Source organism: Actinoplanes sp. GCM10030250 (assembly GCF_042666575.1).
Classification (GTDB): domain Bacteria; phylum Actinomycetota; class Actinomycetes; order Mycobacteriales; family Micromonosporaceae; genus Actinoplanes.
Window position 1 is genome coordinate 279,710 of sequence record NZ_JBHTDO010000004.1, and the last position, 42,238, is coordinate 321,947.

At 69.5% G+C, this 42,238-nt stretch carries 39 protein-coding genes (1 of these 39 only partly in view); 15 read left to right on the plus strand and 24 right to left on the minus strand.

Going from position 1 to position 42,238, the window contains the following annotated elements; all coding sequences use genetic code 11:
- Both sufB and ACFQV6_RS09195 read right to left on the minus strand, forming a co-directional pair.
- A protein-coding gene (sufB, locus tag ACFQV6_RS09190) for a Fe-S cluster assembly protein SufB (protein WP_378026927.1) crosses the window boundary here: on the minus strand, positions 1-490 show its start. Its footprint begins 932 nt before the window's first position; the window shows 490 of its 1,422 coding nt (coding positions 1-490); its start codon is at positions 488-490; the stop codon falls past the left edge of the window.
- Positions 483-1,193, minus strand: coding sequence for a helix-turn-helix transcriptional regulator (locus tag ACFQV6_RS09195; protein ID WP_378026980.1), 711 nt, complete (start codon positions 1,191-1,193; stop codon positions 483-485). Before ACFQV6_RS09195 ends, sufB begins: the two co-directional genes overlap by 8 nt.
- A 156-nt stretch (positions 1,194-1,349) precedes the next feature.
- On the opposite strand from ACFQV6_RS09195, the gene ACFQV6_RS09200 reads away from it, so the two are divergent.
- A complete protein-coding gene (locus ACFQV6_RS09200; protein ID WP_378026981.1) occupies positions 1,350-2,312 on the plus strand; it encodes a heme A synthase in 963 nt (320 codons plus the stop codon).
- 451 nt (positions 2,313-2,763) lie between these two features.
- On the opposite strand, the gene ACFQV6_RS09205 is transcribed toward ACFQV6_RS09200, so the two are convergent.
- From ACFQV6_RS09205 to ACFQV6_RS09215, 3 genes are all read right to left on the minus strand, one after another.
- Positions 2,764-3,750 (minus strand): RimK family alpha-L-glutamate ligase, encoded by a 987-nt coding sequence (locus ACFQV6_RS09205; protein WP_378026928.1) that lies wholly within the window; start codon positions 3,748-3,750, stop codon positions 2,764-2,766.
- On the minus strand, positions 3,751-4,044 hold the full coding sequence (locus tag ACFQV6_RS09210; protein WP_378026929.1) for a hypothetical protein: 294 nt from the start codon (positions 4,042-4,044) through the stop codon (positions 3,751-3,753).
- 204 nt (positions 4,045-4,248) lie between these two features.
- Positions 4,249-5,214: a heme o synthase gene (locus tag ACFQV6_RS09215; RefSeq protein ID WP_378026930.1), complete on the minus strand. Its 966-nt coding sequence runs from the start codon at positions 5,212-5,214 to the stop codon at positions 4,249-4,251.
- 258 nt (positions 5,215-5,472) lie between these two features.
- Here ACFQV6_RS09215 and tkt point away from each other — a divergent pair, with 258 nt between their 5' ends.
- The 6 genes from tkt (at position 5,473) to ACFQV6_RS09245 (ending at position 12,598) form a co-directional block, all read left to right on the plus strand.
- Complete coding sequence (gene tkt / locus ACFQV6_RS09220; protein ID WP_378026931.1) at positions 5,473-7,587, plus strand: transketolase; 2,115 nt, start codon at positions 5,473-5,475, stop codon at positions 7,585-7,587.
- 38 nt (positions 7,588-7,625) lie between these two features.
- Entirely contained in the window at positions 7,626-8,762 is a 1,137-nt protein-coding gene (gene tal, locus ACFQV6_RS09225) for a transaldolase (RefSeq protein ID WP_378026932.1), read from the plus strand.
- Between the two features lie 77 nt (positions 8,763-8,839).
- Positions 8,840-10,357 (plus strand): glucose-6-phosphate dehydrogenase, encoded by a 1,518-nt coding sequence (gene zwf / locus ACFQV6_RS09230; RefSeq protein ID WP_378026933.1) that lies wholly within the window; start codon positions 8,840-8,842, stop codon positions 10,355-10,357.
- Positions 10,354-11,337 (plus strand): glucose-6-phosphate dehydrogenase assembly protein OpcA, encoded by a 984-nt coding sequence (locus ACFQV6_RS09235; protein ID WP_378026934.1) that lies wholly within the window; start codon positions 10,354-10,356, stop codon positions 11,335-11,337. Before zwf ends, ACFQV6_RS09235 begins: the two co-directional genes overlap by 4 nt.
- Before the next feature lie 71 nt (positions 11,338-11,408).
- Positions 11,409-12,143 (plus strand): 6-phosphogluconolactonase, encoded by a 735-nt coding sequence (gene pgl / locus ACFQV6_RS09240; RefSeq protein ID WP_378026935.1) that lies wholly within the window; start codon positions 11,409-11,411, stop codon positions 12,141-12,143.
- Between the two features lie 161 nt (positions 12,144-12,304).
- Positions 12,305-12,598, plus strand: a complete 294-nt coding sequence (locus ACFQV6_RS09245) for a hypothetical protein (RefSeq protein ID WP_378026936.1) — start codon at positions 12,305-12,307, stop codon at positions 12,596-12,598.
- 115 nt (positions 12,599-12,713) lie between these two features.
- Here the strand turns inward: ACFQV6_RS09245 and ACFQV6_RS09250 are convergent, their stop codons facing one another.
- Positions 12,714-13,292: an RNA polymerase sigma factor gene (locus ACFQV6_RS09250; RefSeq protein ID WP_378026937.1), complete on the minus strand. Its 579-nt coding sequence runs from the start codon at positions 13,290-13,292 to the stop codon at positions 12,714-12,716.
- 35 nt (positions 13,293-13,327) lie between these two features.
- Here ACFQV6_RS09250 and ACFQV6_RS09255 point away from each other — a divergent pair, with 35 nt between their 5' ends.
- Positions 13,328-13,840 (plus strand): hypothetical protein, encoded by a 513-nt coding sequence (locus ACFQV6_RS09255; RefSeq protein WP_378026938.1) that lies wholly within the window; start codon positions 13,328-13,330, stop codon positions 13,838-13,840.
- 65 nt (positions 13,841-13,905) lie between these two features.
- The gene (locus tag ACFQV6_RS09260) at positions 13,906-14,508 is read left to right on the plus strand and encodes a GNAT family N-acetyltransferase (protein ID WP_378026939.1); all 603 of its coding nucleotides are present in this window, start codon (positions 13,906-13,908) and stop codon (positions 14,506-14,508) included.
- A 163-nt stretch (positions 14,509-14,671) separates the two neighbouring features.
- Here the strand turns inward: ACFQV6_RS09260 and ACFQV6_RS09265 are convergent, their stop codons facing one another.
- The 13 genes from ACFQV6_RS09265 to rsgA all read right to left on the minus strand — a co-directional run bounded on the left by ACFQV6_RS09265 (position 14,672) and on the right by rsgA (position 31,499).
- Positions 14,672-15,019 carry an RNA polymerase-binding protein RbpA gene (locus ACFQV6_RS09265; RefSeq protein ID WP_378026940.1) on the minus strand — a complete coding sequence of 116 codons (348 nt, stop codon included), beginning with the start codon at positions 15,017-15,019 and terminating at the stop codon, positions 14,672-14,674.
- A gap of 148 nt (positions 15,020-15,167) precedes the next feature.
- Positions 15,168-15,419, minus strand: a complete 252-nt coding sequence (gene secG, locus ACFQV6_RS09270) for a preprotein translocase subunit SecG (RefSeq protein ID WP_378026941.1) — start codon at positions 15,417-15,419, stop codon at positions 15,168-15,170.
- A gap of 89 nt (positions 15,420-15,508) precedes the next feature.
- A complete protein-coding gene (tpiA, locus tag ACFQV6_RS09275; RefSeq protein WP_378026942.1) occupies positions 15,509-16,300 on the minus strand; it encodes a triose-phosphate isomerase in 792 nt (263 codons plus the stop codon).
- Positions 16,300-17,508, minus strand: coding sequence for a phosphoglycerate kinase (locus ACFQV6_RS09280; RefSeq protein ID WP_378026943.1), 1,209 nt, complete (start codon positions 17,506-17,508; stop codon positions 16,300-16,302). Before ACFQV6_RS09280 ends, tpiA begins: the two co-directional genes overlap by 1 nt.
- A gap of 6 nt (positions 17,509-17,514) precedes the next feature.
- Positions 17,515-18,513 carry a type I glyceraldehyde-3-phosphate dehydrogenase gene (gene gap, locus ACFQV6_RS09285; protein ID WP_378026944.1) on the minus strand — a complete coding sequence of 333 codons (999 nt, stop codon included), beginning with the start codon at positions 18,511-18,513 and terminating at the stop codon, positions 17,515-17,517.
- A 397-nt stretch (positions 18,514-18,910) separates the two neighbouring features.
- Positions 18,911-19,891: a DNA-binding protein WhiA gene (gene whiA / locus ACFQV6_RS09290; protein WP_378026945.1), complete on the minus strand. Its 981-nt coding sequence runs from the start codon at positions 19,889-19,891 to the stop codon at positions 18,911-18,913.
- 55 nt (positions 19,892-19,946) lie between these two features.
- The gene (locus ACFQV6_RS09295; RefSeq protein ID WP_378026946.1) at positions 19,947-21,146 is read right to left on the minus strand and encodes a 2-phospho-L-lactate transferase CofD family protein; all 1,200 of its coding nucleotides are present in this window, start codon (positions 21,144-21,146) and stop codon (positions 19,947-19,949) included.
- Positions 21,143-22,045, minus strand: a complete 903-nt coding sequence (gene rapZ, locus ACFQV6_RS09300; protein WP_378026982.1) for an RNase adapter RapZ — start codon at positions 22,043-22,045, stop codon at positions 21,143-21,145. The genes ACFQV6_RS09295 and rapZ overlap by 4 nt, the downstream gene beginning before the upstream one ends.
- 131 nt (positions 22,046-22,176) lie before the next feature.
- Positions 22,177-24,327 carry an excinuclease ABC subunit UvrC gene (gene uvrC, locus ACFQV6_RS09305; RefSeq protein ID WP_378026947.1) on the minus strand — a complete coding sequence of 717 codons (2,151 nt, stop codon included), beginning with the start codon at positions 24,325-24,327 and terminating at the stop codon, positions 22,177-22,179.
- 102 nt (positions 24,328-24,429) lie between these two features.
- Complete coding sequence (locus ACFQV6_RS09310) at positions 24,430-24,945, minus strand: Rieske (2Fe-2S) protein (protein WP_378026948.1); 516 nt, start codon at positions 24,943-24,945, stop codon at positions 24,430-24,432.
- 254 nt (positions 24,946-25,199) lie between these two features.
- Complete coding sequence (gene uvrA / locus ACFQV6_RS09315) at positions 25,200-28,151, minus strand: excinuclease ABC subunit UvrA (RefSeq protein ID WP_378026949.1); 2,952 nt, start codon at positions 28,149-28,151, stop codon at positions 25,200-25,202.
- Between the two features lie 172 nt (positions 28,152-28,323).
- Positions 28,324-30,120 (minus strand): hypothetical protein, encoded by a 1,797-nt coding sequence (locus ACFQV6_RS09320; RefSeq protein WP_378026950.1) that lies wholly within the window; start codon positions 30,118-30,120, stop codon positions 28,324-28,326.
- Between the two features lie 314 nt (positions 30,121-30,434).
- Positions 30,435-31,499, minus strand: a complete 1,065-nt coding sequence (gene rsgA / locus ACFQV6_RS09325) for a ribosome small subunit-dependent GTPase A (RefSeq protein ID WP_378026951.1) — start codon at positions 31,497-31,499, stop codon at positions 30,435-30,437.
- Between the two features lie 273 nt (positions 31,500-31,772).
- On the opposite strand from rsgA, the gene ACFQV6_RS09330 reads away from it, so the two are divergent.
- Positions 31,773-32,474, plus strand: a complete 702-nt coding sequence (locus ACFQV6_RS09330) for a maleylpyruvate isomerase family mycothiol-dependent enzyme (protein ID WP_378026983.1) — start codon at positions 31,773-31,775, stop codon at positions 32,472-32,474.
- Positions 32,471-33,127: an MBL fold metallo-hydrolase gene (locus tag ACFQV6_RS09335; RefSeq protein WP_378026952.1), complete on the plus strand. Its 657-nt coding sequence runs from the start codon at positions 32,471-32,473 to the stop codon at positions 33,125-33,127. Before ACFQV6_RS09330 ends, ACFQV6_RS09335 begins: the two co-directional genes overlap by 4 nt.
- Before the next feature lie 53 nt (positions 33,128-33,180).
- Here the strand turns inward: ACFQV6_RS09335 and ACFQV6_RS09340 are convergent, their stop codons facing one another.
- Complete coding sequence (locus ACFQV6_RS09340; RefSeq protein WP_378026953.1) at positions 33,181-33,855, minus strand: hypothetical protein; 675 nt, start codon at positions 33,853-33,855, stop codon at positions 33,181-33,183.
- Between the two features lie 25 nt (positions 33,856-33,880).
- A complete protein-coding gene (locus ACFQV6_RS09345; protein ID WP_378026954.1) occupies positions 33,881-34,390 on the minus strand; it encodes a SigE family RNA polymerase sigma factor in 510 nt (169 codons plus the stop codon).
- Positions 34,391-34,696: 306 nt separating this feature from the next.
- Between ACFQV6_RS09345 and ACFQV6_RS09350 the strand changes: the two genes are divergently transcribed.
- Together ACFQV6_RS09350 and ACFQV6_RS09355 are read left to right on the plus strand one after the other, a co-directional pair.
- Positions 34,697-35,560, plus strand: a complete 864-nt coding sequence (locus tag ACFQV6_RS09350) for an alpha/beta hydrolase (protein ID WP_378026955.1) — start codon at positions 34,697-34,699, stop codon at positions 35,558-35,560.
- Between the two features lie 136 nt (positions 35,561-35,696).
- The gene (locus ACFQV6_RS09355) at positions 35,697-36,314 is read left to right on the plus strand and encodes an ATP-dependent Clp protease proteolytic subunit (protein ID WP_378026956.1); all 618 of its coding nucleotides are present in this window, start codon (positions 35,697-35,699) and stop codon (positions 36,312-36,314) included.
- Between the two features lie 139 nt (positions 36,315-36,453).
- Here ACFQV6_RS09355 and ACFQV6_RS09360 read toward each other — a convergent pair whose 3' ends face one another.
- Both ACFQV6_RS09360 and ACFQV6_RS09365 read right to left on the minus strand, forming a co-directional pair.
- Entirely contained in the window at positions 36,454-36,879 is a 426-nt protein-coding gene (locus ACFQV6_RS09360; protein WP_378026957.1) for an uL11 family ribosomal protein, read from the minus strand.
- A 258-nt stretch (positions 36,880-37,137) separates the two neighbouring features.
- Positions 37,138-37,929: a transglycosylase SLT domain-containing protein gene (locus ACFQV6_RS09365; RefSeq protein ID WP_378026958.1), complete on the minus strand. Its 792-nt coding sequence runs from the start codon at positions 37,927-37,929 to the stop codon at positions 37,138-37,140.
- 161 nt (positions 37,930-38,090) lie between these two features.
- On the opposite strand from ACFQV6_RS09365, the gene typA reads away from it, so the two are divergent.
- On the plus strand, positions 38,091-39,956 hold the full coding sequence (gene typA, locus ACFQV6_RS09370) for a translational GTPase TypA (RefSeq protein WP_378026959.1): 1,866 nt from the start codon (positions 38,091-38,093) through the stop codon (positions 39,954-39,956).
- A 305-nt stretch (positions 39,957-40,261) separates the two neighbouring features.
- On the opposite strand, the gene ACFQV6_RS09375 is transcribed toward typA, so the two are convergent.
- Positions 40,262-41,263 (minus strand): TerC family protein, encoded by a 1,002-nt coding sequence (locus ACFQV6_RS09375; RefSeq protein WP_378026960.1) that lies wholly within the window; start codon positions 41,261-41,263, stop codon positions 40,262-40,264.
- 439 nt (positions 41,264-41,702) lie between these two features.
- Between ACFQV6_RS09375 and ACFQV6_RS09380 the strand changes: the two genes are divergently transcribed.
- Positions 41,703-42,023: an antibiotic biosynthesis monooxygenase family protein gene (locus ACFQV6_RS09380; RefSeq protein WP_378026961.1), complete on the plus strand. Its 321-nt coding sequence runs from the start codon at positions 41,703-41,705 to the stop codon at positions 42,021-42,023.
- Positions 42,024-42,238: the final 215 nt, after the last annotated feature.

Genomic DNA, 42,238 nt, shown 5'->3' on the forward strand with positions numbered 1-42,238 from the left:
GCTCCTCGTGCTCCCTCAGCGCGGTGTCGGTGTCGAGGAAGAGCACACCCTGCTGCTCGAGGTCCTCACGGATCGCGTGGTAGACGACCTCGGACTCGTACTGCGCGGCGACACCGGCGACCAGGCGCTGCTTCTCCGCCTCCGGGATGCCGAGCCGGTCGTACGTCGCCTTGATGTCCTCGGGCAGGTCCTCCCAGGAGGCGGCCTGCTTCTCGGTGGAGCGGACGAAGTACTTGATGTTCTGGAAGTCGATGCCGGTGAGGTCGGCGCCCCAGTTCGGCATGGGCTTGCGGTCGAACAGGCGCAGGCCCTTGAGGCGCAGGTCGAGCATCCACTGCGGCTCGCTCTTCAGGCCGGAGATGTTGCGCACCACAGCCTCGGACAGACCCCGCTGGGCGGTCGCGCCCGCGGTGTCGTTGTCGGCCCAGCCGTACTCGTACCTGCCGAGCGCGGCAAGGTGCTCTTCCTGAGTGACGATCTGGTCAGTCATTATCTGTCCTTACCGTGATTGCGGCGGTGGTAACGGTTGTGGCGGGGGCGCACTGCGGGGCGGGGATGTGCGTGGTGCACACCCCGTCGCCGTGCGCGATGGTGGCGAGGCGCTGCACGTGGGTGCCGATGAGCCGGGAGATGACTTCGGTCTCGGCGTCGCACAGCTGAGGAAACTCGGCGGCCACGTGAGCCACCGGGCAGTGATGCTGGCACAGCTGCCCGCCGGACGCGATCGTGGTCGCGTTGGCAGCGTAGCCCTCGGCGGTCAGCGCCTCAGCGAGCGCCTCGGCCCGTGCGATCGGATCGGTGCCCGCCGGCAGCAGCGCGGCCCGCAGACGCTCCTCGAGCGCCTGAACCTGGGTGGCGGCGAACGAGCTGACCGCACCCGGGCCGCCGTGCTCGGCGATCCAGCGCAGTGCGGCGGTGGCGATGCCGTCGTAGTGGTGGGGGAAACTCTCCCGGGCGGCGGCGGTCAGCACGAAACGCTTGGCGGGACGGCCCCGCCCGCGCGGACCGGCGGCCCGGACCTCACGGGCCTCGACGAACTGCTCGGCGAGCATGGCGTCGAGGTGCTTGCGGATCGCGGCCGGGCTCAGCCCCAGCTCGGCGCCGATCTCGGCGGCCGTCGCCGCGCCGCGCTCCAGGAGCAGCTGCGCGACCCGGTCACGGGTGCGGCCGTCCGCAGCGGTGGCGGACGCCATCGCACCGGTCCGGATCAGCACCTCGGTTTTCACTACTCCAACGTTACGTATTTCCTCCGAGGCCTGCAAACCGAACTCCGGTGATCCACCCCACCGCTTCCCGGAGCTGGGAAAAATCATGATCTGGTACGAGCGTACGATGCCCGCGTGTCCGCTTTGACGTCGTGGCTCGGCGCCACCCGCCTCGCCGTACGCCTGGGTGCGATCCTGCGCCCGCTGGCCCTGGCCTCCCTCGTCGCCAACGTGGCACTGATCGTCACCGGCGCCGCGGTCCGCCTGACCAACTCGGGCCTCGGCTGCCCGACCTGGCCCCGCTGCACCGACGACTCCTACACGACCACGGCCGAGATGGGCGTCCACGGCGTCATCGAGTTCGGCAACCGGCTGCTCACGTTCGTCCTGGTCGGCCTCGCGGTCGCCTGCTTCCTGGGCGCGCTGGCCCACCGCCGGCGCTCGCTGACCGTCCTGTCGGTCGCGGTCGCACTCGGCATCCCCGGGCAGGGCGTGATCGGCGGCATCACCGTGCTGACCAACCTCAACCCGTGGGTGGTCGGGCTGCACTTCATCCTCTCGATCGCGCTGATCGCCGGCGCCTACGCCTTCTGGCGCCGCATCGACGAGGGCGACGGCGAACCGGTCTCATTGGTGCCGGCCCCGCTGCGCACGCTCGGCCGCATCACCACGCTGGCCAGCTTCGCCGTGATCGCCGCCGGCGTGGTCGTCACCGGCAGCGGCCCGCACTCCGGCGACCAGGGCGCCAAGCGCAACGGCCTCGACCCGGCCACGATCTCCCAGGTCCACGCCGACCTGGTCTTCCTGCTCATCGGCCTGTCAGTCGCCTTCTGGTACGCCCTGCGCGCCGTGAACGCCCCGGCCACCGCGATCAAGGCCGCGGCGGTGCTGATCGCCGTCGAGCTGGCTCAGGGGCTGATCGGCTTCGTCCAGTACTTCACTCACCTCCCGGTCATCCTGGTAGCCGCCCACATGCTCGGCTCCGGCCTCGTCTGGACCTCCACGCTGTCGCTGCTCTGGTCACTGCGCACCCGCCCCGCTCTCACCCCCGACGCCGCCGTGGCCAGCGATCTCCCGACCACCAAACACCCGGTCCCCACCGCCTGACCTCTTGCGGCCCAGATCTGAGAGCATCGGTCGCCCTTCAAGCTTTTCTTGTACGCCCGACGCAAAGCTCTCCACTGTCCACGCGATCACCTGCCCATCGAGCCTGTGCCGCGACCGCCGGGCTGAGCTGCCGGGTCGAGCTGCCGGGTCGAGCTGCCGGGTCGAGCTGCCGGGTCGAGCTGCCGGGTCGAGCTGCCGGGTCGAGCTCACGGCAGCTCATCGACGCCCGTTGAGGACACATCGGCGGCTTGACCGGATGTTGTGGACCTGGGGCACGCCGTTTCGGTAGAACTCCACACGATCGGGAGCCGTCGGCCTGGACCCGGCAGTTCAGCCCGGCAGGCGCGCTGCGGCCTGGAGTCGGCAGTGGATCGCGTGTGCCGGCGGGACACGTAGCTGGGTTTTCGGGAGCCGACTCTCGTACCAAAAAGGAATTGACCGTGACCGGAAGTCACAGGCGCGAGATGATCGCTTCCGCCAGACGGGGGGCCGCATCCGGTGCGGTGAGCAGGAAGAGTGACGGCTCGGTGAGCTCGAGTTCGATGAGCATCGGAGTGCCGTCGGGGCCGGGGATGAGGTCGACCCGGGCGTAGAGGAGGCGTTTCGCGCCGCCCGGGATCGCTGCCAGGACGCGCTCGGCGACCTGGAGTTCCGCGGGGCTGGGCGTGCGGGCGGTGATCGTCTCGTCGCCGGGTTCGTGGGCGCCCTCGCCGGGACCACGCAGCATCGCGCCCTTGCGGATGGCGTGGCTGTAGGTCAGCTCGCCGGTCGCGTCGGGGGTGCAGAGGACGGCGGTCTCACCCGCGGTGTCGACGGCGGCGAGGTAGGGCTGGATCATCGCGGTGCGGCCGGAATCGGTCAGCCGGGCGACGTGGGCCTCGGCCAACGCGGCCTGGGCGGGGAGGGTGTAGCGGCCGGTGTCCTTGCTGCCCGCGGAGACGGTGGGCTTGACCACCCAGTCGCCGGCGGTCGGCGCGGTCCCGGTGTCCCCTGCGGTCTCGGTGTCCCCTGCCGTCCCGTTGCCGCCTGCCGTCCCGTTGCCGCCTGCCGTGCCGTTGCCGCCTGCCGTCCCGATGTCGCCTGCGGTCCAGGTGTCGCCGGGCGCGACGAACGTGGTGGGGATGATCGGGATGCCGGCCGCGGCGAGGTCGTTCAGGTAGGTCTTGTCGGTGTTCCAGGCGACGATGTCGGCCGGGTTGGCGAGGCGGGGCACGGAGCGCGCCCAGGCGACGAACTCGTCGTGGCGGGCAACGTAGTCCCAGGGTGAGCGGAGAACGGTGAGGTCGAAGCGGGTCCAGTCGGCGTCCGGGTCGTCCCAGCGGACGGCCTCGACGATCACCCCGCGCTCGCGCAGGGCGTCGCGCAAGGGGTGATCGTCGTCCCAGAGGTCGGGGAAGGTCGCGCAGGTGACCAGCGCTACCCGGGCTTCGTGACTCATCTAGCGGGCCATGCTCCGTCGCGCCATGGAACGCCACAGGTCGTTGCTGGGTCGCATCTGCTCCAAGAGCTCGCGCTCCCACTCGTTCTCCACAGAGACGCCGGCGTGCTCGCATGCCTCACGGGCGATGCCGGTGTCCTTGGCGAACTGGTCGGACCACTCGCCGTCCTCTCCGACGAGGACGATGCGGGCGCCGCGCTTACCGACGTATTCCACCACCGCCTTCGCACCACCGTGCTCGGCGGCGAAGGACTTGATGTCGGTAGTCAGTGTCGTAACGGAACCTTCTGCCATGTTGCGCAGCCTAGAAGGTCATCCTGTGCATCCGGGGCACTCCGCAGGTGTTTTGTGACCCCAATTACCAGCAGGTTTCAAACAAACAGGCGCCTTAATGAACCGGTAACGCCCGAATTGCACCACGCCCGACAATCAAGCCTTCGAGTGACGGACAGTAACGAACTCTAGCCACAATCCGGGCATCGTGTGCGACGGTTGCGCTCAGCCAGCGATCAGGGCATCGACCGCGACCGCCATGAAGACCACGGTGAGGTACGTGATCGACATGTGGAACAGCCGCATCGGCTTCACTGTCTCGTCGGTGCGGCTCCGGTACGCCAGGCGGACCGCTTCACCGAGGAAGACGGCGCCCATGACGATCGCGGTGACGCCGTAGACGAGGCCGAGACCGAGCGGCCAGGCCACGAGGGACGCCGCGAGGGTGAGGACTGTGTAGAGGACGATCTCGAAGTTGACCCGCTTCATCGAGCGGACCACCGGCAGCATCGGGACGCCTGCCCGTGCGTAATCGTCCTTGTACTTGATGGCGAGCGCATAGAAGTGCGGCATCTGCCAAAAGAAGACAACCGCAAAAAGCGCCCATGCCATCGGGGAGAGCCCGCCGGTGACGGCGGCCCAGCCGATCAGCACCGGAGCGGCGCCGCACACTCCACCCCAGAACGTGTTGGCCGGCGTGCGCCGCTTCAACCACAGCGTGTAGACGACGTCGTAGTAGAAGATCGACGCCGCGGTGAGCGCGGTGGCCAGCCAGTTGGTGAAGGCGGCCATCAGCACGACCGACACCACCGACATCGTGAGTCCGAAGATCAGCACGGCTCGCGGAGTGATCGTGTTCGCCGGGAGTGGACGGCGCTTCGTCCGCCGCATCAGCTCGTCGATGTCGCGGTCGATGTAGCAGTTGAGGGCGCTCGCCGCGCCCCCCGCCAGTCCACCACCGACCAGCACGATCGCGAAGGTCAGCGGGTCCGGCCAGCCACCCGCCGCCACGATCATCGTCGGCACGGTGGTGACCAGAAGCAACTCGACGATCTGCGGCTTGGTCAGCGCCACATAGGCCCGGAGGATCGCCATCCGGTCACGTCGGGCCTTGACGCGCGGGGCGCTGGCTGGGCGCTCCGTCACGCCGGGCGTCCGTCCGGGGACAGGACGCTCGGTGATCATGCTCACGGACAGCCACCTTCCGGCATCGGCTCTGTTTCGCGGCCGTTGCCGGGTGACGACCCGGCGGCCCGCCCGGACAGCCTACGCGCAGTCGTCTCCGCTGCTCGGGGCACCCGGTTCAGGTGCAGACGGTCACACATTCTGAACCGCCATGTCCGCTCACAGCGTATGTGCCTAAGGCGTTCGCTGCGCACGTGTTTAACCCGACTGGATAGGGTCAAGCCGAAAAGGGTTCCATAATTTTGCCCGAGGAGAACAACCGACGTGGCTGCCAAAGATCCCGCTCTCAACTGGTCCGACCTTGACCGCAAGGCGGTGGACACCACCCGGGTGCTGGCCATGGATGCCGTGGAGAAGGCCGGCAACGGCCACCCCGGTACCGCCATGAGCCTGGCACCGGCCGCCTATCTGCTGTTCAACCGTGTCATGCGGCACGACCCCACGGATCCGCACTGGGCGGGACGCGACCGCTTCGTTCTGAGCTGTGGTCACTCCAGCCTCACCCTTTACGTTCAGTTGTTCCTCAATGGCTACAGCCTGTCGCTGGACGACCTGAAGACGCTGCGCCAGTGGGACTCGCTCACCCCGGGCCACCCGGAGTACGGGCACACCCCCGGCGTCGAGATCACCACCGGCCCGCTCGGCCAGGGCATCGGCAACGCGGTCGGCATGGCGATGGCCGCCCGCCGCGAGCGCGGCCTGTTCGACCCGGACACCGCCGCGGGTGAGTCGCCGTTCGACCACTTCGTCTACTCGATCGCCTCGGACGGCGACATCGAGGAGGGCGTCAGCCACGAGTCGAGCGCCATCGCGGCGGTGCAGAAGCTCGGCAATCTCGTGGTGATCTACGACGACAACCAGATCTCCATCGAGGACGACACCCGGATCGCGAAGAACGAGGATGTCGGCGCGCGCTACGCGGCGTACGGGTGGCACGTCCAGACGGTCGACTGGCGCGGGACGGACCCGTACACCGAGGACGCCGAGGAGCTCTGGAACGCGATCCAGGCAGCGAAGGCGGTGACCGACCGCCCGTCGTTCATCGTGCTGAAGACGATCATCGGATGGCCGGCGCCGAAGAAGCAGAACACCGGCAAGATCCACGGTTCGGCACTGGGCGCCGCCGAGATCACCGCCACCAAGGAGCTGCTCGGCTTCGCCGACGAGCCCTTCGCCATCGACGACGAGGTCGTCAAGCACGCTCAGCAGGTCGTCGAGCGCGGCAAGGAAGCCCACGCGGAGTGGCAGACGGCGTTCGACGCCTGGGCCGCCGGCAACGCCGAGGGCAAGAAGCTCTACGACCGGCTGGCCGCCAAGGCCCTGCCGGAGGGCTGGCACAAGGCGCTGCCCGAGTTCCCCGCGGACCCGAAGGGCCTGGCCACCCGTGCCGCGTCCGGCAAGGTCCTGGAGGCGCTCGCCCCGGTCCTGCCGGAGCTGTGGGGCGGTTCCGCCGACCTCGCGGAGAGCAACAACACCACGATGAAGGGCGAGCCGTCCTTCATCCCCTCGGAGTATGCGACCGAGGCGTTCCCCGGCCACGAGTACGGCCGGACCCTGCACTTCGGCATCCGCGAGCACGGCATGGGCTCGATCCTCAACGGCATCGCGGTGCACGGCGGCACCCGCCCGTACGGTGGCACCTTCCTGGTCTTCAGCGACTACATGCGCGGCGCGGTCCGCCTCTCCGCGCTGATGAAGCTGCCGGTCGTCTTCGTGTGGACGCACGACTCGATCGGTCTCGGCGAGGACGGCCCGACGCACCAGCCGATCGAGACGCTGACCGCGCTGCGCGCCATCGTCGGCCTCGACGTGGTCCGCCCCGCCGACGCCAACGAGACCGCGTGGGCCTGGCGCGGCGCCCTGGAGCACGGTGACCGCCCGACCGCGCTCGCGCTGTCCCGGCAGAACCTGCCCACCGTCGACCGCACCAAGTACGCGTCGGCTGAGGGCACCCTCAAGGGCGGCTACATCCTCTCCGAGTCGTCCGGCGGCACGCCGAAGGTGATCCTCATCGCCAGCGGCTCCGAGGTGTCGATCGCGCTGACCGCCCAGGAGCGCCTCGAGGCCGACGGCACACCGACCCGGGTCGTGTCGATGCCGTGCCAGGAGTGGTTCTTCCAGCAGGACACCGCGTACCAGCAGGAGGTTCTGCCGCGCGGCGTCAAGGCACGGGTCACGGTCGAGGCCGGCATCCGGATGAGCTGGGACCGCCTCCTCGGTGACGCCGGCGAGGCCGTCAGCATCGAGCACTACGGCGCCAGCGCGCCCGCGACGATCCTCTTCCAGCAGTTCGGCTTCACCGCTGACAACGTCGTCGCGAAGGCCAACGCCTCCCTCGCCAAGGTCGGCGAGATCACCGGGCACAAGACCGGCAACTGAACGCACAGGTTCTTCCCTACATTCAGGAGTTGAGGGAAATGACAGACAGGCTTGCCGAGCTGTCCGCCGCGGGCGTCGCGGTCTGGCTCGACGATCTCTCCCGGGTACGTCTGACCAGCGGCTCGCTGGAGAAGATGCGTACCGGCCAGCACGTGGTCGGCGTGACCACGAACCCGAGCATCTTCCAGAAGGCGCTCTCCGACGCGGACGCGTACGACGAGCAGCTGCGTGACCTGGCGGCGCAGAAGGTGACGGTCGAGGAGGCCGTCCGCCTGATGACCGCCAAGGACGTCCGCTGGGCGTGCGACGTGGAGCGGCCGGAGTACGACCGCTCGAAGGGTGTCGACGGCCGCGTCTCGATCGAGGTCGACCCGCGCAAGGCGCACGAGACCGCGTCGACCGTCGCCGAGGCGAAGACCCTCTGGTGGCTCGTCGACCGGGAGAACCTCTACATCAAGATCCCGGCGACGCTCGCGGGCCTGCCCGCCATCACCGCCACGCTCGCCGCGGGGATCAGCGTCAACGTCACGCTGATCTTCTCGCTGGAGCGCTACCGGGCGGTCATGGAGGCGTTCCTGGCCGGCCTGGAGCAGGCGAAGCAGAACGGGCACGACCTGTCCAAGATCGGCTCGGTCGCGTCGTTCTTCGTCTCCCGCGTGGACAGCGAGGTGGACAAGCGCCTCGACAAGATCGGCTCGGACGAGGCGAAGGCGCTCAAGGGCAAGGCGGCGATCGCCAACGCCCGGCTGGCGTACGAGGCGTACGAGGAGGTCTTCGGCGGTGACCGCTGGAAGGCCCTCGCGTCCGCCGGCGCCCACCCGCAGCGCCCGCTGTGGGCGTCGACCTCCACCAAGAACCCGGACTTCCCCGACACGATCTACGTCGAGGAACTGATCGCGCCCGGCACGGTGAACACCATGCCGGAGTCCGTGATCATCGCGTTCGAGGACCACGGCACCACCAAGAAGAACTCGATCACCGACAACTACGACCACGCCAAGAAGGTCTTCGCCGTCCTCGCGGCCATCGGTGTCGACTTCGACGACGTGGTGAAGGTCCTCGAGGACGAGGGCGTCGACAAGTTCGAGGCCAGCTGGAAGGAACTGCTGGAGGGCGTCGAGAAGTCGCTCAAGGCAGCCAGCAAGGGCGCTGAGAACCCCAGCGACGCGGCCTGAGGCGTAACGATTGGCGGCCTGTCGCGGAAGTCTCGCGACAGGCCGTTCCGTCTCTCGAAAAATGGCAGGATGGCAACGTGGGTAATCCGCTGCGTACCGCACAGGACCGTCGGCTTCCGCGGATCCCGGAGCCCTGCGCTCTGGTCATCTTCGGCGTCACCGGTGACCTGTCCCGTAAAAAGCTCATCCCGGCCGTGTACGACCTGGCCAACCGTGGCCTGCTGCCGCCCGGCTTCGTGGTTCTCGGCTTCGCCCGGCCCGACTGGGGCGACGGCTCCTTCGAATCTCTCGCCTATGCCGCCGCCAAGAAGGGCGCCCGCACACCGTGGCGCGAGGACGTCTGGCAGCGGCTCAACAGCCAGTTCCACTTCGTTCCCGGCTCGTTCGACGACGACGCCGCCTTCGACCAGCTCGCCACCACCCTCGACGACCTGAAGGAGCGCAACGGCATCGCCGGCAGCGCCGCCTTCTACTTCTCCATCCCGCCGGCCGCCTTCCCGCTGGTGCTCAACCAGCTCAACCGCACCGGGATGGCGGACAGCTCCAAGACCGGCGGCTGGCGCCGGGTGGTGGTGGAGAAGCCGTTCGGCCACGACTACCAGAGCGCGGTCCAGCTCAACCAGCTGGTCGACGACGTGTTCATCCCGGAGGACGTCTTCCGGATCGACCACTATCTGGGCAAGGAAACCGTCCAGAACATCATGGCGCTGCGCTTCGCGAACAGCCTGTTCGAGCCGGTGTGGAACTCGAAGTACGTCGACAGTGTGCAGATCACGATGGCCGAGGACGTCGGCATCGGCAGCCGGGCGGCGTTCTACGACGCCTCCGGCGCGGCGCGCGACGTACTGCAGAACCATCTGCTGCAGCTGCTCGCGCTGGTCGCCATGGAAGAACCGACAAGCTTCGACCCCCAAGAGGTACGGGCGGAGAAGCTCAAAGTCCTGCGGGCCATCGCTCTTCCCGCCGACATCGCCACCGGTTCCGTCCGCGGGCAGTACCTTCCCGGCTGGGTGGCCGGCGAGCGCGCCCCCGGATACCTGGAAGAGGCGAACATCCCGGCCGACTCCACCACCGAGACGTATGCGGCGGTCCGCCTCGGCATCCAGAACCGCCGGTGGGCCGGTGTGCCGTTCTTCGTGCGGGTCGGCAAGCGGATGCCGCGCCGGGTCACCGAGATCGCGATCCTCTTCAAACAGGCGCCGCACCTGCCGTTCGACCCGGCCGACGTGGAGATGCTGGGTCACAACCAGCTCGTCGTGCGGGTCCAGCCGGACGAGGGCGTGGTGCTCAAGTTCGGCTCGAAGGTGCCCGGCACGTCGATGGAGGTCCGCGACATCGCGATGGACTTCCAGTACGGCGAGGCGTTCACCGAGTCCAGCCCGGAGGCGTACGAGCGGCTCGTCCTGGACGTCCTGATCGGCGACCGGACGCTGTTCCCGGACGCGGCCGAGGTGGAGCAGTCCTGGCGGGTCGTCGACCCGCTCGAGGCGGCCTGGGCGGGCACCAAGCCGGAGCCGTACCGGGCCGGTGAATGGGGCCCGCGGGCCTCCGACGAGATGCTGGCCCGCGAGGGCCGTGCGTGGAGGCGAGCATGATCGGGCTTTGGGACACCACCGGCAACGAGGTAGTGAAGGCCCTGGCCGCCGAGCGGCGCAGTGCCGGCGGCGTCGCCTCCGGCCTGGCACTCACCCTGATCGCGGTGGTCGAGGAGAAGAAGGTCCGCGAAGCCGAGGCGGCGGCCACCATCGCCGCGGCCGCGCACCCCTGCCGGCTGCTCATCGTGGTCCGCTCCGACATGGAGGGCCGCAGCCGGCTGGACGCCGAGATCGTCGTGGGCGGGCGCCTCGGCCCCGCCGAGGCGGTCGTCATGCGGATGTACGGGCGGCTCGCCCTGCACGCCGAGTCGGTCGTGATGCCGCTGCTCGCACCGGACGTCCCGGTCGTCTCCTGGTGGCACGAGGAACCGCCCAACATGATCGCCAACGACTTCCTCGGCGTCGTGGCGGACCGGCGGATCACCGACAGCGCCCAGGCACCGGACCCGGTGGCCGCGCTGCGCCAGCGGGCGATCGACTACGCCCCCGGCGACACCGACCTGACCTGGACCCGGATCACCCTCTGGCGCACCCTGGTCGCCGGTGCCTTCGACAGCACCGACGCGCGGGTCACCGGAGCCCGGATCGTGGCACCCGAGCACGACCCGACCGGCTGGCTGATGCTGGGCTGGCTCAAGTCCCGCCTCGGCATCGAGCCGGTCCTGGAGCACACCGACCGGTCTCCGCGCCTGCACTCGGTGGAACTGCAATGCGAGAACGGCGATTGCGTACGGGTCACCCGCGAGGAGGACACGGCGCTGTTCAGCCGTACCGGCCAGGAGGACCGGTACATGCCGCTGCCGAAGCGGCCCGTCGGTGACGAGCTCGCCGAGGAGCTGCGCCGGCTCGACGCCGACCAGATCTACGCGGCGGCGCTCGGTGCCATGGCCGGGGTGACCGATTTGGACAGGCGGCCGCCGATGCGCGTACACGTCTGGAAAGACCCCGCGATGGCCGCCATCGCCGGCTCCCCCGCCTGACAAAACTGAATGTTCTTACAGGTCCGCCCGCCGCACCGCGGCGGGCGGACCGTTCATAAGGAGTGAACGCTGTGAGTGAGACAGTGGTCGTGGTCGTCCCGGACGCCGACATCCTGGCGTCCACGGTGGCCGCACGACTGGCCATCAAGATCATCGACGCACAGGCGGCGCACGGCACGGCGAGCGTGGTGCTGACCGGCGGCCGGGTCGCGGCGAAGGTGCTGCGCGCCGTCGGCGACCTGCCCGCCTCCGCCGCGATCGACTGGTCCCGCGTGGATCTGTGGTGGGGCGACGAGCGCTTCCTGCCCACCGGCGACCCGGACCGCAACGAGACCCAGGCCCGCGAGGCCCTGCTGGACAAACTCCCCCTCGCCCCGGACCGGGTCCACGCCATGCCGTCCTCCGACGGCCCGGACGGCGAGGACGCTGTCGCTGCCGCCGCCCGCTACGCCTCGGAGCTGGCGGCCGCCGGTGATCCCCTGCCGCGGTTCGATGTGCTGATGCTCGGCGTGGGTGAGGACGGGCATGTGGCGTCCCTGTTCCCGGGGCATCCGGTGCTGCAGGAGGGCGGGACGACGGCGGCGGTTTACAACAGCCCGAAGCCGCCGCCTGTCCGGGTGACGCTCACGCTCTCGACCATCCAGAGTGCCGACGAGGTGTGGCTGATCGCCGCCGGGCCGGACAAGGCTGATCCCATTGGGACAGTCCTTGATGGTGGCTCGTTGCCTGCTGCCAGTGCGGTCGGGGTGCGGAGGACTCTGTGGCTGCTTGATCAGGCGGCTGCGGCTCGGGTTCCTACTCGCTGAGTGCGGCCTTCTACCCGCCGGCCGGGATCCGGTCGGCGGGTCCGAGTCCGGCACGCGGGGTGCCCGCCTAACCCGCGCGCGTCGCCGCAGGCGCACTGCCCGACGGCGTAGCCGCCGCCGTCCGGCCCGGCGGCGAAACCCCCGGCCGCCTGCCCGTCGGTGTGACCCCCGGCGCGCCGCCCGTCGGCGTAACACCCGGCGCGGAGGAGACCGGCAGCGGGGAAGCCGGGTTCGAGGTTGCCGCCTCGGACGGAGAAGGGCTCGGCTGGTCCGGACCCGACGGCGCCGGGCTGGGCGCCTGCGAGGGCGCCGTCGTGACCGGCGGCACCCCCGGCAACACCGGCTCCGGCTCCCCCGGCCCGGACAGAACCGCGAACCCCACCGCCACCACGACGCCCACCACGCCCGCCGCAGCCACCGGCACCGCAGCCGCCCGCCACCACCACCGCCGATAGCGCGGCCGGGACACGGAAACCGTCGGCGGCACCCCGAACCCGAGCCGCTCCGGCGTGATCTGGACGGCGCGGGCTGCGAGAGCGCCGCGCAGCCGGTGTTCCAGGTCAGTGCTGGTCACCGCTCCCCCAGATGGTCACGCAGGATGGTCAGCGCCCGGTGCGCCGTCGACTTGACCGTGCCGCGGGAGACCCGCATCGTCTCGGCGATCTCCTGCTCGGTGAGTTCCGACCAATAGCGCAGCACCAGCACCTGACGCTGCCGTGGTGTGAGGCCCCGCATCGCCCGCAGCACCTCCCGGTCACCCTCTCCGAGCATCGCCTCGTCCTCCGCGGCCGGCGCCGTGCCGGCAACCGGTGGCACATAAGCCCGGGCCGTACGCCGGCGCCGCAACGCCGACCGCGCCGCGTTCGTCACCCCGGCCACCAGGTAGGCGTGCGGATCCGCGACGGTACGCAGGTCAGCGCCATGCCTGCGGTACAGCGCCGCGAACACGTCCTGCACGATGTCCTCCGCCGTAGGCAGATCGTCGACCATCAGCACCGCCAGCCGGACCAGGCTGAGCCGCCTGCTGTGGTAGAGCTCGTTGATCGCGGGCGGGCCCGGCGGTCCCGCGGCCCGCATGGGATCCGGCGTGTCGGTCAGGACACGGCGAAGCCAGGCGAGCAGCGGCGGGAACGGCAGGACACGGATCACAGGCAGGGCCTCGCGAGGGGTGTACGGGAGGGGGCGTGCGGGAGGGAAAGGGTACCGGCGCCGGTCAGCCCCGCGCCGCCGGCGAGACGGCCGGCTTCGCCGCCGACGGCACCGGCCGCGGGGTGGTTTCACGGGTCGGCCGCGTGGTGGCGGGGCTCGGCTCGGCGGTGACCGTGCCAGGCCTGGGCTTCTTCCTCGAAGCCGACGCTGTGGGCCGCGGAGCCGCCGCGGGCTCCGACGCGGAGGGAGTCGCGGGGCCCGACGCGGGAGGAGTCGCCGCCGGCTCCGACGCGGAGGGAGTCGACGCGGGTCCCGAGGCGGTAGGAGCCGGTGTGGCTTCCGCAGGGGTAGGAGCCGCGGACGTCACCGCCGTCGCGGCGGGCGGGACCGGCGCCGGGGCCGGCCCGGCGTCATCGGCGAAGGCGACAGCCGACACTCCGCCGACGGCGAACACAACCGCCACACCGCCGACGACGGCCAGACCACGGGTCGAGATACGCATCAAGACTCTCCTGCGTTGCTGGGGAAGCGTGCTTTCGCAGGAGTAGACGCGTGGCCGCTCGAAAGGTTGGCGGCTCCGGAGTGACGCGCGCCACAACCTTAGACTGGCGACGTGCCGCCGATCATCCGCCCTTACCGGCCCAGCGACCTCGACGCCATCTACGACATCTGCGTGCGCACCGGCGCCGCGGGAGGGGACGCCCGCGGTCAGCACAGTTCGGACCGGCTGCTCGGTGACATCTGGGCGGTGCCCTACGTGACAGCGGAGCCGCAGCACGCGCACGTTCTCGACGACGGTGACGGCAACGCGGTCGGCTATGTGCTCGGCACCGCGGACACCGCGGCGTTCGTGAAGTGGTACCGCGCGGAGTGGCTGCCCGCGACCGAGGGGCGTTACCCGGCTGATGATCCGCGCGACGAGCACATGCTGGAGCTGCACCACGATCCGGAGCGGATGCTCATTCCCGAGTTGGCCGACCATCCAGCGCACCTGCACATCGACCTATTGCCGGAGTGGCAGGGCAAGAAGCTCGGACGAGGCCTGATGGCGGCCTTCATCGACGGCCTGCGTGCGGCGGGAGTGTCCCGGGTCCACCTCGGGATGGCGCCGCAGAACCAGGGCGCCTACGCGTTCTACCGCCGCCTCGGCTTCCGGGACATCGAGGTCCCGGAAGCCGGCGCACTCTACCTGGGCCGAGACACCAGCCCGATCTGACCGTCACCAGCCACGACCGCGCCCGCACCGCAGGCGAACGCGACCGCGGCCGCAACGCACGCCACGGCGCGAAGGCGCACCCGAACGCGCGGCGCAGGCGCGAAGGCGCACCCGAACGCGAGCGGAACGCGCAAAGGCGAACGCGAACGAACGCGCGAACGCGTTACTCGCTCCGACCGCGCCGCCGGCGGAGCTTGGCGAGCGCCTCGGCCAGAATGGCCTCGGCGTCCGCCTCGGAGCGGCGCTCCTTCACATAGGCGAGATGCGACTTGTACGGCTCGGTGCGCGCCTTCCCCGGCGGGTTGGAAGGGTCGAGCCCGGCCGGCTGCCCGCATCGGGGGCAGTCCCAGGTCTCCGGTATCACGACCTCGGCCGCGAACCAGATCTGGCTGTCGTGACCGGCTGCGCAGAAGTAGCTGATCTGTCGGCGGGGGGCGGGTTCGCTGCGCTCGTCGGGGCGCATCGGGCTGGACCCGACACGGCTGCCGCGGATAGCGCTGCCACTGGACACGGACGTCACTCCTGTCTCGAGGGCTTCAAGCGCCGTCGAATCGAATGTCTCGGGGGCTTCAGACACCGTCGAATCGGACGGCAAGGACAAAAAACCGCGCGACCGGAGAAACCGGCCGCGCGGCAGATTGTACGACTGAAGGTGGTGATCAGGCGATGGTGGTCTTGAGCCAGAAGCCGAGCCCGACGATGCAGGCGAACCAGATGATGCCCACCAGCACGGTGTAGCGATCCAGGTTCTTCTCCGCCACCGAGGAACCAGCCAGGCTGGAGGTCACGCCGCCGCCGAACATGCTGGACATGCCGCCGCCCTTGCCCCGGTGCAGCAGGATCAGCAGCGTCAGCAGGATGCTGGTGGTGATCAGCAACACGATCAACGTGTAAGCGAACTCGATCGGCATGGTCGGGTTCATTCCTCTCAGGGGACAGGCAGCCGTCCCACAATAGCCGGTGCCCGGCCGCCGCAGGCGACCGGGCACACGGAGTGATTTCAGCGAGCCACGTGCTCCGGGAAGCGCACGATGGAGGCGAACTCCTCGGCGTCCAGGCTCGCGCCGCCGACCAGGGCACCGTCCACATCCGGCTTGGCCATGATCTGGGCGATGTTGGCTGCCTTGACCGAACCGCCGTACTGGATGCGGACCACGTCGGCCACCTCGGCACCGAACTTCTCGGCCAGCCGGCCACGGATCGCTCCGCAGACCTCCTGGGCGTCGTCCGGTGTCGCGGTCTTGCCGGTGCCGATCGCCCAGACCGGCTCGTACGCGATCACGATCTGCTGGAGCTGCTCGGTCTTCAGCCCCTCGAGGCCGGCGTCCACCTGGGCCAGCACGTGCGGGACCTGGTTGCCGGACTCGCGAACGTCCAGGCCCTCGCCCACGCAGAAGATCGGCACGAGGCCGGCCGCGAAGGCAGCCTTGTTCTTCGCGTTGACCAGGGTGTCGTTCTCGTTGTGGTACTCACGGCGCTCGGAGTGCCCGACGACCACATAGGTGGCGCCCAGCTTCGCCAGGAAGGCGCCGGAGATCTCACCGGTGTAGGCGCCACCGGTGTGCTGCGAGATGTCCTGCGCGCCGTACCCGAACTTCAGCTTGTCGCCCTCAATGACCGACTGCACGGTGCGCAGATCGGTGAAGGGCGGCAGGACGACCGTCTCGACGGCCTCAAGCTGCGGCTCGGTCAGGCTCGCGGCCAGCTTCTGCATCAGGAGATTCGCCTCGTAGTGGTTGAGGTTCATCTTCCAGTTGCCGGCGATGATCGGCTTACGGGTCACGTCACCCATCACTTCTCCAGTGCGGCGACGCCCGGCAGCGTCTTGCCTTCGAGGTACTCCAGGGACGCGCCCCCACCGGTGGAGATATGGCCGAACGCGGACTCGTCCAGGCCGAGCGTGCGCACCGCGGCCGCGGAGTCACCGCCGCCGACGACCGAGAAGCCGTCGATCTTGGTGATCGCCTCCGCGACGCCGCGGGTGCCCGCCGCGAACGGCGCCAGTTCGAAGACGCCCATCGGGCCGTTCCAGAACACGGTCTTCGCGGAACCGATCGCCTCGGCGAAGATCGCCACCGACTTCGGGCCGATGTCGAGCCCGAGCCGGTCGGCGGGGATCTCGGCGATGTCCACCACGGAGTGGTCGGCGTCCGCGGAGAACTCGGTAGCCGCGACGACGTCGACCGGGAGAACGATCCGGCCGTCCGCCTGCTCCAGCAACGAGCGGCACGTGTCGATCATCTCGGCCTCGAGCAGCGACTTACCGACCTCGTGGCCCTGTGCCTTGAGGAAGGTGAAGCACATGCCACCACCGACGAGAAGCTTGTCCACCTTCGGCAGCAGCGCCTGGATGACGGCGAGCTTGTCGGAGACCTTGGAGCCGCCGAGGACGACCACATAGGGCTGCTCCGGGCTCTCCGACACCTTCTTGAGGACCTCGACCTCTTTCAGGACGAGGCCACCGGCGTAGTGCGGGAGGCGGGCCGGCACGTCGTGCACCGAGGCGTGCTTGCGGTGCACCGCACCGAACGCGTCGTCCACGTAGTAGTCGGCGAAGGCGGCGAGCTGGTCCGCGAAGGCGCCGCGCTCGGCGTCGTCCTTCGAGGTCTCCCCCGCGTTGAACCGGAGGTTCTCCAGGAGCAGCACCTGGCCGTCCTGGAGATCCTCGACCGCCGCGGCGGCGGACGGGCCGACGGTGTCGCCGGCGAAGACCACCGACGACCCGAGCAGCTCACCCAGCCGGGCGGCGACCGGCGCGAGCGTGTACTTGGGGTCGGGCGCGCCCTTCGGGCGGCCCAGGTGGGACGCCACGATCACGCGGGCGCCCGCGTCACGCAGGGCGATCAGCGTCGGCAGCACCGCGCGGGCGCGGCCGTCGTCGCTGATCACTGGTGCATTCCCCTGCGGGATGTTCTTGTCGAACGGGACGTTCAGGTCGGCGCGCACGAACACGCGCCGACCCGAGACACCCTCGCCGAGCAGGTCGTCGAGAGTTTTCAAGGCAGATCAGGCCCCGACCAGCTTGACCAGGTCCACGAGGCGGTTGGAGTAACCCCACTCGTTGTCGTACCAGCCGACGACCTTGACCTGGTTGCCGATGACCTTGGTCAGGCCGGCGTCGAAGATGCAGGAGGCCGGGTCGGTGACGATGTCGGACGAGACGATGTCGTCCTCGGTGTAGACGAGGATGCCCTTGAGCGGGCCCTCGGCGGCGGCCTTGATCGCGGCGTTGACCTCTTCGACCGAGGTGTCACGCGCGGCGGTGAAGGTGAGGTCGGTGGCCGAGCCGGTCGGGATCGGCACCCGCAGCGCGAAGCCGTCCAGCTTGCCCTTGAGCTCCGGCAGCACCAGGCTGACGGCCTTCGCGGCACCGGTCGAGGTCGGCACGATGTTCAGGGCGGCGGCGCGGGCGCGACGCAGGTCCTTGTGCGGGCCGTCCTGCAGGTTCTGGTCCTGGGTGTACGCGTGGATCGTGGTCATCAGACCCTTTTCGATCCCGATCGTGTCGTTCAGGACCTTCGCCATCGGGGCGAGGCAGTTGGTGGTGCAGGAAGCGTTCGAGATGATCGTGTGCTTCGCACCGTCGTAGAGGCCGTCGTTGACGCCCATCACGATGGTGATGTCCTCGTTCTTGGCCGGAGCCGAGATGATGACCTTCTTGGCGCCCTTGTCGATGTGCGCCTTGGCCTTGCTCGCGTCGGTGAAGAAGCCGGTCGACTCGATCACGACGTCGGCGCCCAGGTCACCCCACGGCAGGTTGTTCGGGTCGCGCTCGGCGAACGCCTTGAAGGTCTTGCCACCGACAGTGATCTCGTCGGCGGTCGCCTTCACCTCGTGGCCGAGACGGCCCAGGATGCTGTCGTACTTCAGAAGGTGAGCCAGCGTGGCGTTGTCGGTGAGGTCGTTCACACCGACGATCTCGATATCGGCACCGGAGGTGAGAACCGCCCGGAAGAAGTTACGACCGATACGGCCGAAGCCGTTGATGCCAACCCGGATGGTCACAGGTGGTCTCCTCGTTTCGGTCCGCCGGATTCTGCGACCGGCGGAGGGGTCTGCATGCCGGCCACGTGGAAGGCCTGCACAAGGGCGTCCGGCCGCCGCGCCGAAGGAACGAGAGCGCCGCAGCAGAGGCTGGTGGCGTCACAGCGGGGGTTCGGCCGAACTGCCGGCACCGTCGCCGTCACTGGTGACCCTATCCGAGACCACCCGCCCGCGGAGCAGCGGGGCCGCGACCTGAACGTTATCCAAAACCGATCACCGGCACTCCGCCGCCGTCAGGTTCAGCCTTGTCGATCAAGCCCGGCGCCGGAAGTGCCGAAGGACCCGGCCGTGTGGGCCGGCTCGGCGCATGACCGGCGGCGATCGCGGGGGGTCATGTGACAGTGATCACGCTCGGTGATCAGCAGGCCATCATCTCCGGGGTGACCGCCGCTTCGGTATCCGGAATGCCGAGATCGCGAGCCCGCTTGTCGGCGAGCGCCAGCAGCCGCCGGATCCGGCCGGCGATCGCGTCCTTGGTCAGCGGCGGATCGGCGAGGGCGCCCAGCTCCTCGAGCGAGGCCTGCCGGTGCTCCAGCCGGAGCCGGCCGGCCGAGGTCAGGTGGTTCGGCGCGTCGTCGGCCAGGATCTCCAGCGCCCGGGTGACCCGGGCGGCGGCGGCCACCGCGGCGCGGGCGGAGCGGCGCAGGTTGGCGTCGTCGAAGTTGGCCAGGCGGTTGGCGGTGGCCCGGACCTCACGGCGGACCCGGCGCTCCTCCCAGGCCAGCACGCTGGAGTGCGCCCCGATCCGGGTGAGCAGCGCGGCGATCGCGTCGCCGTCCTTGATCACGACCCGGTCCACGCCCCGGACCTCGCGCTCCTTGGCGGTGATCCCCATCCGGCGTGCGGCGCCACGCAGCGCCAGGGCCGCCTCCGGCCCCGGGCAGGTGATCTCCAGGGCGCTGGAGCGGCCCGGCTCGGTGAGCGACCCGTGCGCCATGAACGCCCCACGCCAGGCGGCCACCGAGCAGCAGACGTTGCCGTTGACGACGTGCTGCGGCAGGCCACGCACCGGACGGCCGCGAACGTCCAGCAGGCCGGTCTGGCGGGCCAGCACCTCGCCGTCCTTGACGATCCGCACGATGTAGTGGCTGCCCTTGCGCAGGCCACCGGAGGCGAGGACGTGCACCTCGCTGGGGTACCCGTACACGTCGGCGATCTCACGGCGAAGCCGCCGTGCCACCGCGCCGGTGTCCAACTCAGCCTCGACCACCACCCGGCCGGAGACGATGTGCAAGCCGCCGGCGAAACGCAGCAGCGCCGCCATCTCGGCACGGCGGCAGCAGGGCTTGGGTACGTCGACCCGGCTCAGCTCGTCCTTGACCGCTGCCGTCATCGCCATTACGTCACCTCATGCGCCGGATCTTGAACAGTGTGTGCCGCACTACGCCGAACAGTTAACGAGCGGCGCCCAATACTGGCACCAGTGCGACACCCAATGATTGAGGATCATGCCGTGGGCTGCCGTCCGCAACGGCCACGGGTGCCAATACGAGTTCGGCACCGAGCTCCCGAGCGGCCACTCGAACGGGTTCGGGTTCCCCCGCCCAGGTAGCGTCGGCCAGGACCGTGTCGACCCGTAACTCCGGCAGGTACCACCGCAGGGCGGCCAGGTGACCGGCGGCGGACAGACCGGTGGTCTCCTTCTCCCCGCTGAGGTTCAGCGTGACCAGCCGGCGGGCCGGGCTCGCCACGATCGCCGCGGCCAGCTCCGGAACCAGCAGGTGCGGCAGCACGCTCGTGTACCAGCTGCCCGGCCCGAAAATCAGCCAGTCCGCGGTACGAACCGCTTCGATCGCCTCCGGGCAGGCCGGCGGGTCCGCCGGCACCAGGCGCAGCGCGGTCACCCGGCCGTCGGCCACCGCGACCGAGTGCTGCCCGCGCACGGTGAACGCGGCGCCGTCGGCGGCCATCACGTCCGCCTCGATCCCGACCGCGTGCAGCGCCATCGGCAGCACCCGCCCCTGCGCACCGACCATCTCGGCGGCGTGGTCCAGGGCGAGCACCGGGTCACCGAGCATCTCGATCAGCCCGAGCAGCAGCAGGTTGCCGACAGCGTGCCCGGCCAGCGTGTCCCTGGTACGGTCCGCCCGCCGCTCGACCCGCGGCCCACGAACGAGTACCCGGTCCAGGTGCAGGCCGTCACCGCCACCGCCGCCCTGACGCGGACTGCTCGCGGCTGCGACAGCGGGGCTCGCGGCGCCACCGGGCTGAACCGGCACGGCCGGCCGGATCGGCTGCGCCACCGAAGCCTCGCCGTGGCCCGTCGACGGGTCGTCCGGCATCGCGGCGAACCGGTGCTGCATCAGGCTGGCCGTGAGCCGGGTGGTCGGATGGTCCGCGGCCAGCGCGGCCAGCGCCTGCCGCAGGTCACCCGGCGGCAGCAGGGCGTCGCGTTCGGCCCGCAGCCGCCCGCTGGAGCCCCCGTCGTCGCCGACGGTCACTATCGCGGTGATCTCCAGGTCCAGCTCTCGCGCGCTGTGCCGCAACGCCCGCAACGACGCGCTCAGCCCGTGACCGCCCCCGAACGCCACAACCCGGATCGGGCCGCCGCCCGCTCGTCCTTCGTCCGGCCGCTTCGCCGGGGAGGCCGTCATTCGCGCCCCAGGTCGCGGTGCGAGGAGTGCGCGGACAGGCGCATTCCGGACAACCGCGAGGTCAGCTCCTCGGTTATGGCGACGCTGCGGTGCTTGCCGCCGGTGCAGCCGATGGCGACGGTGAGGTACCGCTTGCCCTCCCGCTCGAAGCCGGGCGCGGTCGCCGCGATCAGCCCCGCATAGGTGGCGATGAAGTCGGTGGCGCCCTCCTGGCCGAGCACGTAGCTGCTCACACCCTCCTCGAGGCCGGTGTGCTCGCGCAGCTCCGGCACCCAGAACGGGTTGGGCAGGAACCGGGCGTCCAGCACGTAGTCGGCGTCCGGGGGCAGGCCGTACTTGAAGCCGAAGGACAGCACGGTGATCCGCAGCCGGCGCGAGTCCTCACCGCCGAACAGCTCCTCGACGCGCCGCCGCAGCTGGTTCACGTTGAGATGGCTGGTGTCGATGATCACATCGGCCTGCTCGCGGGCCTCCTCCAGCAGCTTGCGCTCGGCGGCGATGCCGTCGGCGAGCCGCCCGTCGCCCTGCAGCGGGTGGGAGCGCCGCACCGACTCGAAGCGCCGGATCAGCACCTCGTCGTCGGCGTCCACGAAGACCACCCGCGGTGAGAAGCCCCGCTCCTTCAGCGCGCGCACCGCACCGGCCAGGTCGGTGGAGAAGGCCCGGCTTCGCACATCCAGCACCATCGCGGTACGCCGGGCGGCGCCGCCGGCCGCGAACGCCAGCTCGGCCATCTCCAGCATCAGGGCCTGCGGCAGGTTGTCGACCACGTAGAAACCGACGTTCTCCAGCGCCCGGGCCACCGTGCTGCGCCCGCCACCGGAGAGCCCGGTCACCACCACCAGATCGGTACCGGCCTCGTCGGGCTCCACGACCTCGTCGGGCCCGAGGTCCGGCATCGCTTCCGTCACGCACGCCTCCTGCGAAGGTTCGCCCGCCTCGCACGGGCGACACAACATCCTAGGCCGTCGACCGGCCCCGGGACTGCCGGACAGCCTGTCCGCCACCCGTCATGGGTGGCGGCTTCAACTCAGTCTCCGGTGCTGGTCTTCCCGTCGGGCGGGTTCAGCGCGGCCAGCACCGTCTCCGCGGTCCGGCGGCCGATGCCGGGCACCTCGGCGATCTCGTCAGGGGTGGCCGCGGCCAGCCGCTTGAGCGAACCGAAGTGCCGCAGCAGTGCCTTGCGCCGCACCTCGCCCAGCCCGGCGACCGAGTCCAGCGCGGACTCCGTCATCCGCTTGGAGCGGCGCTGCCGGTGGAACGTGATGGCGAACCGGTGCGCCTCGTCGCGAACGCGCTGGAGCAGGTAGAGCGCTTCCGAGGTGCGCGGCAGGATGACCGGGAAGTCGTCCCCGGGCAGCCACACCTCCTCCAGCCGCTTGGCCAGGCCGCAGAGCGCGACATCGGTGATGCCCAGGTCGGACAGGACCGCCGCGACCGCGTTGACCTGCGGCTGGCCACCGTCCACCACCACAAGCTGAGGCGGGTACGCGAAGCGGCGCGGCTTCCCGGTGAGCGGATCGACGCCGGGCAGATCGTTGGTCCCGGGCTCGACGACCGCCGCGCCGATGACAGCCGAATCGACAACGGCCGAATCGACAACGGCCGAATCGACAACGGCCGAATCGACAACGGCCGAATCGACAACGGCCGGATCGACAGCGGCCGGATCGACAGCGGCCGAGGGCTCCGGTGAGAACCCGTGCAGGAGAGCGTCAGCCGCCTCGTCAGCCGCATCGGACTCCGGCTGATCCCGCGGTGCGTCGGCCCCGGGCTGCGCCTTGAACCGGGCGAAGCGCCGCCGCAGCACCTCGCTCATCGCGGAGAGGTCGTCGGTGCCGCTGCCGTCCGCGTTGCCGCGGACGGCAAAGCGCCTGTACTCACTTTTGCGGGCGAGGCCGTCCTCGAAGACGACCATCGAGGCGACCACGTCGGTGCCCTGGATCTGGGACACGTCGAAGCACTCGATGCGCAGCGGCACCGTGTCCATCCCGAGCGCCTCGGCGATCTCCTCGAGAGCCTTGTTGCGGGTGGTGAGGTCACCGGCCCGGCGCAGCTTGTGCCGTTGCAGCGACTCGGCGGCGTTGCGGGACACGGTCTCCATCAGCGACCGCTTGTCGCCGCGCTGGGGCACCCGCAGGCTGACCCGGCTGCCACGGTGCTGGGTGAGCCAGTCGGCGAGCGCGTCGGCGTCGTCCGGCAGGGCCGGCACCAGCAACTCCCGGGGCACGTCGGCCTCGCCCTCGACCTCGCCATACATCTGGCTGCAGAAGTGGTGCACCAGGTCGCCGGTGGTCAAGTCCTCGACCTTCTCCACCACCCAGCCGCGCTGGCCCCGGACCCGGCCGTCCCGGACGTGGAAGACCTGGACGGCCGCTTCCAGCGGGTCCTCGGCGAAAGCGACGACGTCGGCATCAGTCCCGTCGCCGAGCACGACGGTCTGCTTCTCCATGGCGCGGCGCAGGGCGGCGATGTCGTCGCGCAACCGGGCCGCCCGCTCGAACTCGAGCTCCTCGGAGGCCTGGAGCATGTCCCGCTCGAGCCGCTTGACGAACGCGTCGGTCCGCCCGGCCATGAAGTCGCAGAAGTCGTCGACGATCGCCCGGTGCTGGTCCTCGCTGACCTGGCCGACGCAGGGCGCCGAGCACTTGCCGATGTAACCCAGAAGGCAGGGGCGCCCGATCTGGCCGTGTCGTTTGAAGACGCCGGCCGAGCAGGTGCGGGCGGGGAAGACGCGCAGCAGCAGGTCGAGGGTTTCGCGGATGGCCCAGGCGTGTGAATAGGGCCCGAAATAGCGGACACCCTTGCGCTTGGCACCGCGCATCACCTGGAGGCGCGGATAGTCCTCGTTGAGCGTGACGGCAAGAAAGGGATACGACTTGTCGTCGCGGTACTTCACGTTGAAGCGGGGGTCGAACTCCTTGATCCAGGAGAACTCGAGCTGAAGGGCCTCGACCTCCGTGCCGACCGTGACCCAGTCCACACTGCCCGCTGTGGTGACCATCTGCTGGGTCCGCGCGTGCAGCGACCAGATGTCGGCGAAGTAGGAGTTGAGGCGGTTACGCAGGCTCTTCGCCTTGCCGACGTAGATCACCCGGCCGGACGGATCACGGAACCGGTAGACACCTGGGGCGTCCGGAATCGTACCGGGGGCAGGACGATAGGTGGACGGGTCTGGCACAACACCAACACTAGTGCCTGGGACTGACAGAATTGCCCGACCGGAGGTCCGGTGCCGCCGCCACGGCCCGGATCTCCGGCCTGAAGAATCGGGTCGACCTGATCAGGCCGCGACCACGTTGTCGCCGTCCAGTGAGACCTTCGTCTCGGCCAGCGGCTTGGCGGCCGGACCGGCCGTCGGAGCACCGTCCTTGATGGAGAAGGCGCTGTTGTGGCACTTGCACAGGATCGAGCTGTCCTTGATCTCGGTGACGTCGCAGCCCTGGTGCGTGCAGACCTTGCTGAACGCCTTGAAGGTGCCCTCCTCGGGCTGGGTGATCACGAGGTCGCCCTTGATCACGCCGCTGCCGACGGCCACCTCGGAGGCGGCCACGAGCACCTTGCCGGCGTTGCCACCGGCGGAGTCGGCCTGCGCACCGGTGCTGCCCGCCGGGACCGGGTTGCTGTCGAAATCCGTGCCGTTCGGATTGGTGCCGGTGCCCGCGTCGGTGCCGCAGGCGGTCAGGACCGCGCCCGCGCCGAGCGCGCCCGCACTCAGCAGGACGACGCGCCGTGTCGAGGTGGAACCCGCTCCGTCCGGCCGCATGTCGGCGTCGGTCCTCGTCTGCACGTCAGTCATATGTCGCCCCTCCAAGTGCCTGGTTTCCGCTCGAAAGTCACGCGGAGTCGCCCCTACATACGAGCCGGCCACCACGATCAGTTCACGCCCCGATCGAGATTCTCCGCCATGACGGTGGACAGCTTCTCCCGATTGGTACGCCTTCGCCCCCGCGGCATCGGTCAAGCAGGCCGAACCAGCGGGTGCCTGGTCGAGACTATGACCTCGACCAGGCACCGTAGCTATGAGTTACCTGAGACCTTGCTGAATCACGGTCAGGCCGATGCCTTGGCCCGCGACCGGGTGGCCCGAGCCTTGGTCCCGGTCGCGCCGTTGGCCTTGGCAGCCCGGGCGCTCGCCGCCGCCGAGCCCTTCGGCTCACCCTTGCGGCCGAGCACGTGCCGCAGGAACTGGCCGGTGTGGCTGTCCGGAACCTCGGCGAGCTCTTCCGGCGTACCCGTGGCGAGCACCATGCCGCCCTTGCTGCCGCCCTCGGGACCCATGTCGATCAGCCAGTCGGCGGTCTTGATGACGTCCAGGTTGTGCTCGATGGTGATCACCGTGTTGCCCTTGTCGACCAGGCCGTTCAGCACCAGGAGCAGCTTGCGGATGTCCTCGAAGTGCAGGCCCGTGGTGGGCTCGTCGAGCACGTAGACCGTCCGGCCGGTGGAGCGCTTCTGCAGTTCCGAGGCGAGCTTGACGCGCTGCGCCTCACCGCCGGAGAGGGTGGTCGCCGGCTGGCCGAGCCGCACGTAGCCCAGGCCGACGTCGACGAGGGTCCGCAGGTGGCGGTGGATGGCCGGCAGCGCCGAGAAGAACTCCGCGCCCTCCTCGATCGACATCTCCAGGACCTCGGAGATCGTCTTGCCCTTGTAGTGCACCTCGAGGGTCTCCCGGTTGTACCGGGCGCCCTTGCACACCTCGCACGGCACATAGACGTCCGGCAGGAAGTTCATCTCGATCTTGATGGTGCCGTCGCCGGAGCAGTTCTCGCAGCGGCCGCCCTTGACGTTGAAGGAGAACCGGCCCGGCCCGTAACCGCGGACCTTGGCCTCGGCGGTCTCGGCGAACAGCCGCCGGACGTGATCGAAGACACCCGTGTAGGTGGCCGGGTTCGACCGCGGGGTCCGCCCGATCGGCGACTGGTCCACGCCGACCACCTTGTCGACGTGCTCGATCCCGGTGATCCGGGTGTGCCGGCCGGGCACCTGCCGGGCGCGGTTGATCTGGTTCGCCAGGACGGTGTGCAGGATGTCGTTGACGAGCGTCGACTTGCCGGAGCCGGAGACGCCGGTGACCGCGATGAACTGGCCCAGCGGAAACGGCACGGTGAGGTTGCGCAGGTTGTGCTCGCGCGCTCCCTGCACCACCACCTCGCGGCCCGCGGTCTGCGGGCGGCGGGTGGCCGGCACCGGGATCGACTTGCGGCCGGAGAGATAGGCGCCGGTCGGCGATTCCTCGTTCGCCAGGAGCCCCTCGACGGTGCCGCTGTGCACGATGTGCCCGCCGTGCTCGCCGGCGCCCGGGCCGATGTCGACGATCCAGTCAGCGGTACGGATGGTGTCCTCGTCGTGCTCGACCACGATCAGCGTGTTGCCGAGGTTGCGCAGCCGGATCAGAGTCTCGATGAGCCGGTGGTTGTCCCGCTGGTGCAGGCCGATGGACGGCTCGTCCAGCACGTAGAGCACGCCGACCAGGCCGGAGCCGATCTGGGTGGCGAGCCGGATGCGCTGCGCCTCACCGCCGGAGAGGGTGCCCGCGCCACGGTCCAGCGAGAGGTAGTCGAGGCCGACGTCGACGAGGAACCGCAGCCGGGCGTTGATCTCCTTGAGCACCCGCTCGGCGATCATCTTCTGCCGGTCGTCCAGCTCCAGGCCCTCGAGCAGCTCGGCGCACTCGCCGACGGACAGGTTGCAGACCTCGGCGATGCTCTTGCCGGCCACGGTCACCGCCAGGACCTCGGGCTTGAGCCGGGCGCCGCCGCAGACCGAGCAGGGTACGTCACGCATGTACCCCTCATACTTGTCGCGCGACCAGTCACTCTCGGTGTCGTTGTGCCGCCGCTCGATCCACTGCACCACGCCCTCGAAGCCGGTGTAGTAGGAGCGCTCGCGCCCGTACTTGTTGCGGTATCGGACATGGACCTGGTCCTCAGCACCGTACAAAATAGTCTTTTGCACTCGGCTGGACAGCTGGCGCCACGGTGTGTCCAGATTGAAGCTCTCCGCCGCGGCCAGCGCCTCCAGGAGCCGCAGGAAATACTCCTGGGTGGTGCCACCGGCCCACGGCTGGATCGCGCCGGTGCGGAGGGTGGCCTCCTCGTCCGGGATGATCAGCTCGGGGTCGACCTCCTTCTTCGTCCCGAGGCCGCTGCACTCGGGGCAGGCGCCGTAGGGCGCGTTGAAGGAGAACACCCGGGGTTCGAGGTCCTCGATGGCGAGCGGGTGGTCGTTGGGGCAGGCCAGGTGCTCGGAGAACCGGCGCTCGCGGGCCGGGTCGTCCTCCGCCAGATCGACGAAATCGAGCAGGACGATGCCGCCGGCCAGGCCCAGCGCGGCCTCGACCGAGTCGGTGAGCCGCTGCTTGCTGGTCGCCTTGACGCTGAGCCGGTCGACCACCACCTCGATGGTGTGCTTCTCCTGCTTCTTCAGCTTCGGCGGCTCGGTGAGCGGGTGCACCGTGCCGTCGACGCGGGCCCGGGCATAGCCCTTGGCCTGGAGCTCGGCGAACAGGTCGACATACTCACCCTTGCGGCCGCGGACGACCGGGGCGAGCACCATGAACCGGGTGCCCTCGGGCATCGCCAGAACCCGGTCGACGATCTGCTGCGGTGTCTGCTTGCTGATCCGCTCGCCGCAGACCGGGCAGTGCGGGGTCCCGGCGCGGGCGAACAGCAGTCGCAGATAGTCGTAGACCTCGGTGATGGTGCCGACGGTCGAGCGCGGGTTGCGGTTCGTCGACTTCTGGTCGATCGACACCGCCGGGGACAGCCCCTCGATGAAGTCGACGTCGGGCTTGTCCATCTGGCCGAGGAACTGCCTCGCATACGACGAGAGCGACTCGACGTAACGCCGCTGCCCCTCCGCGAAAATCGTGTCGAACGCAAGGCTGGACTTGCCCGAACCGGAGAGCCCGGTGAAGACGATCATGGCGTCTCGGGGCAGGTCGAGATTGACGTCACGCAGGTTGTGCTCGCGTGCGCCACGAATGGTCAGTCGGTCGGCCACGGTCAGCCTCTCCGTACAGGTGTTTGAGTAGAGCAGAGCCGCGGACACTCTAGCCACGGGGTACGACAATTTCTGTCGGCCTAGGTGCAGCGCCTCTCACATGGCGGACATTCCCGCAGATCGGACGCGGGAATCGTCCGCTTCAGGGTGGCGGGCGGGGTGGTCGGACGGGTCACTCCTTGGGGGGAACCGGGAGTGAGCGCATGTCCCAGATCTCGACCCCGCCGACGAGCTGCGACGGACCCAGCGCGTCGACCAGGGTCGCCCGAAGCGCCTCGCCGTTGCGGCTGTCCGGCACCAGCACCACGACCCCCGCTCGCCAGTACACCAGATCCTCGGTGATGCGCCGCCGGTCGTCCGCGGTCAGCACCGGGCGGTAACCCCACTCCCGAACCCGGTAGAGCAGGCTCGAGGTGAACCGGGCCGGCGCGCTCCACGAGCCGGTGTCGTCCACCGGCGCGTTCACCGGGCCCATGAAATAGCCGCGCGGCGTCGGATAGTCGAAGTTGTTCAGCGTCGCCCAGCGCATCCCGGTCCGCCCGGTGGTCACCTCGGGCAGCGGGACGGTCACCAGCGTACGGTCGCCCGCCACGTACTCCCGGTATGCGCCGCCCGTGATGAACGGGGGAATCGGGTCGCCCTGCACCACCGGAAGCGGCTTGGGGATGAGCGGCACCAGCGCGCACACCATGCCGATCCAGAACCACCGCCGCCGCCGGGCCGGGTAACCTCCGATCCGGTCCGCCGCCAGCGCCAGGAAGATGCCGACGATCGTCGCCGGCACCATCGCGAACCGCGTCACACTCACCAGGTCGATCACCGGCACGTGGCTGATCAGCCCGAACGGCAACGGGAAGCCGGTGTCGTGCCCGAACACCCGCAGCTCCGGCCCCATCGACATCAGCAGCAGCACCAGCGCCGCGATCGCCGCCGCCCGGACCGCCACCGAACGCCACAGCATCACCAGCGCGACCACGATCATCACCAGGCCGACCGGGCCGAAGAACGTGTTGTCCTCGGTGCCGCTGACGCTCATGTGCCGGGTCAGCGCCGCGTTGCCGGCCAGCGACTGCCGCGCGAACCCGCCCAGCGAGACCAGGTCGGTCACGTAGTCGGTCGGCGCGAACGGCTGCCCGTGGTAGTTGCCCGGAGCGAAGAACTGGTACCACAGCGGGTAGGCCAGCAGCGCCCCCGCCGTCACCGCCGCCACACCCAGCCCCGCCACGAAGCGCCGCCACACCGCGCGAGCCTCGGCCGGCCTCATGATCGCGTACGCCACCACGAACACACCGAGCGTCAACGCCGTGAAGAGCAGCGTCTCCTCGTTGATGAAGCATTGCAGCACGATCAGCAGCCCGAGGATCACCCCGCCGCGCCGGGCCCGCCCCGGCTCCCGCAGCCGCAGCACCTGCCACACGATGAACGGCACCACGTACTGGTTGACGAAGTTCACATGCCCGTTCGCGTGCGACACCATGGTCGGCGCGAACCCGCACCACGCGCCGCCGATCCAGGCCGCCGGCCGAGAGCTCACGAGGTGCCGTGACAGCACCCAGTACCAGGCGAACGCCGTTCCGGCCAGGCCACCGGTGAGCAGCACGGCCACCGAGACTCCGCCACCGAGGAAGTGCGTGATCGGGGCCAGCGGCAGGCTCAGCGCCAGAATCGACGTGTTCGCCATCATGTTCACACCGACCGGCGCGTTCAGCCGGTCGGTGAAGAACAGCGCATCACCGTCGAAGACCACCCGCTCGGCGTGCGCCAGCACGAACAGGAAGACACCGTGGTCGTCGTCGTTGCTGGCCAGCACCCGCCCGTTGGGGTCGATCCAGAGCTGGATCAGCACCACCACCGCGAGCGCCAGGAAGCCCAGCAGAATCCAGAGATCGCTCCACCGGCGCCACCCGCGAACCGGTGTCTCCTCCGCGGTAGCCACGGGCTCCTCGATCATCTCTTCTGCCACACGCACCGGCCGAATTCTGCCAGAGCCCACCCCGGCCGCCGAACGGCCGCCTCCGGCGCACCATTCGCCACTTCCTCTGTGACGTGCACTTACGCTCTCTGCCACGCAAACCAACACCCACACTGCAGATGTACGCCCGGAGCACAGCTCTCCTCCGCCCCCGCGACCCCCCGCCGACCCGCCGCCGACCCGCCGCCGGCAGCTTCCCGGCGTCGCGTCGATGCCGTGTGTGAGAGCAGGGGTGAAGGGGGGTGAGGTGCGGAGGGCAGGTCCGCCCGGCGGGCGCGGCACATCCTCGAGTTGCAGCTGATCGCGGGGACTCAAGAGAGCTTTGCGTCGGTCGTACCAGAAAAGGGTGAACGCCTGGTGCGACGAGCGCGAGCGAGACGCTCGGAGCGACGTCCGCTTTCGATCGCCACTTCGCTGTGGAGTTTGCGCCAGTTCGCGAGGCGGCGTGGTGGGAGGGAGCCGTCGGTGAGTGCGGCCTGGACCGCGCAGCCCGGTTCGGACGCGTGATGGCAGTTGTCGAAACGGCAGCGCCCGGCCAGTTCGGTGACGTCGGCGAAGGCCCGGTCCAGGCCGGCGGCGGTGTCGAGGAGGCCGACGCCCCTGATGCCGGGGGTGTCGAGGACGGCGCCGCCACCCGGGATGGTGATCAGGTTGCGGTATGCGGTGGTGTGGCGTCCCTTGCCGTCGGCGTCGCGGATGGCCTGGACCGGCATGACGGCTGTGCCGGCCAGGGCGTTGGCGAGGGTGGACTTGCCGGCGCCGGAGCGGCCGAGGAGCGCGCAGGTGCGACCCGGTGCGACGTAACGGCGTAGCTCGTCGACGCCGGTGCCCTGGCGCACGCTGACCGGCAGAACCGGAACGCCGGGGGCGATTTGGGCGAGTTGCCGGGCTATCGCAGCGGGGTCGGTGGTGGTGTCGCTCTTGGTGAGGACGAGCAGAGGGTCGGCGCCGGACTCGAAGGCGAGGGCGAGCAGGCGTTCGACGCGGGCGTCGTCGGGTTCGGGATGGATCGGCTCGACCACCGCGACGGTGTCCATGTTGGCGGCGAGCACCTGGCCGGTGGAGTCCTTGTCGGCGGTACGGCGGATCAGCTCGGTGCGGCGGGGCAGCACCAGCTCGAGGGTGGTCCGCCGGTCGGCCCAGCGGCGCAGCACCACCCAGTCGCCGGCGCAGGGCAGGCCGGCCGGGTCGCGGGCGGCCTCGAGGAGGGCGCTGCCGCCCAGGCTCGCCCTGGTCACGCCGTCGGCGGTCAGCACGGTGCTGATGCCGCGGTCGGCTCGCAGCACCCGGCCGGGTGCCGCGTCGGCACGGTCGAAGGGACGGTAGGAGGATGCGAAGGTCTCGTCCCAGCCCAGCTGGGACAGGTCGTACGACATGGGAACCCTTTACGGTCGAGGGGGCGGTGTGTGGCCGGTTATCCGGCGACGGCCCCCTGGTGAAGGGACGCGGTGAACTCGAACAGCACGTGCCTCACCTCCCCGCAGGTTCGATCGATCGCGTCTGCATCGACGGTACGTTCACCCACACCGGGATGAAAGCGAATTCCGATAGGGTCAGCTCGTGACCATGTCTCCCTTGTCATGCTCTCCCCGCCCTCGGCCGCGACGCCGTCCGACGGCGCCGGCTGCTGCCGCTCGGTGCGGTCGATCATGACCATCGACCCGCTCGTGCTGATGACCGATGTCGAACAGGCGACCGAGGCGCTGCTGCGAACCGCGGAGGGCCTGGACGACAGCGCGGTGGGCGAGCCGTCGGGGCTGCCGGGCTGGACCGTCGGGCACCTGCTCACCCATGTGGCCCGCAACGCGGACGCGTATACGAACCTGCTGACCTGGGCCCGGACCGGCGTGGAGACCCCGCCGTACTCGAGCCCGGAAGCCCGTCAGGACGGCATCGAAGCCGGCGCGGGCCGGCCCCTCGCCGAGCAGATCGCGGACATCCGGGCGGCGCACGAGCGTTTCGCCGACGCGGCCGCGTCGATGCCGGCCATCGCCTGGGCGGTTCAGCTGCCGCCGATCGGGCAGTCCGCGGCCGGCGTCCCGTGGGCCCGGCTCCGCGAGGTCGAGGTGCACCACGTCGATCTGGCCCGCGGCTACACCCCCGCGGAGTGGTCGGACGCGTTCGCCCTGCGCCTGCTCCGGGAGATCGTGACCGGCGCGCCGGCGGACGGGCCCGCCATGGTCCTGCGGCCGTTCGGGCTGGAGCGCCCACTGGTGATCGGATCCGGGGACGGCCCGGAGGTCAGCGGCCCGACCAAGTCGCTCGCCGCCTGGCTGGCCGGCCGCGACGACGGCGCCGAGCTGACCGTCTCCCCGGACGGCGAGCTACCAACCCCGGCGAGGTGGAAATGAGCAACGAATACACCGGTGACGTCACCCGCGGCGGTACTCCGGCGGTGCGCGACCTCGGCGGCGGCCTGACGCTGACCAAGGTGTCGGTCGGCCCGATGGACAACAACGCCTACCTGCTGCGCGCCGGCACCGAACAGCTCCTGATCGACGCGGCGAACGACGCCGGCACCCTGCTTGCCCTGGCCGGGGAGTCCGGCCTGCGCACGGTCGTGACCACCCACCGCCACCAGGACCACTGGGTCGCCCTGGCCGAGGTCGTGCAGGCCACCGGAGCCGCCTCGCTGGCACACACCGACGACGCCCCGGAGATCCCGGTCGTCACCGCCACCCTCAGCGACGGCGACACGGTCGAGGTCGGCGGCCACACCCTGGAGGTCATCCACGTGGTGGGGCACACCCCGGGCTCGGTGGTGCTCGCCTACCGCGACCCGGGCGGTCGTGCACACCTGTTCACCGGCGACAGCCTCTTCCCGGGCGGCGTCGGCAACACCCGGAAGAACAAGCGAAACTTCGAGTCGCTGATCAACGACGTGGAACACAAACTCTTCGACCGCTTCGGCGACGACACCTGGTTCTATCCGGGCCACGGCAAGGACTCCACGCTGGGCGCCGAGCGCTCCCACCTGCCGGAATGGCGTGCCCGGGGCTGGTAGACATAGGGCCGGGGAGACCGGGGTGCTGACTTCACTCCGGTCTCCCCCCAGGATCAGCCCGCGCCTTGCTGGGCGTCCTTCGTCACGGTGATGCCGGCGGCGAACTCGACGACCTGTTCGCCCGTCCAGCCGAGGCCGTCCCAGACCTGCACCTGCAGGCGCGGGCCGGACTGGCGGTTCACCAGCAGGTTCCAGCCGTCGGTCTGATCCTCGTACTTGCCCAGTACGCCGCTGTCCTTGCCGACGGTGACCTTCTCGCCCTTGGGCGTGCCGGTCTCGTCCCTCGACTGGAGCATGACGGCGACCTTGCCCTCGAAGCTGTGCATCTGCTGGTCCTTGATGCCGATCGGGGCCAGCGTCATCACGCCCGCGTCGACACCCTGGATCTCCCAGCCGTCCGGAACCTTGTCGAGGATGAAGCCCTTCGGCTGCTCACCCTTGTAGGCGACCAGCTGGATGGACGGGCCGCTGGGTGCCGGGGCCTCGGTCGCCGTCGCCGGGTTGGCGGCCTGCGGCTGAGGGGTGGTGGGTGCCGTGGTTCCGGCGGTGGCGAAGGCGAACGCGGCGGCGACGGCGGCCACCGCGAAAGCCGAGCCGGTGGCGGACTGCATCACCCGGCGGCGGCGCAGGGCGCTGCGGCCACGGACCATGTCGGCCTCGATCTGGTCAGGGGTTGGTTCCTTGCCGGGGCCGGCGATCCGCTCCAGCCCGTCATACAGATTCTGCATGTCAATTCTCCTGGTCAGCGCTTCTTCAGCGCAGTGCGAAAGACGGGTTCTGGCCGATGACCGTGCGGAGCCGTTCCAGGGCTCGCGCGGTCTGGCTCTTCACCGTTCCCTCGGAACATCCGAGTGCGTCGGCGGTGTCGGCGACGTCGAGGTCGTAGAAGTACCGGAACACCAGTGCGGCCCGCATCCGTGGCGGCAGCTGGCTCAGGGCCGCGCGCAACCCCTCGCCCACCTCACCGCCGACAGCCTCGGCCGCGGCCCGGTCCGGGACCTCGGCCATCGGCCGTTCCCTTCGCCGCCACCACCGCCGCCGCTCGTCCGTCAACGCGTTGACCAGCACCCGCCGCACATATCCGTCGGGGTTGTCGGCCCGCCGGAACGCCGGCCAGGCGACATAGAGCTTGGTCAGCGTGGACTGCACCAGATCCTCTGCCAGGTGGGCGTCGCCCGCCGTGAGCAGAGTCGCCGTGCGCACCAGCGCGGCACGCCGGGTCACCACGAAATGATGGAATTGCTCATCACGCTCGTTCTTCACACGAGCCCCTCCTTCGCTCTCACGCCCCCCTGACGTCTGCGCTCTCAGCGAGGTTGCATGACGGCGAAATTCCAGGACCCTTTTTCGTACGATCCACGCAAAGCTCTCATTGCTCCACGCGAGGCGCTGCAAACGCAAGCTTGTGCCGCGCCCGCCGGGCTGACCTGCCCTCCGCACCTCACCCCACTTCGACCGCTCCCGCCACCGGCCGAAGAGCCGCAACAGCAACCGGCCGAAGGTTTGCAACAGCCGCGTCCAGTCACGGATCGCCATATCCGCCGGCTGGATCTTGTACCGTGTGGCGCCATGGCGAGCTGGCAGATGAGTGGCGTCGGGGTCTTCACCCGTTTGGTCTACCGGCGCAAGTTCGCCACCGAGGCGGCCGGGCGCCGCACGCTGGCCCGGGCCAAGGGTCCGTCGGCTCCCCCGCGCCGGCTCACCAGGCGGTTCGACGTCACCCGGGAGAGGGTGGGCGGCTTCGACGTCTACAGCGTCGGCACTTCGCCGGGACCCGTCGTGATCTATCTGCACGGTGGCGCCTACACGAGCGAGATCGTCAGCCAGCACTGGTCGCTGATCGGATATCTCGCCCAGGAGACCGGCTACGAGGTACGGGTTCCGATCTACGGCCTCTCCCCGGAGCACCACGGGCTCGAGGCGCTCGAGCTGGTCACCGGGATCGTCCGTGATCTGGCGAAGCAGGGCCGCCGGGTGTACCTCGCCGGCGACTCGGCCGGGGGCGGGCTCGCGCTGCTGGCCGCACAGGCGACCGGCGACGTCGCGGGGCTCACCCTGCTCGCGCCGTGGCTGGACCTCACCATGTCCAACCCGGGCATCGACGCCATCGAACCGTACGATCCCTGGCTGGCCCGTCCCGGCCTGCGGCCCATCGCCGACGCCTGGACCGGCGGTCTGGCCCTTGACGATCCCCGGCTGAGCCCGATCTACGGCGATCTGACCGACCTGCCCCCGACGCAGATCCTGGTCGGCACCCGCGACATCACCCTCGCCGACTGCCGCACCCTGCGCGACAGGCTCCCGGCCGGGGCCCGGCTGACGTATCACGAGGAGCCCGGCGCGCTGCACGTCTATCCGCTGCTGCCGGTGCCGGAGGCCAGGGCCGGGCGGAAGGCGATCGCCGACCACATCCGCTCACTCCTCAGCGAATAAGCCGGTGCCTCGGCGGACCGGCCGTTCCACCAGCCGCGCCGGCAGGGCGGACCGGCGCCGGGGCCCAGGCATGGCGGGACCTTAACCGCTCTCCGTTATCGGCACGTTTCACACCCTGCTGGATAGGCTGGTCACTGTGCAACAGCGACATGATCCGTCCCGATGGGGATTTCCGCCGCCCAACGACAATCCGCAGCACCTGCTGCCCGGTCCCGGGTTGCCGGGCTGGCTGGAGGAGCGGCTCTTCGACCAGCGGATCGTCATGCTGCGCGGTCAGCTCACCGGCGAGACCGCAACCGGGATCGCGGCGGCCCTGCTCACCCTCGACTCGGCCGGCCCCGACCCGGTGCAGCTGCACGTGGCGAGCCCGGGCGGCGATCTGAGCGCGGCCCTGTCCATCATCGACGTGATGGACTCGCTGACCGCACCGGTGCACGCCGTGGTTACCTCCGAGGCGGGCGGGGCGGTGCTGGCGGTCCTGGCCGCTGCTGACAAGCGGGCGGCATACCGGCATGCCCGGTTCAAGCTGGCTGAGCCCCGCGCGGCGGGCGTCACCGGCACGGCGGACGAGGTGGCGGCCGCGGCCGGGCAGCATCTGCGCGAGCTGGAGGAGGCGGTACTGCGGCTGGCCGAGGTCACCGGGAAACCGCGCAGCCGGGTGGAGGACGATCTCTCGGCGGGGCGGACGTTGACGGCTGCGGAGGCTCTTGAGTACGGGCTCATCGACGAGGTGGTCGCGCCCAAAGGCCGGTGAGAACGCCACGCCTTTTGCACAGCGCCGGCTTCCCGCACAGCGCCGGCTTCCCGCACAGCGCCGGCTTCCGGCGCTCACTCGGGCTGGAAACGCCGCAGGCCCCGGCGTGGACCGGGGCCTGCGGAACGTGGAACTGGTGTTACTGCGCGACCTTCACACCCATCGAGCGGGCGGTGCCGGCGACGATCTTGATCGCGGCGTCGAGGTCGTTCGCGTTGAGGTCGGGCAGCTTGCGCTCCGCGATCTCCTTGACCTGGGTGGCGCTGAGCGTACCCACGGTCGTGGTGAGCGGGTTGGCCGCGCCGGACGGAATGCCCAGGGACTTCCGGATGAGGAAGCTCGTCGGCGGCGTCTTGTAGACCAGCGAGTGGCTGCGGTCCTCGAAGACCGAAACGATGACCGGGATGATCTCGCCCCGGTTCTTCGCCGTCGCCTCGTCATACTCGACCTTGACGGCACGCATGTTGGCGCCGGTCGGGCCGAGCATCTTACCGAGGTCGACCATCGCGGCGTTACCCGCCTCAAGCGCGAGGGTTACCTCATGAGTCTTTTTCTTGGGCGGCATTGAGTAGGGCTCCTTAGGGTGAGCTGCACGGGCCGAACAGGCAGCTCGCCAGCATCAACGACACACGACAACCCCGAGACCTTACTATCGCCGCGACCGGAGGGTCAAAACGGCTACACGCAGGGGGTCTCGGGTTCTCCACCAAGTGTAGCTCGCGAGCCGGGCAGCCCCGCGACCGGGCGGTTCAGTACAGCCCCAGGTCCGGCCGAAGGTTCAGCACCGGCCGCAGCCCAGCCGCTCAGTACTTGTCGCAGCCGCTCAGTACTTGTCGCAGTAGCAGGACTTCATCAGCGCCCGGACCGAGTCCACGTACTCCGGGTTCGGCAGCTCCTTGCTGCCCGCGTTCGCCAGCACCGCGTCCGGCCCGGCCTGATACGCCGAGATGACCAGGTTGAGAAGGCACCACGAGGAGCTGCTCTTGCACTTCGCCGGGCTGAGATCGTACGTCTTCTCCTTGAACTGCTTCTGCGACATGTACCGGGTCAGCCACGCCAGGTAGTTCGCCCCCACATACGCGTTGTCCTTGTACTGCGTCGCGTCGTACGTCAGCCCGAACCGGTTGTTGATCATGTCAACCGTCTCCGGCATGACCTGCATGAGGCCCGCGCCACCGTCACAGTTGTAGACGTTGCTCGTCCAGCCGCTCTCGTGCCACGAGATCGCCTTGACCAGCGGGTAGTTCAGCTTCAGCGTCGGAGCCTCGTTGGTCCAGTAGATCCGGGCCGCGGCACTCTTCAGCGCGGCCTTCGCCTTGGCCTTGGAGACCTCTTTGCCCTTGTGCTCGACGCAGGCCGCTTCCTCGTAGTTGTTCGGGTCCTCGGTCGGCGCCGGGCTCGCCTTCTTCGTGGCCTTCTTCTTCGAGGGCGACGGCGACGGCGACTCCTCGACCAGATCCTCGGTGGGCTCCTCGATCGGCTCCTCGGTGACATCCGGCGAGGGCGACGCGGTGACCGTCTCCTGCGCAGCCACCGGCTGGGGATCACCACCGGTCAATCCGCACCCACCGGTCACCATCAGCGCCATCACCGCTGCTGCAAGACGCGTCCTCATCGATGCCACCCTTCCCCCGTAATACATCGATGGGGAACGCTAACAGCAGCCCGCCGATCTTCGCAGGCCCGAAAAGCTCGCTCAAATCGGCCAAAAGACCACAAGTTTCGGGTCTTGACCCCGGACCTCGGGTGGCAACCGGAACCGGCGACAATAGGTCCATGCAGACCCGCACCGACCTACGCAACGTCGCCATCATCGCTCACGTCGACCATGGCAAAACCACCCTGGTCGACGCCATGCTGCGCCAGGGCAGCCAGTCCCACGCGCGTGGCGAGATGGCCGACCGCGCCATGGACTCCATGGACCTGGAGCGGGAAAAGGGCATCACGATTCTCGCCAAGAACACGGCGATCAGCTACAAGCCCGCCGACGGTGAGCCCGTCACCATCAACATCATCGACACCCCCGGCCACGCCGACTTCGGCGGTGAGGTCGAGCGCGGCCTGACCATGGTCGACGGTGTCGCGCTGCTCGTCGACGCCTCCGAGGGCCCGCTGCCGCAGACCCGCTTCGTGCTGCGCAAGGCGCTGCACGCCAAGCTGCCGATCATCCTGATCATCAACAAGGTCGACCGGCCGGACGCCCGGATCAAGGAGGTCGTCGACGAGACGTACGAGCTCTTCCTCGACCTCGACGCCGACGAGCACCAGATCGAGTTCCCGATCGTCTACGCGTGTGCCCGTGACGGCATCGCCTCGCTGACCCAGCCGAAGGACGGCACCGTCCCGGAGGACAGCACGGACCTCGAGGTGTTGTTCAACACGATTCTCGAGACCATCCCCGCCCCGAAGTTCACCGAGGGCGCCCCGCTGCAGGCGCACGTCGTCAACCTCGACGCCTCGCCGTTCCTCGGCCGTCTCGCGCTCTGCCGCGTGCACGAGGGCACCATCCGCAAGGGCCAGACCGTCGCCTGGTGCAAGACCGACGGCACGATCAGCAACGTCCGCATCTCGGAGCTGCTGATCACCGAGGGCCTGGAGCGCAAGCCCGCCGAGAGCGCCGGCCCCGGCGACATCATGGCGGTCGCCGGCATCCCGGAGATCATGATCGGTGAGACCCTCGCCGACGCGGAGAACCCGCAGCCCCTGCCGCTGATCCAGGTCGACGAGCCGGCCATCTCCATGGTCATCGGCACCAACACGTCGCCGATGGTCGGCAAGGTCAAGGGCGCCAAGGTCACCGCCCGGATGGTGAAGGACCGGCTCGACAAGGAGCTGATCGGTAACGTCTCGCTGCGGGTGCTCCCGACCGAGCGCCCGGACGCCTGGGAGGTGCAGGGCCGTGGTGAGCTGGCCCTCGCGATCCTGGTCGAGCAGATGCGCCGCGAGTCGTACGAGCTGACCGTCGGCAAGCCCCAGGTGGTCACCAAGGAGATCGACGGCAAGGTGCACGAGCCGGTCGAGCGCCTCACCATCGACGCTCCCGACGAGTACATGGGCGCGATCACCCAGCTCCTCTCCACCCGCAAGGGCCGGATGGAAGAGCTGATCAACCACGGCACCGGCTGGCTCCGCATGGAGTGGCTGGTCCCGGCGCGCGGCCTGATCGGCTTCCGGACCGAGTTCCTCACCGAGACGCGCGGCACCGGCATCATGCACCACCTGTTCGAGGCCTACGAGCCGTGGTTCGGCGAGCTGCGTACCCGCCAGAACGGCTCGCTCGTCGCCGACCGGGCCGGCGCCGTCACCGGGTTCGCGATGATCAACCTGCAGGAGCGGGGTCAGCTCTTCGTCGATCCGACCACCGAGGTGTACGAGGGCATGATCGTCGGCGAGAACTCGCGCGAGGACGACATGGACGTCAACATCACCAAGGAGAAGAAGCTCACCAACATGCGGGCCGCCAGCGCCGACAACACCGAGCGGCTGATCCCGCCGCGCAAGTTGTCGCTGGAGCAGGCCCTCGAGTTCTGCCGCGAGGACGAGTGCGTCGAGGTCACCCCGGCCGCGGTTCGCATCCGCAAGGTCGAGCTGGACCAGACCGTCCGCGGCCGCGCCGCAGCGCGCCGCAAGCACCAGCAGTAGGTTCGCTTCCGAGGCCCGCCCACTCCGGGCGGGCCTCACCCTTTGCCCAAAACCTCAGGTGCCGGCGTACGCAAGAAGCACACCTCTTCCCACGCGGCCCCCGTGACCCGTTCACGCTTCTCCCGGGCACTCCAGCACCACCCCGTACCTTCTCCCGGGCCTCTCCGGCACCACCCGCATCTTCCCCGGAGCCCTCCCGGCACCACCCGCATCTTCCCCGGAGCCCTCCCGGCACCACCCCGAACGACAGCAGGGCCCGAGCGACATGGTCGCCCGGGCCCGCGATGTTTCTCTGCTCGCTCTGCCTACTTCTCGGTGCTGATCAGCTCGCGCTTCTTGTCGCGCGACGATTTGGCCAGGCTGGCGACCGTGGCTACGGCCAGGGTGCCCAGAATGATCAGCAGGGAGAGCCAGATCGGGATCTCCGGCGCCCAGTGGAAGCCGTGCCCGCCGTTGATGAACGACAGGTTGTTGGTGTGCAGGGCCTCCAGGAAGAGCTTCACACCGATGAAGGCGAGCACCACGGCCAGGCCGATGTTGAGGTAGACGAGCCGTTCCAGCAGCCCGCCGAGCAGGAAGAAGAGCTGGCGCAGGCCCATCAGCGCGAACACGTTCGCGGTGAAGACCAGGTACGGCTCCTTGGTGATACCGAAGATCGCCGGGATCGAGTCGAGCGCGAAGATCAGGTCGGTCGTACCGATGGCGATCATGACAATCAGCATCGGGGTGAAGAGCCGCTTGCCGGTCTCCGTGACCACGCTGAAGCGCCCGTCACCGAACGACGACGACAGCGGCAGCGCCCGCTTCGCCCAGCGGATGAGAATGTTCTCCTTGAAGTCGTCCTCGTCGTTCTCCCCGCCCTTGACCAGCGTGATCGCGGTGTAGACCAGGAAAGCGCCGAAGATGTAGAACACCCAGGAGAACTGCGAGATCAGCGCGGCGCCGGCGGCGATGAACGCACCGCGCATGAGCAGCGCGAGCACGATGCCGATCAGCAGGACCTTCTGCTGGAGATGCCGTGGCACCGCGAACCGGGCCATGATGATCACGAAGACGAACAGGTTGTCGACACTCAGCGAGTACTCGGTGAGCCAGCCGGTGTAGAACTCACCGGCGGCCTGCCCGCCCCAGGCGAGCCACACGCCGATACCGAAGACAAGAGCCAGGCCGACGTAGAACGAGACCCAGCCGCCTGCTTCCTTCATGCTGGGTTCGTGTGGCCTGCGCCCGATGATCAGAAGATCGACGGCAAGCACTGCGATGAGGGCGACCAGGGTGGCGCCCCAGACCCAGGCGGAAACGTTCAACGAGGACCTCCGGCAGACACGGGTCGTCGCCGTCCCACTCCAGCCGAGTGAGAACGGTGACGTGCGACTGTCGGAGGTCTCTTCCGCCGCGATCCACCGGATCAGCGACCACCGGCCCCGGGTGCGCCTGCTAGGCGTTCCGTGTTGACGAGACCGGAGCGGGGGAATACTCCCCTCCCACGGGAGCCATTGTTGCGCATCGCAGACGCGAACGGCACATCGGGAGGCCCGAGAGTGGCGGGACTCGCGGTCAAACCACTCATCCCGGTCGCTATCGGTTCACCCGCCGTCAAATTTCAGCTGAAGGTCTCTCCGACAAGACGTCAGACTCACCTTAACTCCGCGGCTGGAAGCTGGCCGGGACCTTCCATCCTCGGCGCATATTCCCTGAACCATCCTAGTAAGCTATCCATCTAGTACGTATGGGACGCTTGCGGTCATGGTTCTCGAAGTGACGCTCATCGACGTGCTCCCCGGCCGCGCGGACGACTTCCTGGCCGCCTACGAGGTGGCCCGCCCGATGATCGCGGGAGCCCCCGGCTGCCACTCGGTACGCCTCCAGCAAGGCGTCGACTCCGCCAACCGCTTCCTCCTCCTGGCCCAGTGGGAAAGCCGCGATGCCCACGAACACAACTTCCGCCGCACCGAACGCTTCGCCCAATGGCGAGCCCTCATCGGCGGCTCCCTGGCCCAACCCCCCATGGCCGAATACTTCACCGACCTCCTCACCCCCACCAACCCCGACTTCTTCGCACGCTGACCCCGGAGCCCCCCGCCTTCGCGGCTCGGCGCCCACTCACCCCCGGCGCCCACTCCCCCCCCGCCCCCCCCCCCCCCCCCCCCCCACCCCCCCCCCCCCCCCCCCCCCCCCCCCCCCCCCCCCCCCCCCCCCCCCCCCCCCCCCCCCCCCCGCCAAGAAATGTTGTATTCGTCATCCGGTCGTTTCTCTGCGACCGTTCTAACCAGGACTCCGTC

Bases quoted from the DNA above. Each gene is read 5' to 3' on its own strand.
- ACFQV6_RS09365 (WP_378026958.1), bottom strand. From the start codon at position 37,929: ATGAGGACGCGTCTTGCAGCAGCGGTGATGGCGCTGATGGTGACCGGT.
- ACFQV6_RS09340 (WP_378026953.1), bottom strand. From the start codon at position 33,855: ATGCAGAATCTGTATGACGGGCTGGAGCGGATCGCCGGCCCCGGCAAG.
- ACFQV6_RS09310 (WP_378026948.1), bottom strand. From the start codon at position 24,945: ATGACTGACGTGCAGACGAGGACCGACGCCGACATGCGGCCGGACGGA.
- ACFQV6_RS09360 (WP_378026957.1), bottom strand. From the start codon at position 36,879: ATGCCGCCCAAGAAAAAGACTCATGAGGTAACCCTCGCGCTTGAGGCG.
- ACFQV6_RS09235 (WP_378026934.1), top strand. From the start codon at position 10,354: ATGATCGGGCTTTGGGACACCACCGGCAACGAGGTAGTGAAGGCCCTG.
- ACFQV6_RS09380 (WP_378026961.1), top strand. From the start codon at position 41,703: ATGGTTCTCGAAGTGACGCTCATCGACGTGCTCCCCGGCCGCGCGGAC.
- ACFQV6_RS09330 (WP_378026983.1), top strand. From the start codon at position 31,773: ATGACCATCGACCCGCTCGTGCTGATGACCGATGTCGAACAGGCGACC.
- ACFQV6_RS09205 (WP_378026928.1), bottom strand. From the start codon at position 3,750: ATGAGTCACGAAGCCCGGGTAGCGCTGGTCACCTGCGCGACCTTCCCC.
- ACFQV6_RS09350 (WP_378026955.1), top strand. From the start codon at position 34,697: ATGGCGAGCTGGCAGATGAGTGGCGTCGGGGTCTTCACCCGTTTGGTC.
- rsgA (WP_378026951.1), bottom strand. From the start codon at position 31,499: ATGTCGTACGACCTGTCCCAGCTGGGCTGGGACGAGACCTTCGCATCC.
- ACFQV6_RS09295 (WP_378026946.1), bottom strand. From the start codon at position 21,146: ATGACGGCCTCCCCGGCGAAGCGGCCGGACGAAGGACGAGCGGGCGGC.
- ACFQV6_RS09195 (WP_378026980.1), bottom strand. From the start codon at position 1,193: ATGGCGTCCGCCACCGCTGCGGACGGCCGCACCCGTGACCGGGTCGCG.
- whiA (WP_378026945.1), bottom strand. From the start codon at position 19,891: ATGGCGATGACGGCAGCGGTCAAGGACGAGCTGAGCCGGGTCGACGTA.
- ACFQV6_RS09335 (WP_378026952.1), top strand. From the start codon at position 32,471: ATGAGCAACGAATACACCGGTGACGTCACCCGCGGCGGTACTCCGGCG.
- tal (WP_378026932.1), top strand. From the start codon at position 7,626: ATGACAGACAGGCTTGCCGAGCTGTCCGCCGCGGGCGTCGCGGTCTGG.
- tpiA (WP_378026942.1), bottom strand. From the start codon at position 16,300: ATGGGTGACGTGACCCGTAAGCCGATCATCGCCGGCAACTGGAAGATG.
- ACFQV6_RS09210 (WP_378026929.1), bottom strand. From the start codon at position 4,044: ATGGCAGAAGGTTCCGTTACGACACTGACTACCGACATCAAGTCCTTC.
- rapZ (WP_378026982.1), bottom strand. From the start codon at position 22,045: ATGCCGGACCTCGGGCCCGACGAGGTCGTGGAGCCCGACGAGGCCGGT.
- typA (WP_378026959.1), top strand. From the start codon at position 38,091: ATGCAGACCCGCACCGACCTACGCAACGTCGCCATCATCGCTCACGTC.
- secG (WP_378026941.1), bottom strand. From the start codon at position 15,419: ATGCCGATCGAGTTCGCTTACACGTTGATCGTGTTGCTGATCACCACC.